The following is a 57,671-nucleotide window of genomic DNA, read 5'->3' on the forward strand; positions in this document are numbered from 1 at the left end:
CGCGCCGCAAATGACGCGGCGGTTCGAAGCGATCCGCCGGGCGATTACGCGGGCGTCAGGCGGTTCACCGAACCGGATGCACACATCATAGGCATCCTCGGTCAACATCGGCGGATTCACGGTTAGCTGAAGTTGAGTCTCAACCTCCGGATAACGCTTGCTGAAGTCGGACACCAAGGGAGCGATGTGACTTCGTCCAAAACCCAGGGTGGCATTGACACGAAGCAATCCCTTGGGTGCGGTTCCCGCGCTGGTGATCATTTGCTCCATGTCATCGATTTCGGCCAGGATGCGTCGGGCGTTGGCAAGATACATCTCGCCTTCGGGCGTCAGGCCGACGCGCCGCGTCGTGCGGTGAAGCAGCCGAGCGCCGAGCCGTGCTTCCATCTGGCTCATTCGTTTGCTTACGGCTGCGGTAGTGACATTCAGCTCACGCGCAGCCGCAGAAAAGCTTCCTGCGCGCACTAAAACGCTGAAGAACGCCATCTCGGAGGGGGCAGTAACAGGCGTCGACATTGTTAAATCAAATTTAATAATGGTTCAACTCTAACTCGATCCATGAGGATTCGCAATCCGTATAGTGGGAGCCATTCCACCTCCTACACGAGAATCCTATGAAGACTTACAAGATTGCATGCATCCCCGGCGACGGCATTGGCAAGGAAGTAATCCCGGCTGGCCAAGCCGTCCTGGAAGCGCTGGCCACCAGCCAAAACGCGTTCCGTTTCGACTTCACCTCCTACGGCTGGGGCGGAGACTGGTTCCGTCAGCATGGCGAGATGATGCCGCAGAACGGACTCGACGCCTTGCGCGACAAAGATGCCATTCTCTTCGGTTCCGCGGGTGACCCGGATATCCCCGATCACATTACGCTCTGGGGTCTGCGGCTGAAGATCTGCCAGGGATTTGACCAATACGCCAACGTCCGCCCGACCCGCATCCTGCCTGGTATCGATGCACCGTTAAAACGCTGCAAACCGGAAGACTTGAACTGGGTGATCGTGCGCGAAAACTCCGAGGGAGAGTATGCCGGCGTCGGCGGACGCGCCCATCAGGGCCATCCGATTGAAGTAGCCACCGATCTCTCGGTCATGACGCGCGCAGGTGTAGAACGCATCATGCGTTACGCGTTCAAGCTTGCCCAATCGCGTCCCCGCAAACTGCTGACGGTCGTCACCAAGTCAAATGCGCAGCGTCATGCCATGGTCATGTGGGACGAGATCGCGGTACAGGTTTCCAAAGAGTTCCCGGATGTGAAGTGGGACAAGGAGCTCGTGGATGCAGCGACTGCACGGATGGTCAATCGCCCGGCGACGCTCGATACGCTGGTCGCCACCAATCTTCATGCGGACATCCTCAGCGACCTGGCAGCCGCGCTGGCCGGGAGTCTTGGCATTGCCCCTACCGGAAACATCGACCCGGAGCGCCGCTATCCCAGCATGTTCGAGCCTATTCACGGTTCCGCATTCGATATCATGGGCAAGGGTCTTGCCAACCCTGTCGGCACGTTCTGGAGCTGTGTCATGCTGCTGGAACATCTGGGAGAAGCACACGCGGCACGCACGCTGATGGACGCTGTAGAGCAAGTCACTGCCGATCCGACGCTTCATACCGGAGACCTTGGCGGAAAGGCGACGACGGCGCAAGTCACCGAGGCCGTATGCAATCGCATCCGGGCCGGCTCGGCAGGCATCAAGGCGGCGTGAAAGCAATACTGTCCCAGCACGCCTAACGACATCAACAGGAGACAAGCATGCATAAGTACATCCCCCGATTCACATCCATTCTTCAAGCGACTGTTTTGACGGCTAGTGTGGCCAGCGGCACTGCCATCGCCCAAACCTGGCCGGCCAAGCCCATCAATCTGATCGTGCCGTTTGCAACCGGTGGCACCACCGACGTGCTGGCACGCGCCGTAGGTCAGGAATTGTCCAAGAGCCTTGGACAGCCGGTGATTGTGGAAAACAAAGGCGGGGCAGGCGCTACCCTGGGTGCGGACTATGTGGCCAAGGCCAAGCCGGATGGCCACACCTTGCTGGTGGGGGCGGTCCATCACACGATTGCGACCAGTGTCTATAAGAAGCTCTCGTATGATTTCCAGAAAGACTTTGCTCCCGTGACCACCTTGGCCCTGGTCCCGAATGTGCTCGTGGTCAATCCGAACATGCCGGCCAAGAACGTGACGGAACTGCTGTCACTGGCCAAAGCTTCTCCTGGAAAATTCACGTATGGATCGAATGGCAATGGAACCGGTCAGCATCTGATTGGTGCACAGTTCGAGCGCATGGGTGGCGTGCAAATGCTGCATGTGCCGTACAAAGGAAGCGGGCCTTTGACCATCGATCTGCTGGGCGGTCAGGTCGACATGTCCTTCGATACCATTCCACCGGTACTGTCCCACATCAAGGCGGGCAAGCTGCGTCCGCTGGCAGTGACCACGCTCAAGCGCTCGCCTGCACTGCCCGATGTGCCGACCCTGGATGAAGCGGGCCTCAAGGGATTCGACCTTGGCACCTGGTTTGGAGTGCTGGCCCCGGCGGCAACGCCTAAAGAAATCGTCACGCGCCTGAACACCGAAATCGTGAAGATCGTCAAATCGCCGGAGTTCAAGAAGAAATTGGAAGAAATGGGTGCAGAGCCCATCGGGAACACACAGGCGGAAATGGCAGCCCAGATCAAGAACGACACGGAGCGATTTGCAAAACTGGTAAGAGACGCCAAGGTAACTATCGAGTAGGCGTCGATCATTTCACAAAGAAAAGTATGCAATGAAGCAGATTTCGTCAACGGAAGCCAGGGCCCTGCTGCGATCCATGTTTGACGCGGCAATCGCTGCGGCACAGCCTGCCCGCTGTCTGCCGCAGCACCTGCCGCCGAAACCGAGCGGACGGGTCATCGTCATCGGTGCAGGTAAAGCATCGGCGGAAATGGCCAGAGTCGTGGAACAGCACTGGGATGGCGAACTTTCCGGCCTGGTAGTCACCCGCTATGGATACGGCGTGCCATGCAGTCGAGTTGACATTGTCGAAGCCGCACACCCGGTTCCCGATGAGGCCGGATATCACGCCGCCAAGCGCATGTTGAATATGGTGCAAGGCCTTGGCCCGGATGATCTGGTGCTATGTCTGATTTCGGGTGGCGGCTCGGCGCTGCTGTCGCTTCCGCTGCCCGGCATAACGTTCGAGGACAAGCAAGCAGTCAACAAAGCTCTGCTGGCAAGCGGCGCGAGCATCGCGGAAATGAATTGCGTACGGCGCCATCTCTCCGCAATCAAGGGCGGACGCCTGGCTGCAGCATGCCACCCCGCGAAAGTCGTCACCCTGTTAATTTCCGATGTGCCTGGAGACGATCCCATCAACATTGCGTCGGGTCCGACGGTCGCCGATCCGACGACCTGTGCTGAGGCGCTTGCCATCATTAACCGCTATGGCATCCAGGTGCCGGAACGGGTATTGGCGGTTTTACGCAGCGGAGAGGGAGAAACCGTCAAGCCCGGAGATGTGCGATCGTCCGGCATGCAGACACACATGGCCACCAATCCGCAAATTGCGCTGCGGGCTGCTGCGGCCGTGGCGCGGGATGCCGGGATCCCGGTGCATATCCTGGGAGACAGCATCGAAGGAGAGGCGCGAGACGTGGCCAAAGTCATGGCTGGCATTGCACATCAGCTTGTCCGTCATGGACAGCCATTTCCCGCGCCTTGCATTTTGCTTTCGGGCGGCGAGACCACGGTCACTGTGCGCGGCGCCGGACGCGGCGGACGCAACGTCGAATTCCTGCTGTCCCTGGCGATCGCCCTCAATAGCCAACCGGGCGTATATGCGATTGCCGGCGACACCGACGGTGTTGACGGTCAAGAGGACATTGCAGGGGCGCTCTTGAGCCCTGACACGCTCACTCGCGCCTGGCAAATAGGCATCCATCCCTCTGACAGCCTTGCGCGAAACGATGGGCACGGATTTTTTGAAGCGCTTGGCGATTCGGTGGTTACCGGGCCAACCCTCACGAACGTGAATGACTTCCGGGCGATTCTTATTACGGCCGATGAAGCAAACAAGGACTGAAATGCATCGAGACCGTAACGCAAAAATTGTCGCCACTGTCGGCCCTGCAAGCTCGGACCGGAAAACAATCGAGCAATTGTTTCGCGCTGGAGCAGATGTCTTTAGATTGAATTTTAGTCACGGCACGCATGAAGACCACAAGAATCGCCTGGAGATTATTCGCTCGGTTGAGCGAGATCTCGGTCGACCAATTGGTGTACTGCTCGACCTGCAAGGTCCCAAGCTGCGTATCGGCCAATTCACCGACGGGCCAGTCTTGCTTGAGCCCGGCGACAGCTTCCGTCTTGACCTTGAACGAAATGTCAAAGGTGACCGACAGAGGGTTTCCCTACCCCATCCCGAAATATTTGCTGCCCTCGAAACCGGTGCCAACCTGCTGCTTGATGATGGCCGTATCCGGCTTGAAGTGGAACACTTCGGTCCCGATTTTGCTGAAACCAGAGTAATCAACGGGGGAATCTTATCGGATCGCAAGGGTGTGAATGTACCGGGCGTCGTGCTGCCGATGTCGGCAATGACCGAGAAGGATCGCAAGGACCTTGAATACGGTTTGACCCTGGGGGTCGACTGGATCGCTTTGTCGTTCGTGCAACGTCCGGAAGACATTCAAGAGGTGAAAGACATCGTACAAGGTAGGGCCGGTATCATTGCCAAGCTCGAAAAGCCGGCTTCAATCACGAAGCTGGAAGATATTATCGACGTGTCTGATGCCGTCATGGTGGCCCGGGGCGACCTTGGGGTGGAACTGCTTGCGGAGCAAGTGCCTGCAATCCAGAAACGCATCGTGCGGCTATGCCGGCGTTTCGGGAAACCTGTCATCGTTGCTACACAAATGCTCGAATCCATGGTGGCCGCGCCAGTCCCTACCCGCGCCGAGGCATCCGACGTCGCCACTGCCATTTACGACGGTGCCGATGCTGTCATGCTGTCCGCTGAATCCGCATCGGGAAAATATCCGGTGGAGGCGGTCAGCATCATGAACCGCATCATCGCGCAGACCGAAGCCGATCCCTACTATCGCGAAACCATCAGGGCATCTTATAGCCCGGCTCGCAGCGAGATCGCCGATGCGATCGGCCTGGCGATGCGGAACGTCGTGGACCTGCTCGATGTAGCTGTGACCGTTGCCTATACCAGTTCCGGTTATTCGGCCTTGCGCGTTGCACGCGAGCGGCCGGAAGCGCGCATTATCGGCATGACGCCCAAGCTGTCCACCGCGCGTAGCCTTGCGCTGGTCTGGGGAGTTCATCCCGTGCTTACTCACAATGTTGAAGGTGTGTCGGAGATGACTGAATTTGCCTGCAAGACAGCACTGAATGAGGGCTTGGCCAAGGCAGGTCAGACCATTGTGATCGCCGCCGGAATGCCTTTTGGCTCGGCAGGAACAACCAATCTCTTGCGTATAGCAACACTGGAGTGAAACGATCTGACCTGGAACCGACACTGAGGGTCTTTGCTGATATCGAAGACCCTCACGGCAGAGTTCACGTGTCCATGCTTATTCAACAATCGCCGGATGCGCCTGTGTCGGTCCACCCAGCAGCGGACGATGCGACGGCGGCTGTTTGCCGTTGATGTCGACGATGCCGTACTCCTCAGCGACTTCGGCACCGACCAGTACCAGACCGGATTTTTCCATCAGGCGCGGATCTTGGTACAGGGCATCGATCACCATGCCGGTGAACTGAGGTGTTTCTGCCAGCGGCGCGAAGTCGCCATACTTTCCGGGCTCGCGTTCCCAGACCCGCATGGTGCGCTCGGTCTGCAACGGTCCCATCCAGATCGATACGGCGGCGACGTCATACGGCCGCAGGTCCACCGCCATGTCTTTGGCAAACTTGTCGACGCCGGCTTTTTGTGCACCGTACGCAGGGCCATGCATGTAGCAGCTGGCGCCGAACGACGAGGTGAAGGCGATCAGTCCCTTGCGCCGGTTAATCATCAGCGGCGCTGCATAATGACTTGCCACATAGGCCGAGCGCAGGCCGACGTCGAGAATATCGACCAGCTCCATTGGCTTTTCCCAGAAGCCGCCCGGTTCGATCAAGCGGTCGTGCAGGAAAGCGGCATTGTTGACCAGGATATCGAGCCGGCCCTGTTCCTGCCGCACCCGGTCGAACAGCGCGCGCACATCGCTATCGACTGCATGGTCGCATGCCACCGCAATTCCTTTGCCGCCGAGAGCATCGATCTCTTTCGCGGTCGCGTATATGGTTCCCGGCAAGTCGGCGTCTCCCTCGCGCAGCGTTCTGCCGGTGACATAGACGGTGGCGCCTTTGGCCGCCAGCGCCAGGGCGATTCCCTTCCCTGCGCCGCGCGATGCGCCGGTTACCACTGCAACGACAGACTGCTCTTGGTTCGTCATGGTGCTGGTCTCCTGATGAGTGTGCGTTGTCATGAAAGCGATGCCTGGTCAGGCCGCTTGCGCGATATGGTCGGCGGCGAGCATGCCGAACACCATGGCCGGGCCGATGGTCGCGCCCGCGCCCGGATAGCTGGTGCCCATCACCGCCGCGCTGCAATTGCCTATGGCGTATAAACCGTCGATCGCCGCGCCCGCTTGATCCAGCACGCGCGCATGTTCGTCGGTGCTCAGGCCGCCCTTGGTCCCGATATCGCCCGGCACCAGTTTGAGCGCATAGAACGGCGCCTGGTCAATGGCAGCCAGGCAAGGATTGGGCTGCACGTTGATGTCGCCGTAATAGGTATCGAAGACATTGCTCCCCTTGCCGAATTCGCTATCAATGCCGCTGACGGCAGCGCCATTGTTGCGCGCCAGCGTCTCCGCCAGTCCGACAGGATCGACGCCGATCTGCGCAGCGAGCGCGGCCGGCGTGTCGGCCTTATGAATGATCTGCCGTACCTTTTCCGGCAGGCGTTTGTCCGGCACGAATGCACCGGGCAACAGCGGCCCAAACGGGTAATTGCGGCGGAAACGCGCATCGAAGATCACCCACGCCGGTACGCTACCGTGGCCCTGTTCCTGCCGGCGGTACATGGTTTGCACAAACTCGGTATACGCCAGATTTTCATTGAGGAAGCGGTGCCCGGACGCATCCACCACCACGCATCCCGGCAGCGCCCGTTCGACAAAGACCGGATGCGCATAGGCCTGGTCCGGCACCTGCAGTGCCGGCACGCCCCAGACGTATTGCATCAGGTTCAACGCACCGCCGGCTTCCGCTCCGGCACGAATCGCATCGCCGGTGTTGGCATGCGGCGGCGTCACGCTCCATTCGGCACGCGATGGCTGCGGCAGATACTGATCGCGCATTGCCTGATTCCACTCGAAGCCGCCGGCCGCAAGGATCACGCCACGCCGCGCGGTGATGCGCATCGGCGCGCCGGCGCGTTCGACCACCACCCCGGACACTCTTCCGCCTTCGACCACCAGTTCGCGCAGGGGCGTGTTCAGCCAAAGAGGCACCTTGCGATCGGCCAGCGACAGGCGCAGCGCGGCCACCAGCGAAGCGCCGAGCGTCAAGCGGCGGTCGCGCTTCGAGCGCCGGCGCCAGCCGAGGTCGGTCCAGTAGCCGAGCATCAGGCGTAGCGCCAGCGCGAACCAGCCCGGGTGCTTGCCGAGCATTTTTCGCGCTTCGGTCTGCGTCATGCCGATGCGCCCGCCCACCAGTGTCGCCGGCAACGGCGGGCGTTGCTGGTCGAATTCGGCGCCGAGCCGGCGCGCATCGAACGGTAATGGGTCAAGCGAACGATGGCCCGGTTTCGCACCCGGATGATGCTGAAAATAATCCGCGTATTCCGGCAGCGTGGTAAAGCGAACCTGCGTCTTTTCATGCAGGTAGCGCACCAGCCGCGCGCCGTGATCGAGATAAGCCTGCACCCGGGTTTTCGACATCGTCTCGCCGACGCATGCCTGGATATAGGTGAATGCCTCGTCGTGACTGTCCTGCGCGCCGGCTTCCTGCGCCAGATGGTTGCATGGGATCCAGATGCCGCCGCCTGAAATGGCGGTGGTGCCGCCATACACATCGCATTTTTCCACCACCAGCACCGACAGTCCCTGGTCGGCGGCGCGGCATGCGGCCAGCATCGCGCCGCCACCGGAACCGACCACCACCACGTCGTATTCGTTTTGATTCGCAGACACACCCATCGCCTTCATCCCTTTACCGTATCGGCCACGAAGACCGGTGTTTTGACAAGCTTTGCCGGAGAGCGCAGCAGCCCTACCCCAAGTGCCGGCAACAGGAAGATCGAGCCGAGCACATTCACCAGGAACATGAAGGCCAGCAGGACACCCATATCGGCCTGGAACTTCAGTGCGGAGAACGCCCAGGTGCCGACACCGATCGACATCGTCAGCGCGGTAAACAAGGCGGCGGTGCCGCGCTGGCGCAGCGCTTCATAAAACGCATGGCGAAAATCCTGGCCATTCTCCATTTCATGCTGAATGCGTTCATACAGATAGATGCCATAATCGACGCCGACCCCGACACCGAGCGCAATCACCGGCAGCGTCGACACTTTCAGGCCGATGCCGAGCAGCGCCATCAAGGCATTGCACAGGATCGATACCAGCGCCAGCGGCACAATGATGCACAGCACCGCCTGCCAGGAACGGAAGGTGATGAAGCACAGCAATGTGATCGCGCCGAAGATCGCCAGCAGCATGGTCGCTTCCGCGTGCTCCACCGCTTCGTTGGTCGCAACCATCACGCCGACGTTGCCGCCGGCCAGGCGGAATTTCACGTTTGCGGTTTTTTCCTTGGCGACGTAACGCTTGATCTCGTCGACGATATGCGCAATCGTGGCGCCCTCATGGTTGTCGGTATAAATGAGCACCTGGATTGCCTTGCAGCTTTCGGTGTTCATGCCGTAGTCCGGATTGAAGCTGCCGGCACCTTGCGCCAGCCCCGCGCTCGTGCGCGGCAATGCCTGCCAGCGCGGATTGCCTTCATTGAAGGCCGCGATCGTCACTTTCGACAGCGACGGCACACTCACCACCGAACGCACACCGGAAACGCCGCGCATGAAGATTTCGAATTTTTCAATGGCACTCATTACCGGATACTGCAGGCAGGCATCGCCTTCAACACTGGTTTCCACCACGACGGTCAGTATATCGATGCCAATGTTGTACTGGCTGGTGATCGCCGCGTTGTCACGGTTATAGCGCGCGCTGTCGCGCAGCTCCGGAACGCCGTCGCCCACATCGCCGATCTTCAGGCGACGCGCTTCGTAAGCGCCCACGGCCAGCAGTGCGGCGCTGAGCGCAAGCACGATCCAGGTGTAACGCGGTGTCGCAGCCGACGACAATGCCCACCACAACCGGTTGCTCTTGCCGGTCGCAGTCGTTGATTGCTGTGGCCGCGCCGCCGTTTCCGCTTTCAGATAAGAAAGCATGACCGGTAAAAAGACCTTGTTGGTAAAAATCATCAGCAGCACGCCGAGGCAAGCGGTGATCCCCAGTTCGCGCACGATGTCGATCTGGATCACCATGATGACCATGAAACCAAGGGCATTGGTCAGCAATGCCACCGTCCCGGGCACGAACAGCTTGCGAAACGCATCGCTCGCCGCTTCCTTCGGTGTGGCGCCGGTATCCGCCGCTTGGCGCCAGGCATTGGTCATCTGGACCGCATGCGAAACGCCGATGGAAAAGATCAGGAACGGCACCAGGATCGACATCGGGTCGATGCCATAGCCGATCAGCGGCAGTATCCCGAGCAGCCACACCACCGGCAGCAATGCCACCGCCAGCGCCAGCAGCGTCATCTGGCGCGAGCGCGTGTACAGATACAGCATGACGGCCGTGATCAGAAACGCAATGCCGAAAAACACGATCGCGCCGGTGATACCCTCCACCACGTCGCCGACCAGCTTGGCAAAGCCGGTGACATGCACCTCGATCCGGTCATTGCCGATCTTCGCGCGGATCTGTTCCAGCTTTTCTGCGACCTGCACGTAATCCAGCTTTTGTCCGGTGGAAGGATCGATCTCGCGCAGCTCGGCGCGCACCATCGCCCCTTTCAGATCGTTTGCCACCAGCTGCCCGATCTGGCCGGAGCGCGCCACATTGCGCCGCACGGTATCGAGCTCATCCGGTTGGGCGGAAAAGCGCGCGGGCACGACCACGTCGCCGTAAAAGCCGGCTTCGGTCACTTCGGTATAGCGCACGTTCGGCGTGAACAGTGAAAACACCCGTCCGCGTTCGACGCCGGGCAGGAAGAACACGTCGTCGGTCACCGTGCGCAACGCATCGAGGAACTCCCGGTTATAAATATCCCCCTCGCCTTTCCAGCGTAAATTGACGAGTATCCGGTTGGCGCCGGAAAACACGCGCGCGTATTCGGTAAAGGTTTGCATGTACGCATGCTGCAGCGGGACTGTCTTGGCGAATCCCGGATCGAGCCGGATTCGCGTCGCGGAGGCCGCCAGCAGCAAGGTCAGCGCAATGAATAACCACAGCAGCAGACGACGATGCCGCATGATGGCGTTGGCGCATGCATCGATCAGCGTGGTCAGGCGTTGGTTGGAGAACAGATTCATGATTGGATACTCATTCGGATTGGTGCTGCAAGGGATTCAATTCGGTCAATAACGCTAAAGCGTCTCAACCGCGATGCCGGCTTCACCCCCGACCAGCACCTTGCCCGCCGATATCTCGACGATACTGGTCAGACTGGCCATGCCGCCGACGCGATGGATCCGGAAACTTTTACCAAGGTCATCCGACACCAGAATCGCGCCGCCCTGCCCGACCAGTACTATCCGGCCATCCTGCAAGCGGGTGCCACCGAAGAACGAGGTTTGCATGCCGGTCTGTATCGGTTCCCACGACGCGCCAAAGTCGGAGCTGCGCAGCACATTGCCGCGCATGCCATACACCAGCCAGGTGTCCGCCGACAGCGCGAGCGCGCCGAAGATCGATCCCTTGTAAGGCAGCGTCGAGGAATCCCAGTGCGCGCCGCCGTCGGGCGAACGCAGCACCAGCCCGTTTTCTCCGACCAGCATCAGGCGCTTGCCGGGACCTGCGACTAATGCGTTCAGGTGTGCTTCATCGATTTTCGGCAATGGAGCCACGTCTGCCCATGTTTCGCCGCTGTCGCGCGATACCAGGAACCGGCCAAAGCTGCCGACTGCATACAGCGTCGTGCCGGGCTGGTTGCCGGCGACAGCGGCGGCCCCCAGCAACGGCTCCGAATGCTGGTCGTCGAAACGCACCTGGCGCCAGCTGACGCCGCCGTTGTCGGTCTTGAGGATCGTGCCGTCATGGCCGACCGCTATACCGTTGCGCGTGTCGGAAAACAGCACCTGATTGAGCGTCGAGCGTGTCTGCGCCGGCCGGACGGCTTCACGCCATTGAGCGCCCTGGTTGTCGCTGTACAGAATGTGTCCGGCTTCGCCTACCGCCAGCAGACGCGGACCGACCTGCGCAATGCCGTTGATATGCACGCGGTCGACACGCACGGCGGTCGCGGCGAATGGCGGCAGCTGGCGTGGCGCGAATGCATACACGGCAGCAGCGGCCACCGCAATCACCATCGCCAGACTGGCAAGCCTGATTGGTTTCATCATGTCTCACTCCTTGGCGGCTATTGCACCGCTTTGTTCTTTTGATCGTCGACTGACGGTTCGAACTACATCACCTCGAACAACGCCGCCGCTCCCATCCCGCCGCCGATGCACATTGTCACCACCGCATAGCGCACGCCACGCCGTTGCGCTTCCAGCAGGACGTGACCCACCATGCGTGCGCCCGACATGCCAAACGGATGGCCGATCGCAATCGCGCCGCCGTTCACATTCAAGCGGTCATTCGGAATGCCGAGCTGGTCGCGGCAATACATCACCTGGCATGCGAACGCTTCGTTCAACTCCCACAGGCCGATGTCGGCCACTGTCAAGCCATGCCGGCGCAACAGCTTGGGAATGGCGAATACCGGGCCGATCCCCATTTCATCCGCGCCGCAACCGGCAACCGCGAGTCCGCGATACACGCCAAGCGGTGTCAATCCACGGTATCTGGCTTCCGTATCACTCATCAGCACACAGGCGGAAGCGCCGTCCGACAATTGCGATGCATTGCCGGCCGTGATGCTGCTTCCTTCCTGCACCCACTGGCCGTTTTTCCATACCGGCTTCAGCGCGGCCAGGCTTTCGGCGCTGGTCTCAGGACGGTTACATTCATCGCGGATAGCTTCCACGCGCTGCAGGCCCGTCGGATTGCCTTCCTTGTCGAACAAGAGCTGGTCCACCGCCAGCGGCACAATTTCCGCATCGAACAAGCCATCGCGTTGCGCGCGCGCGGTGCGTTGCTGGCTCTGCAATGCATATTCATCCTGTGCCGCGCGCGAGATGCCGTAGCGCTGGGCGACGATCTCCGCCGTTTCGATCATCGGGATGTACGCAGCCGGGTGCAGCGCCAGCACGGCCTGCGACTGGCTGCGATGGCTGTTCTTGTGCTTGGTCTGCGTCAGCGAAATCGATTCGACGCCGCCGGCGACGGCGATTGTCGCTTCGCCGCACATGATTGACTTGGCGGCGCTGGCGATTGCCATCAGGCCGGACGAACACATGCGGTCCAGCGCCATGCCCGGCACGCTTTCCGGCAATCCGGCGGCAAGCGCGCTCAGACGGCCGATGTTGTAGCCTTGCGTGCCCTGTTGCGCGGCGGCGCCCATCAACACATCTTCGACTTCATGCGGCGCGATTGCCGGCACCTTGGCTAATGCGGCGCGAATCGCGTGACCGCCGAGCACCGGCGCTTCGGTATCGTTGAACGCGCCGCGAAAAGCCTTGCCGATCGGGGTACGTGCGGTTGAAACAATGACGGCTTGATGCATGCTTGAACTCTCTTCGCAAATAACAACTCAGATAAAGAAATAGCGGCTGATGGTGTCGGCCACACAACCGGGTTTGTCGCGGCCTTCGATCTCGACCGTCACACGCACCGTCGATTGCACGCCATTACCGGGCAACGCTTCGACGCGGAGCAATTCGCCGACGCCGCGAATACGGGCGCCGACCGGCACCGGCGCCGGAAAACGGATTCTGTCGCAGCCGTAATTGACGCCCATGGACAGGTTTTCGACCTGCACCAGTTGCGGCAGAAACAGATTGACCAGCGACAGCGTCAGGTAACCATGGGCGATGCAACCGCCGAAAGGCCCGGTCTTGGCCCGCTCCGGATCGACGTGGATCCATTGGTGGTCGCCGGTCGCATCGGCGAATTGATTGATGCGCGCTTGTTCAATCGGCAGCCAGTCGGTAACACCCAACGGCTGGCCGGCCCTTTCCAGAAAATCAGCCGGAGAACGAAACAGGATGGACATGAGTGCGCCTCCGTTCACGCGTGCTGACTGCTGACCGACAGCACTTCACCGGTCATGTACGAGGCATAGTCGCTGGCGAGGAACATCATCACGTTCGCCACTTCCCATACTTCGGCGGCACGGCCGAACGCTTCGCGCGACGCGAGTTGCGCCAGCAATTCCTGCGGCGCGCTCTTGCGCAGGAAGTCGTGCAGCGCGATGCTCGGCGACACCGCATTGATGCGGATGCCGTATTCCGCCGCTTCCAGCGCGCTGCAGCGGGTCAATGCCATCACGCCGGCTTTTGCCGCTGCGTAATGCGCCTGCTCCTTTTGCGCGCGCCAGCCGAGTACCGACGCATTGTTGACGATTACGCCGCGACGGCGCGGCTGCATGCGCTGCAGCATGGCGCGCGTCATGCGGAACGTCCCGGTGAGCGTGATGTTGAGCACGCTGTTCCATTCGTCGTCGCTCATCTCGACGACGCGGCGCGATCCACCGAGGCCGGCATTGTTGATCAGCACATCGACGCCGCCCAGCTTGTTTTCGGCGGTGTCGATCAAGGTCTGCACTTGCGCTTCGTCGGTGACATTGCACAACTGCCCATAGATGTCATTCAATCCGGTGTCGGCACGCAGCTTTTCGACTGCCGCTTCCAGCCGCCCTGCATGGATATCGGAAATCATCAGCGCGCGGCAGCCCTCCTCTGCGCAGCGGCGCGCGGCTGCAAAGCCGATGCCGGCACCGGCAGCGGCGGTAATGAGCACCGATTTTCCTGCCAGCAGACTGTGACCCGGGACATACGCCGGCGCGGTAATGACATTCGTTTCGTTCATGCTTGGCCTCTCGCTTCTTTCGGCATGCCGAGCCCGCGCTCGGCAATGATATTCAGTTGGATTTCGTTGGTGCCCGCATAGATCGTGTCGGCGCGCGAAAACAGAAACAGCCCCTGCAACCTTGCGCGACGCGCGTCATCGGCGCCGAGCAGATTACCGTCGGCACCCAGCACATCCATCGCCAGTTCGCCCAGCATGCGGTGCCAGTTCGACCAGTAATACTTGTAGATCAGGCTTTCGCCACGGAGCTGTCCATCGCTGTCGCCGGACAGCATGCGCAGCGCGTTGTAGCGCATGGTGCGCAAGCCAGCCCATGCCTGCGCCAGGCGTCGCTTGATCGCCGGATTGCGCAGCGCGCCATTGACGCGTGCCGCTGCGATCACCATGTCGAGTTCATGGCGGAAATGCATTTGCTGGCCGAGTGTGGACAAGCCGCGCTCGAACCCGAGCAGCGCCATCGCGATTTTCCAGCCGTCGCCTGGCTGGCCCACCACGTCCACCGCCTTGGCGCGCGCGCCGTCGAAGAACACTTCGTTGAACTCGGCCGATCCACTGATTTGCCGGATCGGCCGGATCTCGACGCCGGGCTGGGCAAGCGGCATCAGCAGGAAGATCAGACCCCGGTTCCCGCGCGAGCCGGCATCGCAGCGCGCCAGCACGAAAATCCAGTCGGATTCGTGCGCAAGCGAGGTCCACACCTTCTGGCCATTCACGATCCAGTCGCCGCTGGCAGCATCCTGTTCTGCCCGCGTCTGCACATTGGCAAGGTCCGAGCCCGCGTTCGGCTCCGAGTAGCCCTGGCACCAGAAAGTGCTGCCGTCGCGAATGCTGGGTAAAAAGCGGCGTTTCTGATCTTCCGTGCCATAGGCGATCAATGTCGGTCCGATCAGTCCTTCGCCTATATGCCCCATGCGCCCCGGTCCGCCGGCGCGTGCATATTCTTCATGGAAGATCACCTGTTGCGCGATCGACAGTGCGCGTCCGCCGTGTTCTTTCGGCCAGCCGACGCAAGTCCAGCCACCATCCGCCAGCACACGCTCCCACGCTTTGCGCTGCTGCGGAAAAGCATCTTCATCGCCTGGACCGCCGCGATGGCGCAGCGGCGCGAATTCGCCTTGCAGGCGCTCTGCCATCCATCGCGCGATATCGTTGCGGAAAGCGGTGTCGCCGTCCGTATCGTCGCGTTTCTCGGAGAGCTCACGCGGTTCGTCGGCGGCATCGCACAAGTGTGCGGCGATGCGTGCATGGCATTCGTCATCGTCGCCGAACCAGGTGCGCGCCGCCTGCGCGCGCTTGAAGTACAGTTGCGGATCGTATTCCCAGGTAAAGCCAACGCCGCCATGCAGCTGGATCGCTTCCTGCGCGCAGAAAAACAACGCCTGATTGGCAGCCGCCTTCGCGCACGCGACATCGAGCGCAAGACCATCGGTGTTCAATTTTTCTGCCGCTGCATGCGCTGCGCCATATACGGTGGATCGCGCCGCTTCGAGTGCAACCATCATTTGAGCGCAACGGTGCTTGACCGCCTGAAACGAGGCAACCGGCCGCCCGAACTGGGTCCGTTCGGTCACGTAGGCCAATGTGAGATCCAGGCATTGCTGCGCGCTGCCGATCTGTTCGGCTGCCAGTGCCAGCGCTGCCAGATCGCCGGTGCGGCGCAATCCTTCATGCAATTCTTCCGACCAGCCCGCTGCATCGATGCGCTGGTCTGCCGCCACGCGCACCTGCCGCAATTCCACGCAGGCGATGCGGCGGGTGGCGTCCAATGTCGGCAGCGCGGCTACTTGCAGACCCGCCGCTGCGGCATCCACAGCAAACAGGCCGAAGGTTTCCGGCTGGTCGACCAGCCGGGCCGGCACGAGCAACAAGTCCGCTTCGGCAGCGCCCAGCACCTGCTGCGCCGAGCCGTTCAAGACGTATGTATCGCCGTCGCGCAGCGCGCTGATCTTGCATGCGCTCGGCTGCCAGCCAAGCGGCACCGACAACGCCAGCGCGGCGCAGAGCGTGCCATCGGCCAATTGTGGGAGATAGCGCTGCTGCGCTTGCGGAACCGCCACATGCAGCAAGGCATCGACCGCCAGGCAGGCGCTCGCCAGATACGGCACACATGCCAGCCGCCGTCCCATTTGCTCCATCAGCAGCGCGCGTTCCACCTGCCCCAATCCCATGCCGCCCAAGGCTTCGGGGATGGCGACGCCGCACCAGCCCATTTCTTCACGCATGGCGCGCCACAGCGATGCATCGTGGCCGTCGTTCTCGGCCAGCACGCGCCTGACGGCGGCGGAATCGCTTTGCTCGGACAGGAACTCTTCGGCCGCCGTCCGGATCATTTGCTGATCGGCATTGAGTGTGAAATCCATCGTCCGCCGCCGTCAGGTGCCGTACACTTTTTGCGCCGGACGCGCTTCGGCAATCAATGCCGTTACCGCATCGCCGACTTCAGCCGGATTCCAGCGCTCGCCCTTGTCGCGCTGCACGCCGCTGCGCCAGCCATCGGCCAGCGCGATCATGCCGCCGGCAGCCTCGAACAGGCGACCGGTCACATGACGCGACTGCGCACTGCCAAGCCAGACCACCAGCGGCGCGATATTGGCGGGATCGAAACGATCGAATGCATCGCCATCCGGCTTTTTCATCATGTCGGCGAACACGCTTTCGGTCATGCCGGTGCGCGCCACCGGCGCCAGGCCATTGACGGTAATGCCGTAGCGCGCCAGTTCGACTGCCTGCACCAGTGTCAGCGCCGCGATGCCCGCTTTTGCCGCCGAATAATTCGATTGCCCGACCGAGCCCTGCAAACCGGCGCCGGAACTGGTGTTGATGATGCGCGCATCCACCTCCTTGCCGGCCTTGGACGCATCGCGCCAGCGCCGCGCCAGTACGTTGGCAAGGCAGAAATGGCCTTTCAGATGCACCCGCATCACGTCGTCCCATTCGGACTCCGTCAGGCTGACAAACATCCGGTCGCGGCATACGCCGGCATTGTTGACCAATACGTCAACGGTGCCGAAGGTATCATGCGCTGCGGCGACGATCCGTTCGGCGCTGTCGAGATTGGTGATGTCGCCGTCGTTGGCCAGAGCCTGTCCGCCGTTCGCCTTGATCTCGGCGCATACCGCATCGGCGGCGTCGCGGCGGACATCGTTGACCACCACGTTCGCGCCTTCTGCCGCGAACGCCAGTGCATAAGCACGTCCGAGTCCCCCGCCCGCGCCGGTAATGATGACGGTACGCTTATCGCAAATTCCCATTTTGTTTCTCACATTCTTTCAATGATGGTGACATTGGCAAGGCCGCCGCCTTCGCACATGGTTTGCAGGCCGTAACGTCCGCCGCTGCGCTCCAGTTCATGCAGCAACGTGGTCATCAAACGCGCGCCGGTCGCGCCCAGCGGATGACCGAGCGCAATTGCGCCGCCATTCACATTGGTGCGCTCGTGCGGATAGCCGGTTTCCTTCAACCATGCCTGCGCGACCGAGGCGAACGCTTCGTTGATTTCGACCCGGTCGATGTCGTTCCAGCTGAGTCCGCACTGCTTGAGGGCGCGCTGCGTCGCCGGGATCGGTGCGGTCAGCATCCAGATCGGATCGTCGCCCATGACGCTCAGGTGATGGATGCGTGCGCGCGGCGTCAGGTTGTAGCGCTTGAGCGCGGTTTCGGACACCACCAGCAAGGCGGCGGCGGCATCGGCGGTCTGGCTCGACACTGCCGCGGTCAGCGGACTGTCCGGCTCCAGCGGTTCCAGATCGGCCATTTTTTCCAGCGAGGACACCCGTGGCGTTTCATCCTGCTGCAAGCCCATGCACGGCACGATCTCCCGCGCGAAGCGGCCTTCGGCTGTCGCGGCCAATGCGCGGCGGTGACTTTCGAGTGCGTACTCTTCCATGTCCAGACGGGAAAAGCCCCAGCGCTCGGCGATCTTGCGCGCCGCGTAGAACTGCGATACCGGCTGATCGCCAAAACGGTGGCGCCAGCCGCTGCTGCCGGAAAACGGATCGGTGAAACCGAGTGCCTGACCAGCGATCATTGCCGAAGAAATCGGAATCTGCGTCATGGTTTGCACGCCGCCGGCGATGACCACATCCTGCGTGCCGCTCATCACCGCCTGCGCGGCGAAATGTAGCGCCTGCTGTGATGAACCGCATTGACGGTCGATGGTGACGCCGGGCACGGTCAGCGGCAGATCGGCGGCCAGCCAAGCTGAACGCGCGATGTTGCCGGCCAGCGGGCCGATGGTATCGACACAACCGAACACGACGTCGTCATACTCGGAGGCTGGAATTACATTGCGCTCGACCAGGTGCGTCAATACAAAGGCGCCAAGGTCGGCCGGATGCGCTTCGGACAGCTTGCCACGGCGGCGACCGGTTGGCGTGCGCAGTGCATCGACGATATAGGCTTCGGTTTTTTGCATGAATCATTCCTCGAAAGTGTGGGCGGGGCCGAGCGCCGCATTGCCCGCGAGCGCGAAATCGCGCACGCGCGCCAGGTGAAAACTGCGGTCTCCGCAGGCGGCATCCAGCGCCCAGGCTGTCTTCATGAAAATCTGCAAGTCCATTTCCCAGGTGTAGCCCATCGCGCCATGCACCTGAATGCCATGGCGCGCGGCCAGCAGCGCCGCTTCGGCAGCGGCGATTTTGGCGTGCGATACCTGCACCGCCGCCAGTGGTTTTCTGTGTGCAAGCGCATAAGCTGCGCGATGTACGACGGGACGTGCGAATTCGAGCCGGATCGCGACATCGGCCAGGTGGTGCTTGACTGCTTGATAAGATCCGACCGGTTTGCCGAACTGCTTGCGCTGCGCGGTGTAATCAATCGACAGGTCGAGCATGCGCTGTGCGAGGCCAAGCAGTTGCGCAGCCGCAGCCACTGCGCTGCGATTGAAGGCTTCATCGCAGATAGCCTTGGCATCGGTCGCGATGCGTTCGGCGTCATCCGTTTTCCAGTCGATCGAGAACAAGCGGCGCGACGCGTCGACGCTCGGCTGCAACGTGAGGCGAGCCAGTTGCGGCGACACCGCGTACAGCGCGCCGTCTTGCGGCAGCAGTATCAGGCTGGCCCAATGCGCATCCGGCACCAGGCCGCTTTGCGGCTGCGCCAGCGCGATACGCGCGCTGCCGTCGGCGATCTTGGACAGCCATTGCGAGCGGAAGTCGCTGTCTGGCAATGCGGCAATCAACCCCGCCGCCGCCCAGGCGGTATCGAGCAGCGGCTCCGGCAAGGCGTGATATCCGCACTCCTGCGCGATCAGCACCCAGTCGGTGTCATTGAGTCCCATACCGCCGTTGGCTTCCGGTACCGACAATCCGGTCAGGCCCTGCGCGGCCAACAGGCTCCATAATTCGCGCGAGCGTCCCGAGGGGCGTGTCCACAATTCGCGGATCAGTTCCGGCGACACTTCGTTCATCAGGAACTTGCGCACGCTGTCGACCAGCATGGTTTGGTCTTCGCTGAAAGTAAAATCCATTTCTCTCTTCCTTACGAACGCGGCATGCCGAGCATGCGTTCGGCGATGATGTTGCGCTGGATTTCATTGGTGCCGGCGTAGATCGGTCCCGATTGCGCGAACATAAAGCCTTCCAGCCAATGACCGTGATCCACTGCCAGCGGCGCACCGCCGGTCAACTCGGCGAACGGCCCGGCAAGACGCAGCGCGGTTTCATGCATGCGAACGTCGAGTTCCGACCAGAACACCTTGTTGGTGCTCGATTCGGCGCCGATGTGGCCGCCCTTCTGCAAGCGGCATGCGGTGGCATAGGTCGATAGCGCATAGGCCTCCGCGTCCATCCAGGCGCGGGCAACCGCTTCTCCCAGCACCGGGTCGACGCCGCCGTCGCGCGCCTTGCGCTGCTGGTACAGCGCGGCCAATGCACGCGCGGTTTCCTGAAAACGCGCCGGCGAACGCAGCATTAGTCCACGCTCGAAACCGGCGGTCGCCATTGCGACCTGCCAGCCGGCGCCCTCTGCGCCGAGGCGGTTTTCCAGCGGTACGCGCACGTTGTCGAAAAAGATTTCCGCAAATCCGGTCTGGCCGTTGAGTTGCTTGATCGGCCGCACTGTGATGCCCGGCGAACGCAAAGGCAGCAACAGGAACGACAGCCCGTGATGGCGTTTGGATTCCGGTGCGGTGCGAAACAATCCGAACAGCCAGTCTGCCCACACTGCGCGGGTCGACCAGATCTTTTGGCCGTTCACCACGTAGCTGTCGCCATCCTGGACCGCGGTACAGCGGATCGCCGCCATGTCGGAACCGGCGCCCGGCTCCGACCAGCCCTGGGCCCACACGTCTTCGCCGGACGCCATGCGCGGCAAAAAGCGGGCTTTCTGTTCCTGTGTGCCATAGTCCATCAGCGTCGGGCCGAGCAGGAAGATGCCGTTCTGGTTCACACGCAGCGGCGCGCCCGCGCGCCAGTATTCCTCTTCAAAGATCAGCCACTCGATCAGGTCACAGCCGCGTCCGCCCAAGGCTTGCGGCCAGGTCACCATGCTCCAGCGTCCGGAATGCAATGTGCGTTCCCATTCGCGGTGCTGGGCAAAACCTTCAGCGGTATCGAAGCTTTGCAGCGGCGTCTTCGGGATATGTTCGGACAGCCAGCCTCGGATCTCGGCGCGGAATGCGCGCTGCCGTTCGGTGTATGCAAGGTTCATGGAGTTACGCTCCGTTCGTTGCTGCGGCACTAAAATTCGCGGCGCGCTTTTCGACAAACGCGCTGCGCGCTTCGCCGGAATCCAGGCTCATGTACGCCTGCAAGGTAAAGCCCTGTTCCCAGCGGTATTTGTCTTCCAGGTTGCCGTCTTCGACACCGTTCAGCGATTCCTTCGCCAGACGCAGCATCTCGGGACTCTTGGTGGCGATGGCGCGCGCGGTTTCCATCGCGACCTCGCGCAATTGCGCGCGCGGCACCACGCGCTCGATGCCGCCCAGGCGGTAGGCTTCGGCGGCATCGATCATCAGGCCGGTGAAATACATCCAGCGCACCTTTTGCACGGGAAACAGGCGTTGCAGGTGCGCACCGCCGCCCATTGCGCCACGGTCGATTTCCGGCACGCCGAAGCGCGCGCACTCGGAAGCGATCACGATGTCAGCGGCGCCGGACAGGCCGATACCGCCGCCGAGCACGAAACCGTGCACCGCCGCGATCACCGGTTTCGGATTGCGGTGCACCGCGCGAAACGATGCATAGTTGCCGGCGTTGACATCAACGATGCGCTCCGGGTGCGCCGCCAGCTCTTTGATGTCGACCCCGGCGCAAAAGCCGCGCCCTTCGCCGCGCAACACGATCACACGCACGCGCTCGTCGCAGCCCAGCGCGTCGAGTTCCGCCGCCAGCGCATGCCAGCCGGCGCAATCGAGCGCGTTGACCGGCGCATGGTCGATCACCAGTTCGGCAATGCCGTCCGCGACCTTTGTATGGAATGGCTTACTCATGCATTTTCTTTCTGTGTTTGGTTGGTAGCGGAAGGCACGCCGGCGCTGCCGGCAGCCAGCACGGCGAGGCGCTGCTCAGCCACTGCCGCGATGCGTTCGATCAATTCATTGACCGATTCGATGCGATTGATGGCAGCGGCGGCCTGGCCGCTCGGCAGCACGCCCTCATCGGGCACGCCGTCGACCATTGCGCGTTGAATCAATACCGGCGCATTCGCGGCCATCAGCGTCTGCGCGACGCCTGTGTCACCGGTGCGCAATGCCTTTACTGCAACGCCGAACATTTGCGCCATGCTCATACCGGTATGGCGACGCCATTGCTGCGCGGTGCGCAAGGCAAGCAGCAGACGTCGCAGGCCGCAGGCCTGCTCCAGCTGTGCCAGATAAACGTTGTCGAGCATGCGCTGCGGCAAGCCATCGATCGCATGCGATACGCGTATGGTCGCGGCGTCATTCGCGGCCAAATAGTGTTGCAGCGTGGCAGGCGGCACCGGCGATTCCGTGCTCATCAGGAAACGCGTTCCCATCGCAATACCGGCAGCGCCGTAGGCCAGCGCTGCGGCCAGTCCGCGCCCGTCGAAGAATCCGCCGGCAGCCACGACCGGCACCTTGACCGCATCCAGCACCTGCGGCAACAGGATCGTGGTCGGCACCGCGCCGGTATGACCGCCGCCTTCTCCACCTTGCACGGTGACTACGTCGGCACCCATTTCCACGGCCTTGACCGCATGCTTGACCGCACCCACGGTAGGCATGCAGATCACGCCCGCGTCTTTCAGTCGCCGGATCGTCGCCTTGTCAGGCCCGCGTCCGTAGCTGACCGCACGCAGCCGGTATTTGATGGCCAGTTCGACCGCGTCCTGCGCATTGGGCTGGAACATATGGAAATTGAGGCCGAACGGCGCATCGCTGAGTTCCTTCACCTTGCGGATTTCCGCCTCCAGGCGCTCCGGTTCGATGGTCGCGCCGGCCAGGAAACCGAAACCGCCGGCATTGCCGGTCGCCGCGACCAGCCGCGCATCGGCCACCCAGCCCATCGCGGTCTGTACGATCGGGTAATGACAGCCGAGCAGCGTACACAGCGAGGTTTGCAAAAAAGAAGGCGCGCTCATGCCGCATCATCCTTTTTCGGTGTTGCGCCATGCTGTTCGCGCTGCGACGCCGCCATGGAACGCGCGTCGTAGCCGCCTAGTTTGTCGCCGCTGGTCAATTCATTGTGAGCATGCGCGAAGTGGTGCCAGGCGAACGCGGCATCCATCGCACTGCGCTTGCCTTGCAAATCTTCGACATGGTTGATGGCCTGCTTAGTCAGTGTCAAGCCGAGGCGCGGCATTTGCGCGATGCGACGTGCGACGCAATAGGTTTCCTCTTCGAGAAAGTCGCGCGGCACGACACGGTTCACCATCCCCATCTGGTAGGCGCGTTGCGCATTCATGCGATCGCCGAGAAACAGGAATTCTTTTGCGATGCGCGGATGGAGCTCATACGGATGCGCGAAGTATTCAACACCCGGAATCCCCATGCGAACCACCGGGTCGGAAAAGAACGCATCTTCGGATGCGACGATCAGATCGCATACCCAGGCCAGCATCAATCCACCGGCCACACAGGCGCCGTGCACCATTGCAATCGTCGGTTTCGGCAGCTCGCGCCAGCGCCGGCACATGCCGAGATAGACTTCCTGTTCGCGGGCATACAAGAATTCGCCGCCCGGCTTGTTCACATGGTCGTACCACAGTGAAGTACGCTCGAAAGACTGGTTGATGTCACGTCCAGGCGTGCCGATGTCATGGCCTGCAGAAAAATGCTTTCCGGCACCGCGCAGCACGATCACCTTGACCTCATCGTCGGCAGCGGCGCGGCGGAATGCCGCATCCAGCGCGTAGGTCATCTGCGAATTCTGCGCATTGTGGTATTCGGGCCGGTGCATCGTCACGGTGGCGATGCCGTCTTCCACCATGTACTGCACCACCTCTTCGGCGGCTGCCGCGCTGTCGACTGCCATGGTACTCATGCCGGCACCTCCGCGCGGGGTGCGGCACGCAGTGCCGGTGGATTGTTGCGTAGCGCGCTTGCACGCAGGTTGTGCGGATCGAGACGGCGGATGATGTCCAGCTGGGTCGCGTCCGGCAAGGGCGTGACGCCCATCTCGGGTGCGCGCAGCAACTCGAAACCGGTTGCCGCCTGCACGTCGTCGAAGTGCACGCCCGGATGCAAGGAACGCACCCGCATGGCATGCTGCGGCCCCTCGAAGTCGAGAACGCACAAGTCGGTGACGATGCGGCGCAGATCGATGAAATCGCCACGCATGCCGGGCGTGCGGCGCGCCGGGTTGTAGCCGACGCCGGCCACCATGTCGACTTCACCCTTCACGAATACGCGCGGGCCATGCGAAGTCACCAGGTAGGAATTGATGTGGTTGATGCTATTGCCGGGATAGCCGCGCGCGCCCAGCAACTGTGTCTTCGGACGGTCATAGTCCGCGCCGAGACAGGAAATGTTGGTCTGCCCGTAGCGGTCGATCTGGCTGGGCATCGTGAGCGCGTGACGGTAGCCGCCCCACACGCATTCGAAGATGCGTGCGAATGGCATCCAGCCGGCCGCTTGCAATGTGAAACCTTCGGGACGCGGCCCGAGCGGGATCGGTTCTTCGATCAGATAGGCTTCGCCATCGGTAAGCAACAGTTCCGGGCTATGCGTGAGCTTTGCCAGCCCTGCCGCCAGGCGCGGAATGGTGCCGATGCCGGATGCGAGCAATTCGCCGTCGCCGCGCCAGCCTTCGGCGCAGGCGACAATCAATAATTCCGCCAGGGTGATGTCGTGTTGATCATTAGCCATGTCGCAACTCCTTAAATTGCCGTCACCGGCAAGCTGCCGATATGCGCGGCGCCGCCAACGCGTGCCTGGTAGTCGGACTCGCCACCGGCGAGATAGTCATTTGCATACGCCTGCCAGCCGTTTTCCTGCTCGGCGCTGGCACAGTACTGCTTCAGATGTTTCATGTCCCAGCCATAGTGCGGTGCGCACGAGGTCGGATGCGCGCCGCCCGGCGCATGCACGACGCCGGTGACCAGATAGCGCTCGAAAGAATTGGCACGCGCGGCATCGGTGCTGCCGTGCTCGCCAAGGTCGAGCCGTTCATGCAATTGTTCGCAGCTGACATAGCAGCGTTTGGCCGCACGCGCGAACAAGTCGTCGAAGTACGGATCGGGGCCGAGGATGCGGCTGTTGCCGAGGCGATCGCATTGATCGACATGCAACAGCGCAACGTCGAGATGCAAGGCCGGCATCGCCAGCAAGGTTTCGCCATCCGCATACGGGGAGCTGATCGTCTTGAAATCCGGATACCTGGCATGCACATCGCTGGCCAGGCCGACGCGCGTGGGAAGGAAGGGCAGGCGCATTGCCGCTGCGCGCAAACCCCATTGCAGCATGCCTTCATCCAGTTCGCAGATGTCCATGCCGCCTGCTTCGCGTGCGCGCCGGAAGTAAGGTTCGAGCGGAATCGCATCCAGCGACACGAAGCCGAAGACCAGTTTCCTTACCTTGCCCGCGGCGCACAGCATGCCGACTTCCGGACCGCCGTACGTGACAATGGTGAGATCCTTCAGATCCGAGCGCAGGATTTCGCGCACCAGTGCCATCGGCTTGCGGCGCGGCCCCCAGCCACCGATGCCGATGGTCATGCCATCGCGCAGTTGCGCGACAAGATCCTGCGCGCCGAGTTGTTTGTTCAATGCCATGTCAAGCCTGCCTTATTGATAACCGATGCTGAAATCATGTCCCCACAGACTGACTGCGGTCGCTTCGTACACGCTGTGCTTGTCCCAGTCGACCTGCAAACCGCCGTGACCGTACTCAAGGTCAAAGCCGCCCGGCGTCTTCATGTAGAACGAAGTCATGTGGTCGTTGCAGTGGCGCCCAAGCGTCGCCGACATCTTCACGCCATGCGTGCGCACACGGTCCAGCGCGCGGCCGACTTCATCCATCGACGGCACTTCGACCATCGCATGCACGCAGCCGCTTTCAACCGGCATCTCGAAGATCGCGAGGCTATGGTGCCGGCTGTTATTGCAATGCATGAAATGGATACGCTTTTCCGGCTCATTTGGATCAGGCGTGAAGCGCACACGGAAAATATCGGACAGACGGAAGCCGAGTACGTCGGCAAGGAAACCGTAGGTCCTATCAAAGTCCGGTGCCGGCAGCACCACATGGCCCAGCCCCATGTCGCTGGTAATAAACTCGGGCACGCCGATGGGCGATACAAAACGACGGAAATCGGACTTGGCGCCCCAGAAAATTTCATGGCGATTACCGGACGGATCGGTGACCCAGCACATCTCCTGTACACGGCGCAACGCGCAATCGCCGGCGCTGCCAAGCTGCACTTCATGCTTTTGTAGCAATTGCACGGCTTGCGCGAACGCGCTCGCATCGGCCACTTCCCAGCCGGACGCGAAATAGCGGTCCCGCTTGCCCGGCAATACCGCAAAACGGTATGCACGCTCGTCCATCTTCAGATACAGCGCGCCCTCCGGCCCGTCTTCCGCCATCATGCCGAGCACCTGCTCGCCGTAATGACGCCATTGGGACGCATCGGTCGTTTCGACGACGATATAGCCCAAACCGCGAATGTCGATCATGCCGCTCTCCTGGAATTTGTTGATCTCTGAGATTGATTCTGTGGGAAGGAGGGGGGGCTGACATCGTCTGATAAGACTAGCCGGAGGGATTGTGTGGCGTTTAGGCTGCGCTCATTTTTGATCCGAAGAGATATACCAACTCCCTTCTCCCGCAAGCGGGAGAAGGGGCGGGGATGAGGGCGGTTGCCAAGTGAGTCGACGTTTGCCTATGAAGGGAATAGAAGACGTGAAAATCAAGGCATTCGTATGAAAGCGCTCTTGCTGGCGCCCTCACCCCCAGCCCCTCTCCCGCTTGCGGGAGACAGGAGGTCAAGTTGGAAAGATTCCGGTTACACAGCCCGCCGCAACTGATGCTTCAATACCTTCCCCGCCGCATTCATCGGCAGTTCCCGCAAAAACTCCACCGCACACGGCGCCTTGTAATTCGCCATCCGCTGCCGCGCCCATGCCACCAGTTCGGCACTGGTCAGCGCAGCATCGCCGCGCAACACCACATAGGCCTTGCCCACTTCTCCCATCCGCTCATCCGGCATACCCACCACCGCAACCTGTGCAATCGCGGGATGGGCGGACAGCAAGCGTTCGATCTCCGCCGGATAGCAATTGAAACCGCCGCTGATATACATGTCCTTGAGCCGGTCGGTAATGCGCAGATAGCCGCGTTCATCGAGTGTGCCGACATCGCCTGTCCGCAACCAGCCTTCCGCGTCGACCGCCTCGCGGGTGCCGGCTTCGTCATTGAAATAGCCGCGCATGATGTTATAGCCGCGGATCGCGACTTCTCCCGGAACATTGGGTGCTGCCGTGCGCCCTTCCCCATCTATGCAGCGCACCTCGATGCCGGGCATCGCCCGCCCGCAAGTAGTGGCGATCGTGTCCGCATCGTCGCTCGCCTCGCACAACGTGGCAAAACCGCACGACTCGGTCAGTCCATAACCGGTCAGCACCGTCTTGAATCCGAGCTCGCGCCGCATGCGTTCGATCAGTACCGGCGGAATGCTGGCGGCACCGGTGACTGCCGCGCGCAGGCTGGACAGGTCGAATTCGGCCAGCGTCGGATGCGCGAGGATGCTGTGATACAGCGTCGGCGGCCCCGGCAGGATATTGATGCGCTCACCGGCGATACGCGCAAGCACCGCTTCCGCGTCGAACACCTGCTGCGGCACGATGGTGACGCCATGCATCAGCGCCGCCAGCCAGCCGGCCTTGTAACCGAATGCATGGAAAAATGGCCCGACAATCAGGTAGCGCTCCCCTGCCGTCAAGCCGACCGCATTGCCCCAGCTGGCGATCGCGCGCAGGTTTTGTCCATGCGCGGTCATTACGCCTTTCGGCCGGCCGGTGGTGCCGGAGGTAAACATCAGGTCCGACAGGTCGTCCGGCTGTACCGCTTCGGCGCGCGTCTGCGCCTCCTGTTGCAAAATCCGGTCGCCCTGTTCCAGAAAACGCTCCCAGCCGTCGTCGCCGGCTTCGCGCGCGCGCAGCACGATCACCCGTTCCAGCGTGGCCGGCTTATGGGCCGCCAGCAGATCCGGATAATAACTGCCGAGAAAATCCCCGATGCAAAACAATAGCCGTGCGCCGCTGTCATCCAGGATGTCGGCTGCTTCGTAGCCGCGCATGCGCGTGTTGATCGGTACCAGTACCGCGCCGGCGCTATGGATGGCGAGCGCGGCGACGATCCATTCCCATATATTGGGCGCCCAGATGCCAACCCGGTCGCCGGGCCGGATGCCAAGCGCGATCAAGGCGCGCGTCGCACGCCAGCGCAGTTCGTCCAGCCCGGCGTAGGTCAGGCGCGTCGGGCCGTCATCAATCGCACAGGCATCGGGCCAGCGCGCGACGGCCGTGGACAACAGACAGGGTGTCGTATCCTGGAATGATAAGGAAGAAAGTGACATCGTATTAATCCGGAAATCGTATGCGAATCTCGGTGCTTGCTGCCGTTCCCTGGCAGGCGAGCGTCCAGCCTTCCGCCAGGTCGTCACTGTCGAGTACCGCGTTCGCGCGCAGCGACACTTCGCCTTTCTCGACCTTGCACATGCAGGCGCCGCAGGAACCGCTGCGACAGGAGTTCGGTGCTGCGAGGCCTGAGCGCAGCATGCTGTCGAGCAGCGTTTCGCCCGCTTTGCATTGCAATGCATGCGCGGTCCCGTCCAGCATCACCTCCAGCTCGGCAGCTGTCCCTTCTTGCGCTGCGGGCGATGCCACAGGCTGCGTGCCTGGATCGTGGTCGAGCGAGACAAAGCGCTCGATATGCATCCGCTCGCGCGGCACGTCGAGCGCCATCAAGGCTGCGCGTGCGCCGTCCATGAAACTGGCCGGTCCGCAGATGAAGCATTGCGCGGCACGCCATGGCGCGGCCAGTGCCTGCAATTGTGTACTGCTCGGTATCCCTTGCACCGAATCCAGCCAGTGCAGCACGGTCAGCCGCTGCGGGTAAGCAGCGCCCAGTTCGCGCAACACCTCGCGAAAAATCACGGATTTTTCATCGCGATTCGCATAGATCAGCGTCACGCGTCCGTCGCCATTCCTTAATGCAGACTTGGCGATCGACAGCACCGGCGTGATGCCGCTGCCGCCCGCGAATAGCAAAAAATCATCGTCCAGGTTGCGTGGGACGAAGACGCCTGCCGGCGGCAACGCTTCGACCGTACTGCCCGCGCGCAGCTGATCGCAGATCCAGTTGGACGCACGGCCGTCGGCGACCCGCTTGACGGTCACGCGCAACCTGGTGTCGATACCGGGCGCGCTCGACAGGGAATAGCAACGCGCCAGCGCACCCCGCTGATGCGGGATGCGCAAGGTCAAGAACTGGCCGGGCCGGTACTGGAACCGCTGCGTCAGCGATGCGGGAATGTCGAACACCAGCGACTTTGCATCGCTGGTTTCTTCGATCACTTCCGCGATCTTCAGCGTGTGATAGCCGTCATTCAATACGGCCGGCGCGGCTGCTTCGGCTAGCTCAGACATCGATCGAAGACTGTCCATTGTCAATGCGCAGTTCTGCGCCGTTAATGAAACGCGATTCGTCGGATGCGAGGAAGAGCACCAGGTTGGAAATGTCCTGCGGCATGCACATGCGTGCCATCGGATCGCCTTGCACTTCGACAGCGGCTGCCGGATCGACGTTCGCCATCAGGTTCATCACCATCGGGGTCAGAATACCGTCCGGGTGGATCGAATTGCAGCGGATCTTGTAGCCGCGCTGTTTGCAATGCGCGGCCACGCTGCGTGTCAGCGCGGTGACCGAGCCTTTCGACGCGCTGTAGGCGCAGAAATGTGCCATGCCGGCGATGGCGGCCAGCGACGACATGTTGATGATGGAACCGCCATTCTGCTTCATGGCGTCGACCGCGAATTTACAGCCAAGGAAATAACCGTCCGCATTGATCTTCTGGATCTTTTGCCACAATTCCAGTGACGTGTCCTCGATGCTTGCCATGGCGAGAATGGCGGCATTGTTGACCAGCACGTCGAGCTTGCCGAATTTTTCCAGCGTCGTCGATACGACTTTCTTCCAGTCGGATTCGCTTGCAATATCGTGCCGCATCGCCACGGCGCTTGCGCCGATTTCCTTGGCGACCGCTTGCACGCCTTCTTCATTGACATCGGTCAGCATCACCTGCGCGCCTTCCCGCGCCAGCAGCAATGCGTTTTCCTTGCCCACGCCACTGGCGGCGCCGGTAACCAGTACCACTTTTCCGTTGACTCTACCCATCTTCCCCTCCTGATAATTAATTAATGATTAAGCTACGGTGCCGGTACGGCCGGCGCGCCGTCCGGACCAGATACAGTCGGCCAGCGACAGACCGCTGACGTAATGATTGGAAGCGATGCCAAGTGCGGTGCGACCTGCCGCATGCAAACCGCGAATCGGTGAGCCATCAGCGCGCAGCACCATGCCGCTGCTTTCATCGACGCGCAAACCGCCCAGCGTGATGACCGGACATGGAAAAATTTTGCTATCCATCGAGATATTGATCGCGTACAAAGGCCCGTCTTGCAACTCAACCAGCATCGGTGCGGACTTGCCAAACGCATCCGCGCATTCACCTCTTGCCGCTGCGTTGTAGACAGCCAGCGTTGCGCTCAATTGTTGGGGCGGCATACCGAGTTTGGCCGCCAGCGCAGCGGCATCGGGCGCCTTGACAGCGCCGGCAAGCATCAGCATCAATGCAGGACCGCTCTGAAACAGCCATAGTCCGCCCTTCAGGCATTGCCGCAATGCTTCACGCCGCAAACGGCTGTCGAGGATCAGCCATGCGCGTCCGTCTGCCTGCTCGCACATCACATGGCCGAGGCGCGCACCGTACACTTCTTCGTTGCAGATGCGACGGCCCTGCGCATCCACCACCATGCCACTGGTCCAGGGCAGTGGCGGATTGATGAAGCGCCAGGCCGAGACGTTATCCATCTGCATGCATACGCCGCCAGCGGACTGGCCAAGCCGGATTCCGCTGCCGTCGCAACCGGTGGTTCCCAGACGCCATGCCCGCAGATAACGCGGCGCATAGTGAGCGAGCATCGCACGGTTAAAGACGAAGCCGCCAGTCGCCAGCACCACCCGTTGCCGGGCTCTTACCCAAACGCTTCGCGCATATCGCGTTTCAAGCAGAGTCAAGCCGCGGCGTAGCGCGTCGGCCAGTGCCGGCGCGACGTTATGCATGCCCTCTGCCAGATGGGCAAGGCGGCGGTGCAGCATGGCTGCCATGCCCTGCATTTGCCGCACTTCCGCGCCCAGCACATTGCCTTCGCTATCCATTACCAGCCGGCGTGCCGCGCATTGCAGGCGAACACCGACACCGGCCTGCGACACTGCTCGGCGCAACACCGCAAACAGCACGGCGCCGGACATGCCTTTTCCCTTTGCACGATGACCGCGCGGCGCGGGCGGCGCAATGCGGGCGTAATCCCGCACCGCTTCGTTGCCGGAGTAATACAGATAGTAGCCATCGGCCGGATAGGAGGTTTTGACGGGCGGTATCGTGGCATCGAACTGGACACCCAGGTGCGACAGCCATTCGATCATTGACGCGCTGTTCCGGCAGAACGACTGCAGCGTCGATTCGCTCACCACCTCTCCAGTTTCCTGACGCAAGTAGTCATGCATGGCTTGCGGCGTATCTGCGATACCGGCAAGGCGCTGCTGCGCAGTGCCGCCGCCGGCATACACGACGCCGCCGCTTTTGGCACTAGCGCCGCCGCCTTCGAAGCGATCGCACAGCATGACCTGTGCGCCGCCGTTATCGGCTTCCAGCGCCGCGCAAGCACCCGCAGCACCGAATCCGAGGACCAGGACGTCGCAATGCGCATCCCAGGCCACGCCATCCGTGTCGTCAACCACGAGCGGCATATCGATAGTCGTGACGGCGCTGTTCTGGTGAAGGTTACTCATCGCAAGCGTTTGCAGGTGTTCACGCGCAAGCCAGTTCGGGCGGCAACGGTGCCGAGGTTGTGTAGACGCCGTCCACATACACCAGCGGCGACACGGTATTGCCGACAAAAATTTCCTCGATGCGGCCGATGAACACGCTATGCGTGCCATATTCAAAGCGGCCATCCTGGCGGCAGATCACGCTGGCTTGCGCATCAGCCAGATAAGGCACGCCGTTCGCATTCGCGTTCCAGCTTCCTGCGGTAAAACGTTCTTCCCCTTTCAGGCGGCCGGCGCAGGCAAGCGCGATGTCCTGCTGATTCGACGCCAGGATATTGACGCAGAAATCCGCGCCTTGAAACAACGGCGGATGGATCGATGACGAGCGGTTAATGCAGATCAGCAGCGATGGCGGATCCGCCGACAGCGAATCCACCGCGCTGGCCGACATCGCGTAGCGCTGTCCGTTGTGAATACAGGTGATCACGCTCACCGATTTCGCGAGGCGTCGCATCGCCTGCAGCATGGCGTTACGCAAGTCGTTTTGGGTCTCATGGGCGCTCATGCCGAGTTCCTCCGGAAAGTTGATGATGCGGTTGCGACGGCATTGATGCCGCGTAATGCGCGGATATAGCGTTCAGACGAAGAAGTCGGCGTTGTCGCGTCCCAGCAGCATGCCGCCATAGTTGCGCGCGAACGGATCGACGTTGTTGGCGACATGCGAGCGCGCCGCATGCACGTCGAGAAAGACGCGTGTCAGCGGATTGCTCAGGTAAATGCCGCGGCCGCCGCAATAGCGCAGCAGGCGGCTGACATGCGCGGCCGAACGCTCGGCCACGGCGGCGGAGTGATATCGATACTGCACCCGTGTCTTGACCGGCAATGGCTGTCCTTCATCCGCCGCCTTCATCATGACGCTGAAATTGCGCTGCAATACCGCTTTCATTTCATCGACCGCCGCCTGCGCATCGGCGCACGCGAGTTGTGCGCCTGTGTCTTCAGTGGTTTTTTGGCCGGTGTTGCTGCTGACACGCGCGGGCGCGCTTTGCAGGAACAGATTGATCGCGCCTTGCAATGCACCGATGGAACCGGTCGATACCGCCCGCACGAAAATCTGGGCGAACGGGAGCCGGTATAGCGGCGCGGTATTGACGCGATTGCCCGGGCTGTCGCAGGCGAAGCCGTCTATGGCCTTGTGCGTGCGGTACTCAGGAACGAATGCATCCTCCACCACGATGTCGTGACTGCCGGTCCCGCGCAGCCCCATCACATCCCAGTTGCGGACAATTCTGTAGTCGGCGCGCGGCAACAGGAAAGTACGGTATTCAGGCGCGCCATCGCTATCTTTCGGACGCACCAGCGCGCCGAGCAGCACCCAGTCGCAATGTTCGCTGCCACTGGAAAATCCCCAGTGGCCGGAGAGGCGAAATCCTCCATCCACTTCCGTCACCTTGCCGACCGGCATATAGGTGGATGAGGTCAATACCGTGCTGTCCCTGCCCCAGACCTCTTCCTGCGCCCGCTCGTCGAACAACGCAATTTGCCAGTTATGCACCGCCACCACGCCGTACACCCAAGCGCTCGACATGCAGCCTTCCGCAAGAGCCATCTGAATCCCGTAGAAGACATCGGGATCCATCTCGTATCCTCCATACCGTTTCGGCTGCAGCACACGGAAAAAGCCAGCCTTCTGAAAATCGGCGATGGTTTCGTCGGGAATCTTCGCATCCCGCTCGGCCTGCGGAGCCCGCTGGGCAAGGATAGGCGCGAGTGCACGTGCCCGTTCAATCAAACCTTCAGCCGTCTCAACATTGTCCGACGTTCCCTGTCGCATCATCCGCTCTCCATATGATCTGCAATTGCATTGCCCGGCAATGATTGATCTATCTGCCGTTGATCACATGTTTGTCTAGAATGAACGACGGAACATCGTCCGAAAAGACTAGTGGTTCACTTGGACGCATTGGCCTCGGCGCGTTAAAAAATGTGGCCGATACTGTTTTTACTTGGACGGAGATTGAGGCTTTTTTCTGATACGCCCGGTGCACGCGCAATACCGTCAGGTGTGGACGTGGAAGACGAACAACCGTGCACTGCCGTTCAAGTGTCGAATTCGTTCAGAAGACATCAAATTTGGAGCGTCAGATGCACGCTCCCACCGGAAACAGCATCGAGTGGGCCACAGTGAAAGCGCAGATACCACATGGGCCCCGTGCGGTGACGGAAAAACGCAAGACATCGGAGACGCAACTCAAGCGCCTTCAATGCGGATATTTGAGCGCGGCTTTGACAAAGCAGACCGCTTCACTTGAATCACATCTTTGCCATGCAATTATCTAAATTGCAATGCTTGTGTGCGGCCGCCCCCAGCACGATGGCATCGTCCATCGCCGGCCTCTTGTTTCAGAGCACTTGTTGTCATAGGTCAAGCATTTTTCAGTTGCCAACGCTCTACTTTTACCATTGGCAGATTATTATCGAAAGGTTCGGACTAGGATGTGTTGACATATAAATTGCTCTTGGATCAGTGTGAGATGGGATGCGCTGCTAGGCGCCTGACGCGCCGCAGTGCGAGCACTGCAAGCGGCAGGCAACAACGCAACGCGCCGATCTCACGCTGAGACGAGGGCGATTTATTTGTCAACACACCCTAAATACCCTGCATCTCATCGCGATCATACCGATTGAAGGCAACTCGCCATGCTGGAAACGTTCTCGCAATCCGTCGATACACTTTACGGTCTGAGTGACCAGGTCGCACCTCATCCATTTCGCACCGAAATTCTTCGCCTCATTCGCAAGCTCGTCAGCTACGATGGTGCAATCTTCAAAATTGGTTCCATCGTCGTTCGTATCGACTGCGAGTCCGTAACGCAACACGCGTCTTCCAGCATACCGACTGCCCTACTTCCAGAGGTTTTTTTTCCCGGTCTATCAAAGATTTCAGGCCGCATGTCTGGGGAAACGGCGCTCGGGCCTCTGGTATGCAGCAATCAAAAACTAATAGAGCAAATTCTGGGTAAGGTGGCCCAGCATACAGGCCAGGATTTCGGAGCACAGAGTTTATTGGCGTTCGGAGATTTACGTAGCGAGGGGCCAGAACCGCAGTGGATTATTCTCTACCGACGAAGCGGGGAAGACTTCAACTCTTCCGAGGGCATTCTTCTCCAGGAGTTCTGGATTCACATCGCGCGCGCGGTCTCCTTTAATCTCGGCCAGACGATGAATAGCAATGATCCGGCTCGTCGCAAGCGCGCCATGGGAATGCTCAATCAAAACGGCACACTCGAGGCTGCCGACGCGCTCCTGACCAGCATGCTGAAGGAAGAATGGGGCGATTTCGACGGCTATTCAGTGCCTGCCTGCGTACTGAACGAGTTGCGTACCGTTGGGCGGTTCCGGGGAACACGAATTGAACTGCGTGTCTTTGAAAAATCGGGCTATCTCGTTTGCGAAGCCAGGCGCACGTCCGTTTTCAACACATTGGCACCGAAAGAAAAGAAAGTCGCCTACCTTTTTGCCAACGGAATCTCCTACGGCCAAATCGCAAGTCAGCTGGGAGTCTCTCCGCATACGGTGAGGAATCAGCTGGCGCAGGTCTACCAAAAGCTCGACATACACAGCAAGATCGAATTGGCAAAGATCATTGCAAAAATGTAGGGCGTTGAAATTCATCTCCCCCGGCAATTTCCTTCGGCAACTTCCGTTTCCATTAAGAACGCAGATTGCAACGGCAGACCTTGGCTTATGGTCCGTCGGTGAAACATTTCACTTCTACTTGTAGCAAATCAACAGCTGAATTGACTCAGGGCAAATGAATAGCCCATTTGCACTATTCACCCTGCCGTGATGTATCGATAGTCTAAGACTGACAGTTACCAATTGATACATTATTAAAGACTCGAAGGCGTAATGCGCGGCATCGCTGATTAACCGATCGTGGCAGTGGTAACTGCTTTCGGGTGAATTCGATACCGGACAACAAGGGAACGAGCTACAGGTTTCATCCGGTATAAGAGCACAAGCGACCGTCTCACTTCCACATGAATACTCGACCGAAGATCATCGCCGCAACCACTCTTGATGCAGAAGAAGCGCATATGATCGCGCGAATGCGGCTGGTGCTGGCTGTCTCGATGCTGCTTACCGGAATTATCGATCTTTCGGATGACGGTCTCATCCACCGCCTCTCCACGATCGTTTTCTTCGGCTATGTTCTGTATGCCATCGCCATCGTTGTCGGTACAGAGAGGAAAGTGCTGCAGTCCCAGGAAAAAACCGTTCATTGGCTGGACATCTGGTGGTTTGCACTCATCATTATCGTGACCGGCGGGTCGCTAAGCCCGTTTTTCCTATGCTTCTTCTTCGCCATATTAACCACTTCGTTTCGCTGGGGATTTGAAGAAGGCGCAAGCGCAACGCTTGTCTCTGCCGGCATCCTGATAACGTGTGGCTTGTTTTCCGAATCGGTGAGCGATCTCCCGCGCGTACTGATGCGATCCGCCTTCCTCCTTGCCATCGGCTATATGAGCGCCTATTGGGGTGATTCCAAAGCCGCCTTGACGCGCCGTCTGCAACTGCTGCGCGAAGTCAGTCGCCTTTCCAACCCGCGCTTCGGGATTGACCAGACAATCAATTCGGTACTTGGAAAGATAAAAGACTTCTACGGCGCAAGAGAATGCATCCTTGTCCTGCGCGACGTGGATACCGGTGCTTGCTCGATACGCATCTATGGGAGAGCCGGTACAAGTGGGGCCGTTGCGTCCGACAAAATCAGCGTCACAGCAGCAGCTCCCTTATTGGCGTTACCGGAAGCTTGTATCACGACCTATATTTCCTCAAGTTGGCCGCTGAGATTCTTTTCCGCCAAAGCACACTATCTCGACGGAGAATCGCAGAAATGGATTCCTATCGAAGCGTATACCGCCCGCAACGTGGCCGAAATACTGGAAGCATCCTGCTACATCAGCGCACCGGTGGTTCTCATGCGAAATAGTGGCCGACTCTACGTGACCGCGCACGACCGGCGATGCGGCAGGCCCGACGCTCTGTTCCTCGGCCATATCGTCGCACAGGCCTTTCCCGTCATTGAAAACATCGGGCTGGTCGACCGCATGGCCACTGAAGCCGCGTCGCAGGAACGGCGCAAGATCGCCATGGATCTTCACGATACCGCCATTCAGCCATATATCGGTTTGAGGCTTTCGATCAGCGCGTTGCGCAACAAGGCAAGCAACGGCAATCCGCTTATGCATGACATCGAAAAACTGCTTGAGACGACCACCCATGTTGTCAGCGAGCTTCGTCGATATGGGAAGTTAGTTCAGGTCACCTCCGCCGAGTCCGGCAGCGCGTTTCTCGCGAGTTTGCATAAACAGACCGCCTATATCAAAGGCCTGTATGGAATTGAGATTGATGTCAGTAGCGAGGGAAACATCAATATCAACGACCGGCTTGCGGCAGAAGCGCTACAGCTTGTCAACGAGGGCCTGAACAATATTTGCCGGCATACCACTGCGCAACACGGATCAGTGATGCTTTACTGTGCGGACGGCTGGTTAAGAATCAGCATCGGAAATGAATCCGACGAACAGCATCCGACCGTGTTCACGCCTAAGTCGATGTCTGCCCGGGCTGCGGCCCTTGGCGGCCAGGTGCGGGTGCAAAGCAACGTCAATGGATATACCGTCGTAGAGATTGAGATCCCTGTCTAAGGAGAATGAAATTGCGTTTACATGAACTTCCCATCCGCGTCATGCTTGTAGACGACCATGGAACCATGGTGTGGGGGCTTCAGAAATTGATTGAAGGCGCTCCGAGTAACATGACCGTCGTGGGAACCGCAAAAACCTGCCGCGAAGCGCTCGACGGCGCCAGTAGATTCTCGCCGGATATCATTCTGCTGGACCTGGACCTGGGAGGAGAAGACGCGGTCGATATCATTCAGGAACTGCAGACACGCTTTGAAGGAAGAATTCTTGTCTTGACCGGTACACGAGACCGGTCCCAACTCGATAAGGCAGTGTTAAGAGGCGCTCGCGGCGTACTCTCGAAAGACGCCCCCGCCGAACAGGTTCTCAGGGCGATCGAGAAGGTTCATCAGGGTCAAATCTGGGTTGAACAAGAGATGCTCGGGAGAGTATTAGGAGAACTGATGAATCCCTCCGAAAACAAATCCCGCAGTGCCGACGATGAGCGCATAGCGCTGCTGACTTCCCGCGAAAACAACATCGTCCGGATGCTCGTGGAGCATAGCGGCGCACCCAACAAGGCCATCGCCGAACGCTTGTTCATCTCCGAACATACCTTGCGCAACCACCTGACTTCGATCTACCGGAAGCTTGGAGTAAGCAGTCGACTGGAACTCTATGTGTACGCGGTAAAGCATCAAATTGATTCGCAAGCTTCCGCACCGTCGGCGAGGCCGACTACCGGGAATCATCTACAAGCCTCGTTCGATTAAACAGGACAATGGCCGTGCTCCGCTCAATTCTGCGAATAAATACAGAAAATACAGAATTGAACTGTTGATAAGATACGAGGCATGCGCCGCCCGTTCTTCCTGTGTGTAACGTATAGACGACATTGCCGCATCCAGCTTCGCTTGCATCGTCGAACAGAAGACCTTGCCATCACTGCATAGGCTAGTAAATATCCTCCAGCAGAGCCCTGACAATTACCCACAAGTTGGCAAGGCCTTAAAGTTCCTTCCCCCTTGCAGGGGCGCCCGGCGTAGGGGGAAGGAACCCGACGGAGAATCGCTCTGATGGATTACAGAGTTACTGGTAACAGCAATGCTAAAAGGCGCTGGTGCACTCGCGGGTTCCATACGGGCTTGGCTGCCCTGGCGGGGAGATCATAAGCTTCGTGAAATCGTCGGCAAGCGCGGGTAAGGTAAAGACGTTCCTGGACATGGACTCGGTTCCCGAGACGGCGCCTCGTACGGTTAATCCGACATCGGTCCAGTTCGCCCTGTCCTTCGGATATATTAGCGAGATATTGGCAATGCCAGCGGCGTCTGTCGTCCCACTTACATTGACGATGATAGGCACCCCCGGGTCCAGCACGCCATTACCGTTGACGTCTTCAGCCGCTTCGCGCACCCCGTTGCGGTTTGCGTCTTCATTTGGACACGTGAATACCGGAGTACTGAACACCCAAGAACCTTCGGTGGGGCTTCCTGTTCCTAACCGCTCCAGATTCGATTGCCACCTGTAGCTCCCCTTGCGGTAGTTCACCGGTGAGATATTCACCGTGACGGTTGCGCCCGACACCGGATTACCGGCAGCATCCGAGATGAGAATCGAATAGTCCTTCTTATACAGTGTCGAAGAATAAGGGGTCACCGTATTGCCAGTACCGAACTGGATCGAAATCGGCGGCGTGTCCTGCGTATCATTAGGTAGCGGCGATGGGGCTGAAGTCGGCGGCGTCGAAGACACGGTCGGTGTCGTAGCCACCGGTGTGGCGGTCGGCGCTGTTGGGCCGCGCTCGCAGGCGCTCGCATTTCCCGCATTGCACGCCGACTGCAATATACTGGATCGATCTTCTCCGCCGCCGCCGCATGCGCTAATGCCAAGAACGCCGAATAGAGCGCAGGTTTTTACGAGTCTGAAATTCAACATGGATCTTCCCCCTTTTCCTTTAACGTGACTGATTTTTTATGAAGAGCGCTTACTTCAAAATTGTGTACATACTGCTGTAGTCATCGGTCCAGGGACGCGTCGATCGCTTCAGGTTGATCTCCCTGGCATTTCCCTTGAATTCGCTGGCGTTGAAGATATCGGCCCGGTCTCCGATCAAAACCCACGTTGAATTATTCAGCCCCTTAACGGCGTCGAAAGACGTATCCACGATCCTCGCCTGCTTGCCGAACGAATCGGCGGCCGCCTTCACCACTGGAGCGAGATCCAGATTGTTGTTCGAGATATGCACCGCCAACACTCCTCCGGGCCTGATATTCCGAAAGTAAATATCGAATGCTTCGCGTGTGAGCAAATGCACCGGGACCGAATCACCCGAGAAGGCGTCAACTGCAAGTACATCGAAGTTCTGTACCGGTTCCCTTTCCATCGACAGGCGCGCGTCGCCCAGCACCATGTCGATCGCTGCAGCGGAATCCGATAGGAAAGTGAATTCCGACCTGGCGAGTTCGATCACCAAAGGATTGATCTCGTAGAAACGGTAAGTGTCCGCCGCCCGACCATAAGCCGCGAGGGTACCTGCGCCTAACCCAACGATACCTACGCGCTGAGGGCCACCATTTCTGGTTGCCACGATTGCCATCCCGGCTCCGCCGTTCTCGCCATAGTAAGTCGTCGGCCATTTGCGCCGCTCGGGATTTAGGTATTGCGAGCCATGAGTGATTGAGCCGTGGACCATCTTTCTCTGCAAGCCGGCATCCTTGCCGCTATCGACGATCCTTAGTGTTCCATAGAAGTTGCGTGCCATCACCTTCTGCTTGCCAACGAATCTGGCCATGCCGAATGCTACGGTGAGCGATACGATAACGACGGCGAAGGCCGCGAGCCTCAGCCAGGCCTTTCTGTTGAACCAGCTGCGCGGATCGGCTGGCTCGCTGTAGATCACTGTGAAAAAAACGGTAATGGTTGCCAGGCTGCCCAGCGGGAGCTCGTAATTCCCATTGAATAGGCGTGGCGCGACCAAAGCAACGAACGTGCCGCCCACGGCGCCGCCAATTGCAATCATTAGATAAAAATACGTCAGGTACCTGGCATGCGGCTTCCGTTTCGCCAGTTCGCCATGGCATACCATGCAGGAGATGAATAGGACGCCGCAGTAAAGCACAATTGCGCCGATGATTTCCGTGCTGGTCCAGTGCATCGCCTGGTCGAGATTAATGGCGCCAAGTCCGAGCAGGAACACCGGCAAGTACCATGCACGCCGATACCATGCCCTGCCTTCAAAGCACATGATGAAGCTCAGGAGATACAGGCCGAGGGGCAATACCCAGAGGAAGGGCGTGGGTGCCACATTCTGGGCCAGGTGGCTGGTCACCGACATCAGCAGAATTGTCGGGCATGCCGCCAGGATGATCCAGAGCGCTAGCGTGGTCACATCCGGTCGCTTATCCACGTCTGCTTTCTCTCCGACGCCGGCAGCCATGCCTGCACGTCTGCCACGCCATGCCAGCATGCCGCAGATCAAAGCAAATCCGATATAGCCGGTGGACCATCCGGCCGAAAGCAGAGGCACGCCGAACCACGGCTCGAATAGGACTGGAAAACTCAACAGCCCGAGCATTGAGCCGAAATTGGACAGTGCAAAAAGGCGATACGGCACCGTTCCCGCCCGTTCTCGGGCGAACCAAGCTTGTACCAGCGGGCCGGTCGCGGAAAGCAGGAAATAGGGCAAGCCGACCGTCGCCGCCATCAGGCCGATGATCAGGAGAGTCGGATCTTTTTCGCCGGCCGGCTTCCAAGCTATGTCAGGCGTAATCGGAAGCGTCAGGAGACTTGCAGCAAGAAGCAAGATATGGATCCATGCTTGCGTCTTGGGAGCGAACGTCCGAGTGATCCAATGGGCATAAAGATAGCCAAACAGAAGCAGCACCTGGAAGAACAGTAGGCAGGTGCTCCAAACGGCCGCAGACCCGCCAAACCAGGGGAGGATCATTTTTCCGATGATGGGCTGTAACTGAAACAGCAAGAAGGCGCTCAGGAAGATCGTGCATGCGTAGAGGAAAACCGGCAGTAGGCTATCGCCGGCGTAAGTTTTCACTTTCGACATGAGAACAGCCATCATTTTTTTGATACTCCTTCACAATCATCGATACGCAGGCACTGTTCGTATAAAGCCGGGAGCATCAAGTCGGGACTCAATACACAAACGGAACAACCCGGTAGCGCACCTGTTCCATGTATTCCCGATATAAAGGATCCTGAGCCAAGTGATTTTCTTCACGAGATATGCGGATCGCGATGCATGCCACCACTACGGTGTAGACAAGCAGGTTCCAGAGCGTGGAATGGGTCAGGAGGTAAGCCCCGAATGTCAAGACATAACTTGCATAAAGCGGATGCCGCACATAGCGATACATGCCTTTTGTCTTGATTTCACGTTTTGCGGCAACAATTGCAAAACTGCGATTCAGTGATATCAACCCCATCAACTGGATCAACGCGCCGATGATGATGAGGTTGGATGCGACAGGAAGGACTCCCCACGAGGCAGGACGAAGAAAAAGCGGAGCAACCGTTCCGGCGACCGCCACCACCCAATCGAAGGGGACCATTGAAATGCTCTTCGGGCTGCTTCGGGAAATGAAGAACGCCACTGCAAAAGCCTCGGCAATGCAAATCACAAGAAGCGCCGGCTCATGCGTCTTCATGAAGGTCTTGAAATGCACATAGGCGAACGATCCCCAGATTACGGCAAGAAACATCTGGACAAACAGGTTCATCGGTCTGGACCGCAGTATTTCTGCAAACGCTACGTTCATGCTTCCTCCATTGATGTTGAGATCACTCGCGCCACTGAAAGCTATTAGTGCTTTCTTTAGCCGAACGTCGCTTTGCCACTACAGTAGTGCCTATCCCTCGTTCAGCGCACCTCGCCCGGCCATGTCGAGATGCTTGCGGTAATGGGCACGGACGGCGCTGGCGTCGGGCATGTCCCGTCCGAGTATGAGCCGCAAGTGCGATCCAAAAGCGGTCGTGCTGCGGACGATCGGAACGTCCTGTCCCAGCCTGTCTGCCAGCGTCCGAGCCGCCTGCTCATATCCATCCTTGTATTCGATCCGTGTCGCCTTCACATCGAAGCGCTGCTGATTGGTCAGCTTCACGACTTGCAGATCCCTGCTGCCGACGATCTGTTCGATTGATCTGGCCATGCCACGGATGCCGTTTCCATTGCTGACTTCCATCAGGACCGGAACCAGGCTCGACTTTGCATCGACTTGACCCGGCCGGCGCGGCACCAGTGCTGGAGACGGTGGCCGGATTGCGCCTTTTGGGGACGCCGCGGCGCCGACGGAACGTGCTTCCGGCTGCGGCATCGCCCTGGTTCCCGGATGCTGACTAGCAGTGGAAGTGACCGACAGGGTAGCCGCGACCGTTGCCGTCGAGCCGACGCGGCGAACCTCGTATACACCGGGCCCGATCAGTTTGATCTCGCTCCTGAATTTCTCCTCCGGCGCAGCGTTGTGCGGAGGATTGTTCGCAGAAACAGGCTTGACGACGGTTGATGCAATTACTGCCTGACCGCTTCCAGCCGCCGCATGCCGCCGCGAATGATCGCCCGCCTGCGCAGCGGCAAGCTGTTCCGCTGGCAGCGGCGGCATTCCGAGTGCGGCCACCTTGGCTTGCGCGAACGCGGTGCGGGCCCGTTCGGTGCCGCCGAGCTTTTCCAGCACATTCCCGAGGTTATGCCAGGCGCGTGAATTTTTCGGATCGAGCGCGATGGCCTTTTCCAGTGAAATTCGCGCCAACTCAAATTCGCCATTCAGGTAATAGGTATGGCCTAAGTTGCTGAACAGGTGGCCGGCGTCCGGAGTGGCTTGGATCTGCTCGCGCAGGAGCGGAATCGCTTTCTCATAGTCGCCGTGTTCCGCGTACAGGACAGCCAGTGCATTGCGCGCTTTGACGTGGCCCGGTTCAAGGACCAGCACCTGCTGATATGATTTCCGCGCTTCCTCCCATCGTTGCGCGCCATGAAAATAGCGCCCGAGCCTGTAATGAGCATCGGCTGTTTCGTAGGAATGTTTCACCTGCATGGTCGGCACTATCTTCAGCGCGGTTGGCGACTGGTTCGATGCGCAGCCGCACAATGCGCCGGCGGCGCAGGCACCGGCGATAATTTTCAGAGTGGCTCGCATCGTAATCTCCTTAACGAACTCGGTAAAATTTTCCACTGCATCGATCAATTGCCGCCACCCATGCCGGGCAGCAGGATGCGATGGATCTGTATAAACGCCGGTCCCAGTAGCACCAGCAGCAGAGTCGGAAAGATGAAGAAAATCAGCGGGAACAACAGCTTGAGGGCAATTTTCGCGGCAGCTTCCTCGGCCCGCAGGCGGCGCTTGGTGCGCAAGGTGTCTGAATGCACGCGTAACGATTCGCCCATGCTGGTACCGAACCTCTCCGACTGGATCAGCATCGCGACCAGCGTGTCGATATCGCCCACGCCGGTCCGCAGCGCGAGATTGCGCAGCGCCTTTTCCTTCGAAAAGCCGGCGCGCATTTCTATCAGCACCAACTGCAATTCTTCGGCGAGCACCTCGCTCTTCACCCGCATTTCGTCGGCCACCTTGGCCAGCGCGCTGTCCAGGCTGAGGCCCGCTTCGACACATACGCAGAGCAGGTCGAGCGCATCCGGAAAGTTCTCGAATATTTCGCGCTGGCGTTTTTCCACCGCCATCCCGAGAATCTTGTTCGGAAGGTAGTAACCGATCGCGGCGCACATAAGCAGCAAGATCAGGAAGATATTCTTGCTCGCGGTCCCGATGGTATGTCCCGCGATCAGCGTGAGCAGCAGCGGCAGCAGAATGGCAAGCACCGTTTTCGTGGCGAAATAGATGCCCGGGGCGGACGGATTGCGCCACCCCGCGTTCATGAAGCGCGTGCGTAACGGCGATTTCTCCCAGCCGTCTTCCGGGACTGACAGTTTCGCGAACGGTTTAGCGACTTTGGCAACGCGCTCGATCCATCCGGTGCCAGGCTCCGGCACGGCGCCCGGTGAGTGTGCTGCCACGGTGTCGAGCCGTTGTCGAGTCCTGCTTGGCGAGAACATGAACAGCCCCAGGAACGCGATGCCAAACACCACGCCGAACACGATCATAAGAAAGATGAGTTGTTGAATGTCCACCGCAATTCTCCCTGGTTCGAGTAAGCGCTGCCCTCGATGGTTCAGACGTGGATACGGATGATCTTGCGCATCCAGATAAAACCGGCCAGCATCATTCCTGCGGCGATCCACATCAGCTTCACGCCAGCGGGGTCGCTCCACAATACCGTGATGAATTTTGGGTTGATCACAACGATGGCGCCCGCCACCGCGAAAGGCAAGATGCCGAGGATCCATGCCGACAGCCTTCCTTCGGCCGATAGCACCCTGATCTGGCCGAACAGCTTCAGCCTAGCCCGGATGATCTGGCTGATATTGCCCAGGATCTCGGCAAGATTGCCTCCCGATTCTCTCTGGATCAGCACTGCGATGACAAAGTAGCGCAGATCGGTCAATGGAATCCTGGTGGCGAGATTCATCAAGGCGTCAGTCATCGGCACGCCATAGTTGATTTCATCGAATGCAATCCGGAATTCACCGCTGATGGGCTCGGGCATCTCATCACGCACCATTTGCAGCGTGGCGGGAAACGCGCTCCCTGCGCGCAGTGCCCTGCTGATCAGGTCGGCCGCTTCCGGCAGCTGTTCCTCGAACTTAGTCAGTCTCTTGGCGCGCGCGCGCGTGACCACCATCGCTGGAATCGTGGAAAAGCAGCTGCCGGCAAGTATGGCCACGAGGAACGGGGCGTGTAATACCATGCCGAGTATCGTGCCGGTCGCAAACGTAATCGTTGAATAGACAAGAAACCGTGACACGGTCCAGCCCAGGCCGGATTGCTGCAGCATGCGGTCCAGCGCATGGATGCGCGGCACTCGCCAGAGCAACCTATCCATCGCCGGGGACTGGCTAAGGAAGCGCTGCTTCAGAATCGACAGGTCTTCGCTATCGCGGTGCGTGCCCGCCGATAGCAGCTGGAGTCGGCGTTCGATGCGCTTGGCGGCATCGCCGCGCGTGGCTGTCCACCACATGAACACGCCTTCCACCAGGAAGATAACTGCGGCGAATATCAAGCCGGCAAATGCATAGAAAATTATATCCACTTCAATGTCCCTTCGTCATTCCAGATCCTTGCGGGAAACGGCGCCACTTACCTGTGTTCACTCGTATTGCTTGGTCGGATCGAATAGCGAATCCGGCACCGGAACGCCAAAGGCCTTCAGGCGGTCGGCAAAGCGCGGGCGTATGCCGGTCGCGCAGAAATGCCCGGTCACCTTGCCGTCCAGGTTCACGCCGACCCGCTTGAAGGTGAACACTTCATGCATCGTGATCATGTCGCCTTCCATTCCCGTCACTTCTTGGATGCTCACGATCTTGCGCGTGCCGTCAGTGAGCCGGCTGACCTGCACGATGACGGTCACTGCGGATGCGATCTGCTGGCGCGTGGCGCGCGGCGTCAGATTGACACCCGCCATACCGACCATGTTCTCCAATCGGGCCAGGGCATCGCGCGGCGTATTGGCGTGGATCGTGGCGAACGATCCCTCATGGCCGGTGTTCATTGCCTGCAGCATGTCGAGTGCTTCGGCTCCCCTCACCTCGCCCAGGATGATGCGGTCCGGCCGCATGCGCAGCGCATTGCGTACCAGCGAGCGCTGCGTTATCTCGCCCTTGCCTTCGATATTCGGCGGTCGAGTCTCCAGACGCACCACATGCGGCTGGCGCAGCTGTAGTTCCGCCGCATCCTCGATCGTCACGATCCGTTCGTCCGCGGGGATGAAGCCCGAAAGCACGTTCAGCAGGGTCGTCTTGCCGCTGCCCGTGCCGCCGGAAATCAGGATATTCATTTTTGCCTTGGCCAGCGACTGCATCAACTGCACCATGGGCGGTGTCGTGGTCTTGAGCTGCAAAAGGTCGTTGATGGACAGCGGGTTGACCGCGAAGCGGCGGATCGAAAGAATCGGTCCGTCCACCGCCAGCGGAGGGATGATTGCGTTCACGCGCGAACCGTCCGGTAGCCGGGCATCCACCATCGGGCTCGATTCATCGACGCGTCGGCCCACGCGCGAGACGATCTTCTCGATGATCTTCATCAGGTGCGTATTGTCATGAAATGTAATGCTGGTCAGCTCGAGCTTGCCCCGGCGTTCTACGTAGACCTGGCTGGCGGTATTGACCAGGATGTCGGACACGGTCGGATCGGCAAGCAGCGGTTCGAGCGGACCGAAACCCAGCATTTCATGCTGGATGTCGAGCACCAGCCGGCCACGCTCGCTCTGATTGATGACGATGCTCTCTTCATCGATGATGCGCTCGACCAGCGCGGATAGCTCGGTCTTGAATTGCTCCGCGGTCAACCGTTGCAGACGTTCGAGGTCGATCCGGTCCAGGATGACCTGATGCACCTCCTTCTTGAGGGCCTGGTACGCGTTGTTGACCAGGGGAGCTTCATGACCATTGAGTTGGCCATTCAGTTTGTTTCTGCCCTCCATGACGGAAAGCCGCTCTCTCAGACTCACGATATTCTCCTGTTGACCGGTGTCGCGTTGATCCGCGTGATTTGCATAGCGATCCATTCAGCCGTGTCAAGCGCGCGCTTGCAGGCTGCGGCTGAAAAGACGGGCGAGAATGCTTTTATCCTCCGTGGTGCGCGTCCCGGTCATGCGATCGGCAAATCCGATCAGGCTTTTCGCGACCGCGCTGCCGCGCGCCAGCTGCAGCAGCGGTACACCTTGGTTGATCGATTCGTTCACCGCGTCGTAGCCGTTCGGAATCGTATGGACCGCGCCGCCGCCGAGCGCACGTTCCAGGTCGGAGAGATGCAGCTTCCCGGTTTTTTCGTAGCGATTAACGATCAGATGCGTCTTGTCGCGCGGATAACCAAGCGAATGGAAAATATCCAGCAGCCGCCGGCCGTCCCGGATGTGGGGCATGGCCAGTTGCAGGACTGGGTAGATTGCGTCGGAATGGTCGAGCGCGCGTATTGTGATCCCGTCGATCTGCCGCCCCACGTCGAGAATGACGAAGTCGTAATGGCTGCGGGCAAGCAGTAGGATGGTGTCGATGTGTTCGGGCTTGATATCGACCGTCCGGGTAGGATCCTCCGAGGCGGCCAGAATGCCGAAATTGGGCAGCACTTCCACCAGGCTCGAATCCAGAAACGCGGGATCGATGCGGTCGATCTGCACGCAGATATCGGACAGCGTCATGGTCGGTTTTTTATCTGACATATACAAGGCGGCATCGCCGAAATGCTGGTTCAGGTCGATCAGCAGGACTTTCTTTTTCGCCAGTGACGCCAGCGCATGCCCGAAATTGGTAGCAATGAAGGTGGCGCCGCTGCCGCCCTTGCAGGAAATGAAGGAGATGATCTTGCCGTTCTTAATGGAGGACGCGTTTTTCTGCGCGATGCGGTCGAGTGCCTCGCCGAAGGCCTGCGGCTCCAGGGGCAAGAGCAGCAGCTCGCGCACACCGGCGCGCATGGCGCGCAGCAGGATCTCGGGCGACTGGTCCTGGGTGAGAAGCATGACCGCAATCTGCGGATATTGCGCGCTGAAAGTCTCCAGGAGGCCGCGCCCGAGGATGTCGGCCTTGGACGTATCGAGTATCACTAACTGCGGGGCCTCCGCGGCGATGCGCTGGGTGGCGTCGAGCAGCCCGCCTCCCACCGCAATCACCGTGACGGCTGGCGTCCGCGCCGCACTCAATGCAGCAATCTCTTTTTGCAGGTTGTCATCGTTGGAAATTACGAGCGTTTTCATTTGATCTTGATTCCTATAAAAACTATGCGAGCCCTGCATGCCATTGCCGGATCGCTGAGTTCCATTCAACTTTCCGCTGCCCGGACGAATGAGCCCGGGCAGATAATCTGTCGCATCAACCGCATAGCGCCTCGTTGCCGGTGCTATCCATACTCTCGCGCGGCAACGTCGTGGTGAACGGCGGCATCTGCACCACAAAAGGTGTGCGCAGGGAGCCGAAGTCGGGGATCAAGGTGTTCACATTCAGATTCGGAGAAATGCTTACCGTGACGGATTCGCAGCTGGCTTGCCCACAGCCCGCCGGGTTATAGGTGACGACGATGTCATCGTCTTCGAGCAGGTGGAGCCATCGATTCATTTGGGCCCTTATTTGGGGCGCGTTCAGATTGCAGACCACGGCAATGCGCGCTCCCAGTCGGGTCGCTTGCACTGCCGAGTTCATATAGAACAACACCCTGCCGAGCTCGGCGATGCCGATCAGCAGCAGCAGGGTAATGGACGCTACGATGGCGAACTCGACGGCCGTCGCCCCGCGTTGCCGCCGCCGGGATTGCAACTGGGGCTGAACACGCGCGGTATTCATACGATCTGCCTCATGACGGCCCGGATGCCGGGATTGGGAAGTTCCTCGCCGAAAATCACTGACGTCGCGAACTTTCCGAGGGGGATATAGGTCGGCAGGCCGAGATAGTTGAACTGATAGTTGAGGATTTTCACTTCAACCAGGCGCACGGTTCCCATCACCGGGGCCGTGACTTCAAATTCGCCGGTGCAATCGTCGAGGTGCAGGCGGTCGCAGATGACCACATCCGCCGTCGTGAGGCCGGGTGCCAGCGTCGGTCCGGTGCAGCCGGGATTGCCGTGGACCACCAGGCATCGGGCTTCTACCATTTTGTTGGCATACGTTACGTCGTCCGGACTGTTCTGTGACAGCAGGCGCGCCCCGTCGCGCACCGCCTTGGCCAGGGTGTTGTAGTAGAAATAGGCACGCCCGTATTCGACCGCGCCGAAAGCCAGCGGCAGCATGACGAACGGCAGCAATATGGCGAGCTCCACGGCGGCGGCTCCGCGCATCGCGGCCAGCTTGGCGGCAGAAAGCTTTCGCATCCCGAATGCTCCTGTGCAGGTAAGGTTATTCATCGCACCAGGGTCGGAACCAGCGGACCCGCACTGCCCGGTGCGCCCGGCAGGCCGAGGGTGGTGCAGGGGCTCGGCGGCGCGGCTTCGTTCGCCCGCCCCAGGTATTCGAGGAACATCCGGGTCCGGCCGGTTGGACTTCCACCACCACCGCCGCCGCTACTGTTGTTGATCGGATGCAGCATCAGGATGCACGCCCAATCCGTTACCGGCGCGGTCGATCCGCTGGTGAACCCTGCGCAATCGACTATGGGCACGATGCCCAACCTGCGGTCGGCGCCATTGGTGCCCAGGTAAGTGGAGTTGGAAACCGTGCCGTTCGTGCTCAAGCCGGTAGCGGCATCGCCCTGGTAGGCCGTATTGGTATTCCGCTGCGTCTGGAAGTTGTTAAACGCCCCGAATTGCGATGGCCAGTTCACCTCGGTATAGCCATAACCGGTGAAATCGGGCACCGCATCCGCCTCACGGACACTGCCCTGGTAGATGCCGAAGCGGGCATTCCAGGCCTGCGCCGTCGACGAAACGTTGCCCGGTTGCCCTACCTGGGCGCCGACCGCCGGGAGATTGCAGACGCCGGGGCCGTTCAATACGTCGCGCAGTTCGCTGGCGCCGCCTCCCGGCGGAGTGAAATCGACCCATTTGAAATTTCCCGTCATATTGACGTTTCCTGCGCCGCCTCCGCCGGGTCCGATCGCGCCTTCCAGCCAGGTGCCTCGCGGCGTTGTTGCCGGCGCGGCGGTATGGCAGAGCGCGACCGGGATGGCGCAATTCGTTTGCGAGGGTCGGAGCCCGGCAATGGCCGAGGCGCGGACGGTTTGATTGGCGGCTCCTCCCGGCCCCGGCAACAGACTCGCAATCCGCATGAAAAAGTTCGGAATCGCTTCCCGGACCACTTCGCAGCGTGCGAATTTCATGGCAAGCGCCCCGCCCGCTCCGATGGCCGCCTTGGTCTGATAAGCGCCATTGAGGGTCGTGCTAAACGTAATGGTCTCGTCCGGATTGACCTCCACTGCTTCCCCTTGCATCAGCACGGCGTTTCTCGTGCCGGTCGCGATGCCCGCAAGCTCGCCTTTCTCGAGTTGATCCGCATTGACCCCGGTAAGCGCCTGCGCCGCCGCCAGCGCGCAGGCATCCGCGCTGTTCTGCAGCTCGGTCTTGGCGATGTAAAGCCTGCCCGTATCGAGAGCCAGGCCGGCGAAACCGACGAGCACCACCATCGACAGGCCGACAAGAATCGCCACCGCGCCGCCTTGCCGGGCGAGCCGCAGGCGGCGGGTGGCTCCAGAAGGTGAGTGAATGGACATAGGGCTACCCTGAGTGATCTGTGTCGATGGAAAAGCGCTGCATCTACCTGCCGCCGCTGATGTTGATCGTAACGTCGCTGCGCGGCGGCTCCTTCTCCGCGAAGGATTTCTGGTAGCGGTTCATTGCCTCTTGCGCGGCACGGCCATCGATGCCGCTGACCGGATCGTTATTCCTCGATGCATCGGGATTGAGCGTCTGCTGCGCGACCGCCGTGCGGACGGAATCGCCAAAGGTCGCGTCGAATTGCGGAGTAGGCTGCGCGCATCCGGCTAGCAGGCACGGCGCGATGAACAAGACAGCCACCGGCAGAGGCAGCCGTTTTTTAGCATGGTTTGTCGCTGCGTTTTTCACTGTGCTCTCCTCATTTCAATTCAAAACCGCCGGACACTCTTTGTGCCCTCGCATCCTGCACAGGCGGCATGGCGGTCTGGGCGGACGCCGGCATCTCCGGCGCTCTGCCTTCCATGGTCCCGCCTAAGAACAGTTCGGGGCGGCTGGGATTGATCATCTTATCGGTCGGCAACGCGTAATTCGCTGGCATCGGCTTGACCAGGCGCGGCGTGATGACGAACAGCAGCTCGGTCCTGTCCTCCTGGAAATCGGTGCTGCGGAACAGGGCTCCCAGTACCGGCACTTCGCCCAGCACCGGCAACGCCCTTATATTGGTAGTGACATTGTTCTTGATCAATCCGCCGATGGCGAAGCTCTGGCCGTCGAACAGTTGTACCGTAGTTGACGCGTTCCGGTCATTAATCAGTGGAAGGATGGACCGGCCCGTTATGCCGGCGGCTGTAATGCCCACGCCTTCGCGGGAGAGTTCTGATACTCCTGCCAACACCTTCAGATTGATGCGGCCGCCTGCAAGTACGGTGGGCGTAAAAATCATCTTAACGCCGAACTTCTTCTCTTCCAACGTGATGGTTGCAAAACCGGCGTTGTTGGTTTGCGCTACCGGGATGAGAATTTTTCCGCCTGCATTGAATTCTCCTTGCTGTCCGCTGATCGCCATGAGATTCGGCTCGGCGAGAATTTTCACCAATCCGTCACGCTTCTCCGCTTCCAGGCTTACATCGTTGCCGTTGGACTTGGTGGCGTTGAACAAGCCATTGGCCGTACCACTGAGGAAGTTGGTCAGCAGGGTATAGGCCCAGCTTCCGCCCGTTGCCTGGAGCGACGCACTCACGCCGAGCTTTTCGAGCAAGTTCTTCGATACTTCGGCGACTTTGACTTCGAGCATGACCTGCTGCGGCGCCCTGACCCGCAGTTGGTTAACGACGGTTTCGGGCAAGGATGGTTGCGCGCCGGCTTCCGAAATTTGAACGCTGCGCACGGGTGCGTAACGCCGCATGAATACATCGGCGATCTCGACCGCTCGCTGCACCGCGGCAGCATCGTCCACCTCGCCGCTCAGTACCAGGCTGTTGGCGGCCGGGGTGACGTAAATATCTTTCTCGTCGGGCATCAGCTGCCTGAGGGTAGCCGTCAATGCCGCCGGATCCATGCGGACCAAGACATCGATGACATGGCATGTCCCGCTCTTGTCCTGGATGATCATGTTCGTACTGCCGGCGCTGACCCCGAGCAGATACAGGCCATCGGGCGGCACCAGTACCGCCTGAACGATGTCGGGACTGCCTACGGTCCGATAAGCAACCGGGTTCTGCATGCGCAGCAGCGTTGATTTCCCCATTTTCAGTTCCAGCGGTTCGGAAGGTGGGGCCATGCCTTGCGTGCATCGCGGCCCGGGCATCGTCTGGGTTTGCGCTTTTGCCCCCGCAGCCGGTGCGGGAGACCCGGCAGCCGCTTTCATGGGGGCTGCGGCACGGGCGCCGGTTTGCGTCCGATTGTTCCCGGTGATTGCTTCGCCCGAGTTCTTCGCGACGTTCCCGGCTTCCATCGCAACCTGCGCATACGCCGGCTCGACGGCCAGGCTCATGGAGAAAGCGGCAATCCCGATGGCGAATGCGACCGTTCGGTAGCTGGGTGCATTTCTGCTTGTTCTCATCTTGGCCGTCCCTTGTAGTTGAAACTGTGTATTCGATATCTCGTTCTTTTAATTAGACGATCAGTAGCATTCCTGCGACCCGCGCGATCCTGTGATCACGCCCACGCAGGTGAGCGGAGCCGGGGCAGGCGCACGCGCCTTGATTTTCTTGACCACGGGTTTCGGTTCGTCGGGAGGCGGCAGCTTTTCGCTCAGTAGCGAAATCTTGGTCGCGCCCTCGGTAGTGCCTGGCTTCGGATCAATCTGATTGCGCAGAGCCAGCGACAGGGTTCCTACACTACGGGCGAGGTCGAGCTTCTCAGCCTGCTCCGGAGATACTTCGAGTGTGACCGCGTTGACGACGCGCGGCTTGGTATCGTCGCGGCTGACTTCCTGGGCAACTGCCAGGACCAGGATGCGCTCAAGCACGATTTTTGAAATGTTCTTGTTCTGCTCGTTCCCGGCGCTCTCTTTCTGGGTGCTGACGATGATGTCCACATAGTTTCCTGGCAGCGCGAAGCCAGCCACGCCGATGACATCATTGACGCGTACCGTGATGGCGCGCTTGCCTTCGGTGATCACTGCCGACAGACCACCCTTGGTGCCAATCGGAGCGAGTTTGGCCTCCATCAGCGGCTCGCCGCGCATGACGCTGACCTTGAGCACCCGGCCGTCGAGTTTCTTCGGATCGATGAACGATCCGGGTGGCATGCTACCCGCCGGCCAATCCACCATCTTGACGATCTCCGGGGTGAGCCGCTGCCCCAGGTTGATGTCGACCGCTGCCACCGCGATCTTGCCCACACCGATGTTCGATCGCTCCATCAGCCAGCGCGAAGCGAAGAATACGGCAGCAAGCCCGGCGGCGATGGCAACCACCATGATCAATATGGCACGCGTGTTTTTCACTTCAGTCTCCTTGGTGTCATCACTTTCCACTTCACATCCGCGCTTGCGGACTCATGCCTCATGTATTTCGTCCGCACGCCGTCTCTCGGTCCGTTCATGAGTCGACCGTTTCGTCGTGCTTGGCAAAATAGGTGCTCCATGCCTGCTTCAATGCTTGCGCGGTCATCGCGGGCGGCTCGCCCCGATACCTGGCGTAGTCAACGACCTGGCCCAGTAGATCGCGCGGATAGCAGGCGAGCAGCGGCCGTTCGCCCTTTGCATGCAGCTCGTCGACCAAGTAGCGAAAGCCACTCTCGTCGTAATCGACTCCCAGCGCACGGCCGTGTTCGCGCAATACATCCCGGTATTCGCCCTCGGACATCGGTCCGACATGGATCTTGTAGCCAAGGCGCCGCATGAAGGACTCGTCTGCCAGCGACTCAGGCCGGAGGTTGGTGGAAAACACCACCGACACATCGAACGGTACCGTGAACTTGTAGCCGGTATGCAAGGTGAGATGGTCGCATGCGCGATCCAGCGGAACGATCCAGCGGTTCATCAAGTCCTTCGGCGCCACCTGCTGGCGGCCGAGATCGTCCACGATGAAGATGCCACTGTTGGCCTTGAAGTGCGGCGGCGCCTGGTAAAAACCGGTGCCGTAGTCGTAGCGCAGTTCGAGCATAGGCAGCGTCAGCTCGCCGCCGGTGAGCACGATCGGCCGCTGGCACATTAGCCACCTGCCGTCGCTGGTCCTGCGATCGAGTGACTCGCTCGCAGGCTCGATCGGCACCGCCTGGTGTATCAACGGATCGAACACCTGGATAATTTCGTTCTCGACTACGATGGCGTGCGGTACGGCCACCAACCCATGCATCAGGCGCCCGAGTTTCTCGGCCAGATAGGTCTTGCCGCTGCCAGCCGGCCCATAGAGGAACAGCGGCCGGCCCGAATTCATCGCGGCGCCGACTTGGTCGCGGACCCCGGGATTGAGGGTGAAATCGGCGAATGCCGCAGCGAGATCCTGCTGAGTGACACGGTTGGACCGCACCGACTGGCGCTCGATCATTTCCCGATAGGCGGAAAGCGTGACAGGCGCCGGCCCGATGTAACGGCAGCGCGACATGAACTCCCCGGCACGCTGCTTGCCAGCATCGGTTAGCTGGTATTCGACATCGATATCCGACGCCCCGCGCCGAACGATCTCCGCCATGTGTTCCGCCACCATGAAACCGAGCACTTCATTTAATACGTTGATCGACAGCTTGAGCCTTGCGGCCAGGATTGGCAGGTGGATCTTGCCGAATAAAAAGATGGTCTTGCCTATCAGTTCGATGATCAGCAGGCGGTCAAGGCCGGTTTCCCGCACCGTCTTCGGCGATCCGGGCATGATCTCCACGGACGAATCTGACTGTGCCGCAGAAAGGGACAACGGCTGCTTGTTAGCCGCCACTGCGTCCTCACCGATCTGTGCGGCCGATGAGGTTGATGCTCCTCCAAACCTGCCATCGATGTGCTGCATGTTCTGTTTTCCTGTCTAAACCGTTGTCGTTGCCGAGTGTTGTTCTGTGCCCGGCTTGTGGGGCACAGGCTTCACCAGCGTCCCCAGAACATGATGGTCAGGGTGCCCAGCGCGATCGCCGCGCCATACGGTAGGCGGCCTACGCTTGCCATCGGCATGCCGGTCGTCTCCGATGGCATTCTTGCGGCCCGCATCAATACTGGCTCCAATAGCGTGCGAATGTTGATCCAGGCCTCACGGCACTTTCCCTTGAACAGGATGACGGCCAGCGCCCACACGCCCCCGATCAGGAAAGTCGCCAGAGCGATCTTGACCGCGACAGATGCCCCGACGAATGCGCCTACCGCAGCCATCAGCTTCACATCGCCGGCACCCATGCCGCGCAGCGCGTAAACCGGGAGAAATAGAATGAATCCAGTCAACGCGCCAAGCAGCCAGGTCGTCCATCCGGAACCGTCTGGAAGTAGCGTTTGCGCTCCAAGCGCAGCGAGGAGTCCGATCACAATCAGGAGGTTGGGTATGCGGCGTGAAGCGAGGTCTGATATCGCTGCCACCCCTACCAGTCCAACGAGAAGAAGTTCGTCGATCATTTTTTGCCTTGCCGATGTCTTGTTTCACATGCCTTTAAAAAACTTGGCCCTATCTCGCGCTGAGTTGGACCTCTGAGGCTGTATTTCCGGAAGCGATCGCGTCCGGAAATACAGTGCCAGGTCACGCCAGGATGTCAGGCGAGATCCGCTCTCTTTTTAAGCGCCGCCGCCAAGTACCGCTTTCGCCAGCTCCGTATCGATCAGATCGAAGATGCGGTCCAGTTCCACGCCCACATTGGTCACGGCGGTGATGATGACCACCGAAATCAGGCCGGCCAGCAGGCCGTATTCGATTGCGGTTGCGCCTTCTTCGTCACGAATGAATTTCTTAATCATTTCCATCATGATTCCTTTCGAAAATTGAGATTAATTAAACTAACGGGCCTTACTGCACGAACTACTCGGCAAGTTTTATTGTTCGCGAATCCGGCGCCGTATTGGATCCCCTGCGCTTTCTCCGAGACCTCCTGCTGTTTATCCTATCCATCTGCCGGGTCACAGCAGATTTCCAGCGATCCTGTACAGCCTTGCTTCCCTTAGGTAATTCCGTACTGGGTAGCGCAGCGGCAAACAGCCCTGCAAGTACCTGGCCTATTGCCGGGCATCGGTTCGTACTTTCACAGATGCATGAGTAGCATCGAGTGAGTTCGGCCCGTTGCATACCGCATCTGCACTTGAGAGGAGTAGCCACGACGGTTTCATCCCCAGATCGGCACGATTTATTGTTAGATCAACGATAAGGGAGTCGACGTTTTCGCACATGGTAAAAAAGTCCTTTTTTAGCTGGTACAAGTCGCCCTTTTTATCAACGCGGTTAAGTAGGAGGTTTGTACTAGTAGTGAATCATGGCTAATTTTTCCTGTCTAAGCCGATTTGAGGTAGAACAAAGGCAGGAGAATGAGCAGCGGGTCAAGTTTATTAACGCCGGCATCCGGCATTCCAGTGCCCGCCTGATGTTTTACGGCGCCAAGACCTTGCTTCCTCTGCTCTTTGCAACGATGACTTTCTTTGCGCTGCGGACGACAAGCCAGGTTGAAGGCTTGACGCTGATCTTGTGTCTGATGGTTGCCGCCCTCGCCGGCTGCTATTTGCCGAATATCGCCTTGCACTGGCAGGTCAAGGCGCGCAAACGCGAAATTTTCGACAATTTCCCCGACGCCGCAGACCTAATGCTTGTTTGTGTCGAGGCAGGACTTGGACTGGACGCTGGGCTGACCAAAGTAGCCGAGGAAATGAAAATGAAGAGCCTCGCGTTGGCTGAAGAGCTGCAACTGACCAACCTCGAGATGCGTGCCGGCGGAACGCGTGAGAAATCTCTTCGCAATCTTGCGTTGCGCACTGGCGTAGAGGAGATTGGCGTTTTTACCACCATGCTGACGCAGGCGGATCGTTTTGGAACGAGTATTGGCGAATCGCTGCGCGTGTTCTCCGATGATCTGCGCCACAAGCGGCAGATGCGGGCCGAAGAGTTGGCCGCCAAAGTCCCCACCAAGATGCTGTTTCCTCTCGTCGTATTCATCTTCCCGTCGATCATCATGGTCATCATCGGTCCTGCCGTGATCCAGGTGGTTCGAACGATCTTGCCGATGTTATCCAATGGCCAATGAAGTCGCTACGGCCAGCATGTTTATGCGAGAAGGATTTCGAAGATAGAAATGGCCGCGACGCGTCTACATTCAACGTGCGGGATACATATACTTTTGCTACCGGTTCGACAGATAATTGGGCAGCTCGCCTTTTGGTGTCAATACGAGCAGCCTGCGCCTGTTGTCGCCGTTCCTTCATCCAATGTCCCGGTTTGCCATATAAACTGAGGCTCTTTAGTTTTAATGGCATAATAGCCGCGGAAACATCGACCTGATTAGGCAACTTACGTTCATCCGGTTTGCCTGCTCGGCGATGCAATACATCGCGTGACATGAGCTGTGCCGGAATTTTCTGGATCGTTGATTACGGGCTCATACAAACGTACGGCCTTTTTCCGCAACCATTGCGCAGCCTTTTTGAATCAAGCGAATTAGTCCGGTTAAGTGTCGTCGAATCATGTTGCGATTGCATGTTTCCTTAATATTGATCCTTGATGCGACAAAGGTGATCCGGCCCTTTTGTTACGGATACG

50 protein-coding genes and 1 pseudogene (1 of these 51 only partly in view) are annotated in these 57,671 nt (G+C 59.8%); 8 read left to right on the forward strand and 43 right to left on the reverse strand.

Features of this window, described 5'->3' with window-relative positions:
- Nucleotides 1-516 carry the 5' portion of a LysR family transcriptional regulator gene (locus D3871_RS28840; protein WP_119772566.1) on the reverse strand. The gene continues 429 nt to the left of window position 1, outside the view, so the window shows 516 of its 945 coding nt (coding positions 1-516); it begins with the start codon at nucleotides 514-516; its stop codon lies beyond the left edge, outside the window.
- 98 nt (nucleotides 517-614) lie between these two features.
- On the opposite strand from D3871_RS28840, the gene D3871_RS28845 reads away from it, so the two are divergent.
- Genes D3871_RS28845 through pyk form a run of 4 tightly spaced genes read left to right on the forward strand, consistent with a single transcriptional unit; the run spans nucleotide 615 to nucleotide 5,484 of the window.
- The gene (locus D3871_RS28845; protein ID WP_119772567.1) at nucleotides 615-1,706 is read left to right on the forward strand and encodes a tartrate dehydrogenase; all 1,092 of its coding nucleotides are present in this window, start codon (nucleotides 615-617) and stop codon (nucleotides 1,704-1,706) included.
- A gap of 47 nt (nucleotides 1,707-1,753) precedes the next feature.
- The gene (locus D3871_RS28850) at nucleotides 1,754-2,737 is read left to right on the forward strand and encodes a Bug family tripartite tricarboxylate transporter substrate binding protein (RefSeq protein ID WP_119772569.1); all 984 of its coding nucleotides are present in this window, start codon (nucleotides 1,754-1,756) and stop codon (nucleotides 2,735-2,737) included.
- A gap of 31 nt (nucleotides 2,738-2,768) precedes the next feature.
- A complete protein-coding gene (locus D3871_RS28855; RefSeq protein WP_119772571.1) occupies nucleotides 2,769-4,064 on the forward strand; it encodes a glycerate kinase type-2 family protein in 1,296 nt (431 codons plus the stop codon).
- A 1-nt stretch (nucleotide 4,065) separates the two neighbouring features.
- Complete coding sequence (gene pyk / locus D3871_RS28860) at nucleotides 4,066-5,484, forward strand: pyruvate kinase (protein WP_119772572.1); 1,419 nt, start codon at nucleotides 4,066-4,068, stop codon at nucleotides 5,482-5,484.
- Between the two features lie 78 nt (nucleotides 5,485-5,562).
- Here pyk and D3871_RS28865 read toward each other — a convergent pair whose 3' ends face one another.
- The 25 genes and pseudogenes from D3871_RS28865 to D3871_RS28980 form a co-directional block, all read right to left on the reverse strand.
- Nucleotides 5,563-6,429, reverse strand: coding sequence for an SDR family NAD(P)-dependent oxidoreductase (locus tag D3871_RS28865; RefSeq protein ID WP_119772574.1), 867 nt, complete (start codon nucleotides 6,427-6,429; stop codon nucleotides 5,563-5,565).
- 48 nt (nucleotides 6,430-6,477) lie between these two features.
- Complete coding sequence (locus D3871_RS28870; protein ID WP_233575857.1) at nucleotides 6,478-8,172, reverse strand: FAD-binding protein; 1,695 nt, start codon at nucleotides 8,170-8,172, stop codon at nucleotides 6,478-6,480.
- Between the two features lie 11 nt (nucleotides 8,173-8,183).
- Entirely contained in the window at nucleotides 8,184-10,574 is a 2,391-nt protein-coding gene (locus tag D3871_RS28875; RefSeq protein WP_119772578.1) for an efflux RND transporter permease subunit, read from the reverse strand.
- 54 nt (nucleotides 10,575-10,628) lie between these two features.
- Nucleotides 10,629-11,603, reverse strand: coding sequence for a WD40/YVTN/BNR-like repeat-containing protein (locus D3871_RS28880; RefSeq protein WP_233575858.1), 975 nt, complete (start codon nucleotides 11,601-11,603; stop codon nucleotides 10,629-10,631).
- A gap of 62 nt (nucleotides 11,604-11,665) precedes the next feature.
- Nucleotides 11,666-12,871, reverse strand: coding sequence for an acetyl-CoA C-acyltransferase (locus tag D3871_RS28885; protein WP_119772580.1), 1,206 nt, complete (start codon nucleotides 12,869-12,871; stop codon nucleotides 11,666-11,668).
- A 27-nt stretch (nucleotides 12,872-12,898) separates the two neighbouring features.
- Nucleotides 12,899-13,360, reverse strand: coding sequence for a MaoC family dehydratase (locus D3871_RS28890; protein ID WP_119772582.1), 462 nt, complete (start codon nucleotides 13,358-13,360; stop codon nucleotides 12,899-12,901).
- 14 nt (nucleotides 13,361-13,374) lie between these two features.
- A complete protein-coding gene (locus D3871_RS28895; RefSeq protein ID WP_119772583.1) occupies nucleotides 13,375-14,175 on the reverse strand; it encodes an SDR family oxidoreductase in 801 nt (266 codons plus the stop codon).
- Entirely contained in the window at nucleotides 14,172-15,401 is a 1,230-nt protein-coding gene (locus D3871_RS31255) for an acyl-CoA dehydrogenase family protein (RefSeq protein WP_274381792.1), read from the reverse strand. Before D3871_RS31255 ends, D3871_RS28895 begins: the two co-directional genes overlap by 4 nt.
- 15 nt (nucleotides 15,402-15,416) lie before the next feature.
- Nucleotides 15,417-16,535 (reverse strand): annotated as a pseudogene (locus D3871_RS31260) (acyl-CoA dehydrogenase family protein); the annotation flags it as partial.
- Between the two features lie 12 nt (nucleotides 16,536-16,547).
- On the reverse strand, nucleotides 16,548-17,426 hold the full coding sequence (locus D3871_RS28905; RefSeq protein WP_119772587.1) for an SDR family oxidoreductase: 879 nt from the start codon (nucleotides 17,424-17,426) through the stop codon (nucleotides 16,548-16,550).
- 8 nt (nucleotides 17,427-17,434) lie between these two features.
- Entirely contained in the window at nucleotides 17,435-18,589 is a 1,155-nt protein-coding gene (locus tag D3871_RS28910; RefSeq protein ID WP_119772588.1) for an acetyl-CoA C-acetyltransferase, read from the reverse strand.
- Nucleotides 18,590-18,592: 3 nt separating this feature from the next.
- A complete protein-coding gene (locus D3871_RS28915; RefSeq protein ID WP_119772590.1) occupies nucleotides 18,593-19,642 on the reverse strand; it encodes an acyl-CoA dehydrogenase family protein in 1,050 nt (349 codons plus the stop codon).
- An 11-nt stretch (nucleotides 19,643-19,653) separates the two neighbouring features.
- Complete coding sequence (locus tag D3871_RS28920; RefSeq protein ID WP_119772592.1) at nucleotides 19,654-20,823, reverse strand: acyl-CoA dehydrogenase family protein; 1,170 nt, start codon at nucleotides 20,821-20,823, stop codon at nucleotides 19,654-19,656.
- A 4-nt stretch (nucleotides 20,824-20,827) separates the two neighbouring features.
- Nucleotides 20,828-21,604, reverse strand: coding sequence for an enoyl-CoA hydratase family protein (locus tag D3871_RS28925; protein ID WP_119772593.1), 777 nt, complete (start codon nucleotides 21,602-21,604; stop codon nucleotides 20,828-20,830).
- A complete protein-coding gene (locus D3871_RS28930) occupies nucleotides 21,601-22,716 on the reverse strand; it encodes an NAD(P)H-dependent flavin oxidoreductase (protein WP_119772595.1) in 1,116 nt (371 codons plus the stop codon). The genes D3871_RS28925 and D3871_RS28930 overlap by 4 nt, the downstream gene beginning before the upstream one ends.
- Nucleotides 22,713-23,609, reverse strand: coding sequence for an enoyl-CoA hydratase (locus D3871_RS28935; RefSeq protein ID WP_119772888.1), 897 nt, complete (start codon nucleotides 23,607-23,609; stop codon nucleotides 22,713-22,715). The genes D3871_RS28930 and D3871_RS28935 overlap by 4 nt, the downstream gene beginning before the upstream one ends.
- A gap of 5 nt (nucleotides 23,610-23,614) precedes the next feature.
- On the reverse strand, nucleotides 23,615-24,442 hold the full coding sequence (locus tag D3871_RS28940) for a CoA-transferase subunit beta (protein ID WP_119772597.1): 828 nt from the start codon (nucleotides 24,440-24,442) through the stop codon (nucleotides 23,615-23,617).
- An 11-nt stretch (nucleotides 24,443-24,453) separates the two neighbouring features.
- Nucleotides 24,454-25,347 carry a CoA transferase subunit A gene (locus D3871_RS28945; protein ID WP_199724953.1) on the reverse strand — a complete coding sequence of 298 codons (894 nt, stop codon included), beginning with the start codon at nucleotides 25,345-25,347 and terminating at the stop codon, nucleotides 24,454-24,456.
- Nucleotides 25,348-25,359: 12 nt separating this feature from the next.
- Nucleotides 25,360-26,250 carry a VOC family protein gene (locus D3871_RS28950; RefSeq protein WP_119772598.1) on the reverse strand — a complete coding sequence of 297 codons (891 nt, stop codon included), beginning with the start codon at nucleotides 26,248-26,250 and terminating at the stop codon, nucleotides 25,360-25,362.
- A gap of 329 nt (nucleotides 26,251-26,579) precedes the next feature.
- The gene (locus D3871_RS28955; RefSeq protein WP_119772600.1) at nucleotides 26,580-28,151 is read right to left on the reverse strand and encodes a FadD3 family acyl-CoA ligase; all 1,572 of its coding nucleotides are present in this window, start codon (nucleotides 28,149-28,151) and stop codon (nucleotides 26,580-26,582) included.
- 4 nt (nucleotides 28,152-28,155) lie between these two features.
- Nucleotides 28,156-29,223 carry a ferredoxin--NADP reductase gene (locus tag D3871_RS28960; RefSeq protein ID WP_119772601.1) on the reverse strand — a complete coding sequence of 356 codons (1,068 nt, stop codon included), beginning with the start codon at nucleotides 29,221-29,223 and terminating at the stop codon, nucleotides 28,156-28,158.
- Nucleotides 29,216-29,971 (reverse strand): SDR family oxidoreductase, encoded by a 756-nt coding sequence (locus tag D3871_RS28965; RefSeq protein WP_119772603.1) that lies wholly within the window; start codon nucleotides 29,969-29,971, stop codon nucleotides 29,216-29,218. The genes D3871_RS28960 and D3871_RS28965 overlap by 8 nt, the downstream gene beginning before the upstream one ends.
- A 27-nt stretch (nucleotides 29,972-29,998) precedes the next feature.
- Entirely contained in the window at nucleotides 29,999-31,648 is a 1,650-nt protein-coding gene (locus D3871_RS28970) for an FAD-binding protein (protein WP_119772604.1), read from the reverse strand.
- A gap of 19 nt (nucleotides 31,649-31,667) precedes the next feature.
- The gene (locus D3871_RS28975) at nucleotides 31,668-32,192 is read right to left on the reverse strand and encodes a flavin reductase family protein (RefSeq protein WP_119772606.1); all 525 of its coding nucleotides are present in this window, start codon (nucleotides 32,190-32,192) and stop codon (nucleotides 31,668-31,670) included.
- Nucleotides 32,193-32,264: 72 nt separating this feature from the next.
- Entirely contained in the window at nucleotides 32,265-33,464 is a 1,200-nt protein-coding gene (locus tag D3871_RS28980) for a flavin-dependent monooxygenase (RefSeq protein WP_233575859.1), read from the reverse strand.
- Nucleotides 33,465-34,327: 863 nt separating this feature from the next.
- Here D3871_RS28980 and D3871_RS28985 point away from each other — a divergent pair.
- The 3 genes from D3871_RS28985 to D3871_RS28995 all read left to right on the forward strand — a co-directional run bounded on the left by D3871_RS28985 (nucleotide 34,328) and on the right by D3871_RS28995 (nucleotide 38,090).
- Nucleotides 34,328-35,287, forward strand: a complete 960-nt coding sequence (locus tag D3871_RS28985) for a helix-turn-helix transcriptional regulator (protein ID WP_119772607.1) — start codon at nucleotides 34,328-34,330, stop codon at nucleotides 35,285-35,287.
- Nucleotides 35,288-35,727: 440 nt separating this feature from the next.
- Nucleotides 35,728-37,341, forward strand: coding sequence for a sensor histidine kinase (locus tag D3871_RS28990; RefSeq protein ID WP_158598116.1), 1,614 nt, complete (start codon nucleotides 35,728-35,730; stop codon nucleotides 37,339-37,341).
- Nucleotides 37,342-37,346: 5 nt separating this feature from the next.
- Entirely contained in the window at nucleotides 37,347-38,090 is a 744-nt protein-coding gene (locus D3871_RS28995) for a response regulator (protein WP_233575860.1), read from the forward strand.
- Between the two features lie 334 nt (nucleotides 38,091-38,424).
- On the opposite strand, the gene D3871_RS29000 is transcribed toward D3871_RS28995, so the two are convergent.
- The 17 genes from D3871_RS29000 to D3871_RS29080 form a co-directional block, all read right to left on the reverse strand.
- Nucleotides 38,425-39,252: a hypothetical protein gene (locus tag D3871_RS29000; RefSeq protein ID WP_147376940.1), complete on the reverse strand. Its 828-nt coding sequence runs from the start codon at nucleotides 39,250-39,252 to the stop codon at nucleotides 38,425-38,427.
- A 49-nt stretch (nucleotides 39,253-39,301) separates the two neighbouring features.
- Nucleotides 39,302-41,392 (reverse strand): fused MFS/spermidine synthase, encoded by a 2,091-nt coding sequence (locus D3871_RS29005; RefSeq protein ID WP_119772613.1) that lies wholly within the window; start codon nucleotides 41,390-41,392, stop codon nucleotides 39,302-39,304.
- 73 nt (nucleotides 41,393-41,465) lie between these two features.
- A complete protein-coding gene (locus D3871_RS29010) occupies nucleotides 41,466-42,050 on the reverse strand; it encodes a methyltransferase family protein (RefSeq protein WP_199724954.1) in 585 nt (194 codons plus the stop codon).
- Nucleotides 42,051-42,179: 129 nt separating this feature from the next.
- Nucleotides 42,180-43,463, reverse strand: a complete 1,284-nt coding sequence (locus tag D3871_RS29015; protein WP_147376941.1) for a LytR C-terminal domain-containing protein — start codon at nucleotides 43,461-43,463, stop codon at nucleotides 42,180-42,182.
- A 44-nt stretch (nucleotides 43,464-43,507) separates the two neighbouring features.
- Nucleotides 43,508-44,452: a type II secretion system F family protein gene (locus D3871_RS29020; RefSeq protein WP_199724955.1), complete on the reverse strand. Its 945-nt coding sequence runs from the start codon at nucleotides 44,450-44,452 to the stop codon at nucleotides 43,508-43,510.
- 41 nt (nucleotides 44,453-44,493) lie between these two features.
- The gene (locus D3871_RS29025; protein ID WP_233575861.1) at nucleotides 44,494-45,471 is read right to left on the reverse strand and encodes a type II secretion system F family protein; all 978 of its coding nucleotides are present in this window, start codon (nucleotides 45,469-45,471) and stop codon (nucleotides 44,494-44,496) included.
- A 57-nt stretch (nucleotides 45,472-45,528) separates the two neighbouring features.
- Nucleotides 45,529-46,887 carry a TadA family conjugal transfer-associated ATPase gene (locus D3871_RS29030; protein ID WP_420799687.1) on the reverse strand — a complete coding sequence of 453 codons (1,359 nt, stop codon included), beginning with the start codon at nucleotides 46,885-46,887 and terminating at the stop codon, nucleotides 45,529-45,531.
- A gap of 66 nt (nucleotides 46,888-46,953) precedes the next feature.
- Entirely contained in the window at nucleotides 46,954-48,168 is a 1,215-nt protein-coding gene (locus D3871_RS29035) for a CpaE/TadZ family protein (protein WP_233575862.1), read from the reverse strand.
- A 76-nt stretch (nucleotides 48,169-48,244) separates the two neighbouring features.
- Complete coding sequence (locus D3871_RS29040; protein WP_119772618.1) at nucleotides 48,245-48,712, reverse strand: TadE/TadG family type IV pilus assembly protein; 468 nt, start codon at nucleotides 48,710-48,712, stop codon at nucleotides 48,245-48,247.
- A complete protein-coding gene (locus tag D3871_RS29045; RefSeq protein ID WP_158598117.1) occupies nucleotides 48,709-49,236 on the reverse strand; it encodes a TadE/TadG family type IV pilus assembly protein in 528 nt (175 codons plus the stop codon). Before D3871_RS29045 ends, D3871_RS29040 begins: the two co-directional genes overlap by 4 nt.
- Before the next feature lie 29 nt (nucleotides 49,237-49,265).
- Nucleotides 49,266-50,570, reverse strand: a complete 1,305-nt coding sequence (locus D3871_RS29050; protein ID WP_119772620.1) for a pilus assembly protein TadG-related protein — start codon at nucleotides 50,568-50,570, stop codon at nucleotides 49,266-49,268.
- A gap of 43 nt (nucleotides 50,571-50,613) precedes the next feature.
- Nucleotides 50,614-50,922 (reverse strand): hypothetical protein, encoded by a 309-nt coding sequence (locus D3871_RS29055; protein WP_420799688.1) that lies wholly within the window; start codon nucleotides 50,920-50,922, stop codon nucleotides 50,614-50,616.
- A 10-nt stretch (nucleotides 50,923-50,932) separates the two neighbouring features.
- Nucleotides 50,933-52,576: a type II and III secretion system protein family protein gene (locus tag D3871_RS29060; RefSeq protein WP_233575863.1), complete on the reverse strand. Its 1,644-nt coding sequence runs from the start codon at nucleotides 52,574-52,576 to the stop codon at nucleotides 50,933-50,935.
- 60 nt (nucleotides 52,577-52,636) lie between these two features.
- Nucleotides 52,637-53,464 (reverse strand): Flp pilus assembly protein CpaB, encoded by an 828-nt coding sequence (cpaB, locus tag D3871_RS29065; RefSeq protein WP_119772621.1) that lies wholly within the window; start codon nucleotides 53,462-53,464, stop codon nucleotides 52,637-52,639.
- 94 nt (nucleotides 53,465-53,558) lie between these two features.
- Nucleotides 53,559-54,962 (reverse strand): P-loop NTPase family protein, encoded by a 1,404-nt coding sequence (locus D3871_RS29070; protein WP_233575864.1) that lies wholly within the window; start codon nucleotides 54,960-54,962, stop codon nucleotides 53,559-53,561.
- 71 nt (nucleotides 54,963-55,033) lie between these two features.
- Nucleotides 55,034-55,552, reverse strand: coding sequence for an A24 family peptidase (locus tag D3871_RS29075; protein WP_119772622.1), 519 nt, complete (start codon nucleotides 55,550-55,552; stop codon nucleotides 55,034-55,036).
- A gap of 156 nt (nucleotides 55,553-55,708) precedes the next feature.
- Nucleotides 55,709-55,897 carry a Flp family type IVb pilin gene (locus tag D3871_RS29080; RefSeq protein ID WP_199724956.1) on the reverse strand — a complete coding sequence of 63 codons (189 nt, stop codon included), beginning with the start codon at nucleotides 55,895-55,897 and terminating at the stop codon, nucleotides 55,709-55,711.
- A 500-nt stretch (nucleotides 55,898-56,397) separates the two neighbouring features.
- Between D3871_RS29080 and D3871_RS29085 the strand changes: the two genes are divergently transcribed.
- Complete coding sequence (locus D3871_RS29085) at nucleotides 56,398-57,159, forward strand: type II secretion system F family protein (protein ID WP_119772624.1); 762 nt, start codon at nucleotides 56,398-56,400, stop codon at nucleotides 57,157-57,159.
- Nucleotides 57,160-57,671: the final 512 nt, after the last annotated feature.

This window comes from Noviherbaspirillum saxi, from assembly GCF_003591035.1.
GTDB lineage: Bacteria > Pseudomonadota > Gammaproteobacteria > Burkholderiales > Burkholderiaceae_D > Noviherbaspirillum > Noviherbaspirillum saxi.

Coding starts and splice junctions, on each gene's coding strand:
- D3871_RS28940 (WP_119772597.1), bottom strand. CDS start 24,442: ATGGCTAATGATCAACACGACATCACCCTGGCGGAATTATTGATTGTC.
- D3871_RS28995 (WP_233575860.1), top strand. CDS start 37,347: ATGAAATTGCGTTTACATGAACTTCCCATCCGCGTCATGCTTGTAGAC.
- D3871_RS28975 (WP_119772606.1), bottom strand. CDS start 32,192: ATGAGCGCCCATGAGACCCAAAACGACTTGCGTAACGCCATGCTGCAG.
- D3871_RS29070 (WP_233575864.1), bottom strand. CDS start 54,962: ATGCAGCACATCGATGGCAGGTTTGGAGGAGCATCAACCTCATCGGCC.
- D3871_RS29045 (WP_158598117.1), bottom strand. CDS start 49,236: ATGCGAAAGCTTTCTGCCGCCAAGCTGGCCGCGATGCGCGGAGCCGCC.
- D3871_RS28915 (WP_119772590.1), bottom strand. CDS start 19,642: ATGGATTTTACTTTCAGCGAAGACCAAACCATGCTGGTCGACAGCGTG.
- D3871_RS29000 (WP_147376940.1), bottom strand. CDS start 39,252: ATGTTGAATTTCAGACTCGTAAAAACCTGCGCTCTATTCGGCGTTCTT.
- D3871_RS29035 (WP_233575862.1), bottom strand. CDS start 48,168: ATGCAGGGCTCGCATAGTTTTTATAGGAATCAAGATCAAATGAAAACG.
- pyk (WP_119772572.1), top strand. CDS start 4,066: ATGCATCGAGACCGTAACGCAAAAATTGTCGCCACTGTCGGCCCTGCA.
- D3871_RS29050 (WP_119772620.1), bottom strand. CDS start 50,570: ATGTCCATTCACTCACCTTCTGGAGCCACCCGCCGCCTGCGGCTCGCC.
- D3871_RS28875 (WP_119772578.1), bottom strand. CDS start 10,574: ATGAATCTGTTCTCCAACCAACGCCTGACCACGCTGATCGATGCATGC.
- D3871_RS29005 (WP_119772613.1), bottom strand. CDS start 41,392: ATGATGGCTGTTCTCATGTCGAAAGTGAAAACTTACGCCGGCGATAGC.
- D3871_RS28980 (WP_233575859.1), bottom strand. CDS start 33,464: ATGATGCGACAGGGAACGTCGGACAATGTTGAGACGGCTGAAGGTTTG.
- D3871_RS29060 (WP_233575863.1), bottom strand. CDS start 52,576: ATGAGAACAAGCAGAAATGCACCCAGCTACCGAACGGTCGCATTCGCC.
- D3871_RS28880 (WP_233575858.1), bottom strand. CDS start 11,603: ATGATGAAACCAATCAGGCTTGCCAGTCTGGCGATGGTGATTGCGGTG.
- D3871_RS28965 (WP_119772603.1), bottom strand. CDS start 29,971: ATGGGTAGAGTCAACGGAAAAGTGGTACTGGTTACCGGCGCCGCCAGT.
- D3871_RS28960 (WP_119772601.1), bottom strand. CDS start 29,223: ATGTCTGAGCTAGCCGAAGCAGCCGCGCCGGCCGTATTGAATGACGGC.
- D3871_RS28905 (WP_119772587.1), bottom strand. CDS start 17,426: ATGGGAATTTGCGATAAGCGTACCGTCATCATTACCGGCGCGGGCGGG.
- D3871_RS28850 (WP_119772569.1), top strand. CDS start 1,754: ATGCATAAGTACATCCCCCGATTCACATCCATTCTTCAAGCGACTGTT.
- D3871_RS29075 (WP_119772622.1), bottom strand. CDS start 55,552: ATGATCGACGAACTTCTTCTCGTTGGACTGGTAGGGGTGGCAGCGATA.
- D3871_RS28895 (WP_119772583.1), bottom strand. CDS start 14,175: ATGAACGAAACGAATGTCATTACCGCGCCGGCGTATGTCCCGGGTCAC.
- D3871_RS28945 (WP_199724953.1), bottom strand. CDS start 25,347: ATGGCATTGAACAAACAACTCGGCGCGCAGGATCTTGTCGCGCAACTG.
- D3871_RS28865 (WP_119772574.1), bottom strand. CDS start 6,429: ATGACGAACCAAGAGCAGTCTGTCGTTGCAGTGGTAACCGGCGCATCG.
- D3871_RS28855 (WP_119772571.1), top strand. CDS start 2,769: ATGAAGCAGATTTCGTCAACGGAAGCCAGGGCCCTGCTGCGATCCATG.
- D3871_RS28925 (WP_119772593.1), bottom strand. CDS start 21,604: ATGAGTAAGCCATTCCATACAAAGGTCGCGGACGGCATTGCCGAACTG.
- D3871_RS28920 (WP_119772592.1), bottom strand. CDS start 20,823: ATGAACCTTGCATACACCGAACGGCAGCGCGCATTCCGCGCCGAGATC.
- D3871_RS29040 (WP_119772618.1), bottom strand. CDS start 48,712: ATGAATACCGCGCGTGTTCAGCCCCAGTTGCAATCCCGGCGGCGGCAA.
- D3871_RS29010 (WP_199724954.1), bottom strand. CDS start 42,050: ATGAACCTGTTTGTCCAGATGTTTCTTGCCGTAATCTGGGGATCGTTC.
- D3871_RS28885 (WP_119772580.1), bottom strand. CDS start 12,871: ATGCATCAAGCCGTCATTGTTTCAACCGCACGTACCCCGATCGGCAAG.
- D3871_RS29015 (WP_147376941.1), bottom strand. CDS start 43,463: ATGCGAGCCACTCTGAAAATTATCGCCGGTGCCTGCGCCGCCGGCGCA.
- D3871_RS28955 (WP_119772600.1), bottom strand. CDS start 28,151: ATGTCACTTTCTTCCTTATCATTCCAGGATACGACACCCTGTCTGTTG.
- D3871_RS28845 (WP_119772567.1), top strand. CDS start 615: ATGAAGACTTACAAGATTGCATGCATCCCCGGCGACGGCATTGGCAAG.
- D3871_RS28985 (WP_119772607.1), top strand. CDS start 34,328: ATGCTGGAAACGTTCTCGCAATCCGTCGATACACTTTACGGTCTGAGT.
- D3871_RS28890 (WP_119772582.1), bottom strand. CDS start 13,360: ATGTCCATCCTGTTTCGTTCTCCGGCTGATTTTCTGGAAAGGGCCGGC.
- D3871_RS29080 (WP_199724956.1), bottom strand. CDS start 55,897: ATGATGGAAATGATTAAGAAATTCATTCGTGACGAAGAAGGCGCAACC.
- D3871_RS28950 (WP_119772598.1), bottom strand. CDS start 26,250: ATGATCGACATTCGCGGTTTGGGCTATATCGTCGTCGAAACGACCGAT.
- D3871_RS29085 (WP_119772624.1), top strand. CDS start 56,398: ATGGCTAATTTTTCCTGTCTAAGCCGATTTGAGGTAGAACAAAGGCAG.
- D3871_RS28930 (WP_119772595.1), bottom strand. CDS start 22,716: ATGAGCGCGCCTTCTTTTTTGCAAACCTCGCTGTGTACGCTGCTCGGC.
- D3871_RS28990 (WP_158598116.1), top strand. CDS start 35,728: ATGATCGCGCGAATGCGGCTGGTGCTGGCTGTCTCGATGCTGCTTACC.
- D3871_RS28935 (WP_119772888.1), bottom strand. CDS start 23,609: ATGGCAGTCGACAGCGCGGCAGCCGCCGAAGAGGTGGTGCAGTACATG.
- D3871_RS28910 (WP_119772588.1), bottom strand. CDS start 18,589: ATGCAAAAAACCGAAGCCTATATCGTCGATGCACTGCGCACGCCAACC.
- D3871_RS28970 (WP_119772604.1), bottom strand. CDS start 31,648: ATGAGTAACCTTCACCAGAACAGCGCCGTCACGACTATCGATATGCCG.